At 74.9% G+C, this 56265-nt stretch carries 51 protein-coding genes and 2 pseudogenes (2 of these 53 cut by a window edge); 21 read left to right on the top strand and 32 right to left on the bottom strand.

Going from position 1 to position 56265, the window contains the following annotated elements; translation table 11 throughout:
- A protein-coding gene (locus AY578_RS01545; protein WP_370879108.1) for an alpha/beta fold hydrolase crosses the window boundary here: on the bottom strand, nucleotides 1–1015 show its 5' portion. 23 nt of this gene lie to the left of the window's left edge; the window shows 1015 of its 1038 coding nt (coding positions 1–1015); it begins with the start codon at nucleotides 1013–1015; the stop codon falls past the left edge of the window.
- Nucleotides 1016–1258: 243 nt separating this feature from the next.
- On the opposite strand from AY578_RS01545, the gene AY578_RS01550 reads away from it, so the two are divergent.
- On the top strand, nucleotides 1259–1774 hold the full coding sequence (locus AY578_RS01550; protein WP_136237858.1) for a hypothetical protein: 516 nt from the start codon (nucleotides 1259–1261) through the stop codon (nucleotides 1772–1774).
- Between the two features lie 23 nt (nucleotides 1775–1797).
- Here the strand turns inward: AY578_RS01550 and pgm are convergent, their stop codons facing one another.
- A complete protein-coding gene (pgm, locus tag AY578_RS01555) occupies nucleotides 1798–3438 on the bottom strand; it encodes a phosphoglucomutase (alpha-D-glucose-1,6-bisphosphate-dependent) (protein WP_215049135.1) in 1641 nt (546 codons plus the stop codon).
- Between the two features lie 106 nt (nucleotides 3439–3544).
- Nucleotides 3545–4017, bottom strand: a pseudogene (locus AY578_RS01560) (hypothetical protein).
- Between the two features lie 182 nt (nucleotides 4018–4199).
- Between AY578_RS01560 and AY578_RS01565 the strand changes: the two are divergent.
- The 5 genes from AY578_RS01565 to AY578_RS01585 all read left to right on the top strand — a co-directional run bounded on the left by AY578_RS01565 (nucleotide 4200) and on the right by AY578_RS01585 (nucleotide 8529).
- Entirely contained in the window at nucleotides 4200–4349 is a 150-nt protein-coding gene (locus AY578_RS01565; protein ID WP_019525643.1) for a hypothetical protein, read from the top strand.
- 64 nt (nucleotides 4350–4413) lie between these two features.
- Nucleotides 4414–4833, top strand: coding sequence for an ATP-binding protein (locus AY578_RS01570; RefSeq protein ID WP_019525642.1), 420 nt, complete (start codon nucleotides 4414–4416; stop codon nucleotides 4831–4833).
- A 105-nt stretch (nucleotides 4834–4938) separates the two neighbouring features.
- Nucleotides 4939–5646, top strand: coding sequence for an adenosylcobinamide amidohydrolase (locus tag AY578_RS01575; RefSeq protein WP_019525641.1), 708 nt, complete (start codon nucleotides 4939–4941; stop codon nucleotides 5644–5646).
- A 235-nt stretch (nucleotides 5647–5881) separates the two neighbouring features.
- The gene (locus AY578_RS01580) at nucleotides 5882–7456 is read left to right on the top strand and encodes a PP2C family protein-serine/threonine phosphatase (protein ID WP_137207360.1); all 1575 of its coding nucleotides are present in this window, start codon (nucleotides 5882–5884) and stop codon (nucleotides 7454–7456) included.
- Nucleotides 7453–8529, top strand: a complete 1077-nt coding sequence (locus tag AY578_RS01585) for a cobalamin B12-binding domain-containing protein (RefSeq protein WP_028958797.1) — start codon at nucleotides 7453–7455, stop codon at nucleotides 8527–8529. Before AY578_RS01580 ends, AY578_RS01585 begins: the two co-directional genes overlap by 4 nt.
- A gap of 28 nt (nucleotides 8530–8557) precedes the next feature.
- On the opposite strand, the gene AY578_RS01590 is transcribed toward AY578_RS01585, so the two are convergent.
- Genes AY578_RS01590 through AY578_RS01600 form a run of 3 tightly spaced genes read right to left on the bottom strand, consistent with a single transcriptional unit; the run spans nucleotide 8558 to nucleotide 12083 of the window.
- Entirely contained in the window at nucleotides 8558–10060 is a 1503-nt protein-coding gene (locus AY578_RS01590) for an FAD-dependent oxidoreductase (RefSeq protein ID WP_258901764.1), read from the bottom strand.
- A 58-nt stretch (nucleotides 10061–10118) separates the two neighbouring features.
- Nucleotides 10119–10847 (bottom strand): methyltransferase domain-containing protein, encoded by a 729-nt coding sequence (locus AY578_RS01595; protein WP_028958795.1) that lies wholly within the window; start codon nucleotides 10845–10847, stop codon nucleotides 10119–10121.
- 42 nt (nucleotides 10848–10889) lie between these two features.
- A complete protein-coding gene (locus AY578_RS01600) occupies nucleotides 10890–12083 on the bottom strand; it encodes a lycopene cyclase family protein (RefSeq protein ID WP_028958794.1) in 1194 nt (397 codons plus the stop codon).
- A 319-nt stretch (nucleotides 12084–12402) separates the two neighbouring features.
- On the opposite strand from AY578_RS01600, the gene AY578_RS01605 reads away from it, so the two are divergent.
- From AY578_RS01605 to AY578_RS01615, 3 genes are read left to right on the top strand one after another with little or no spacing between them, the layout of a single operon-like run.
- On the top strand, nucleotides 12403–13947 hold the full coding sequence (locus AY578_RS01605; protein ID WP_161107624.1) for a phytoene desaturase: 1545 nt from the start codon (nucleotides 12403–12405) through the stop codon (nucleotides 13945–13947).
- The gene (locus AY578_RS01610) at nucleotides 13934–14950 is read left to right on the top strand and encodes a phytoene/squalene synthase family protein (protein ID WP_258901766.1); all 1017 of its coding nucleotides are present in this window, start codon (nucleotides 13934–13936) and stop codon (nucleotides 14948–14950) included. Before AY578_RS01605 ends, AY578_RS01610 begins: the two co-directional genes overlap by 14 nt.
- A complete protein-coding gene (locus tag AY578_RS01615; protein ID WP_258901767.1) occupies nucleotides 14950–15951 on the top strand; it encodes a DUF5914 domain-containing protein in 1002 nt (333 codons plus the stop codon). The genes AY578_RS01610 and AY578_RS01615 overlap by 1 nt, the downstream gene beginning before the upstream one ends.
- Nucleotides 15952–16026: 75 nt before the next feature.
- Here the strand turns inward: AY578_RS01615 and AY578_RS01620 are convergent, their stop codons facing one another.
- From AY578_RS01620 to AY578_RS01650, 7 genes and pseudogenes are all read right to left on the bottom strand, one after another.
- Entirely contained in the window at nucleotides 16027–16902 is an 876-nt protein-coding gene (locus AY578_RS01620) for a short-chain dehydrogenase/reductase (RefSeq protein WP_161107626.1), read from the bottom strand.
- Nucleotides 16899–17384: a hypothetical protein gene (locus tag AY578_RS01625; RefSeq protein WP_019525631.1), complete on the bottom strand. Its 486-nt coding sequence runs from the start codon at nucleotides 17382–17384 to the stop codon at nucleotides 16899–16901. Before AY578_RS01625 ends, AY578_RS01620 begins: the two co-directional genes overlap by 4 nt.
- Before the next feature lie 101 nt (nucleotides 17385–17485).
- A pseudogene (locus AY578_RS01630) lies at nucleotides 17486–19101 on the bottom strand (phytoene desaturase family protein); the annotation flags it as partial.
- Nucleotides 19094–19597, bottom strand: a complete 504-nt coding sequence (locus AY578_RS01635; RefSeq protein ID WP_026243944.1) for an SRPBCC family protein — start codon at nucleotides 19595–19597, stop codon at nucleotides 19094–19096. The gene AY578_RS01635 and the pseudogene AY578_RS01630, both read right to left, overlap by 8 nt.
- 85 nt (nucleotides 19598–19682) lie before the next feature.
- A complete protein-coding gene (locus AY578_RS01640; protein WP_136239612.1) occupies nucleotides 19683–20552 on the bottom strand; it encodes an oxygenase MpaB family protein in 870 nt (289 codons plus the stop codon).
- Between the two features lie 85 nt (nucleotides 20553–20637).
- Nucleotides 20638–20904 carry a hypothetical protein gene (locus tag AY578_RS01645; protein ID WP_019525627.1) on the bottom strand — a complete coding sequence of 89 codons (267 nt, stop codon included), beginning with the start codon at nucleotides 20902–20904 and terminating at the stop codon, nucleotides 20638–20640.
- Nucleotides 20905–20984: 80 nt separating this feature from the next.
- Nucleotides 20985–21770, bottom strand: coding sequence for a restriction endonuclease (locus AY578_RS01650; RefSeq protein ID WP_168713497.1), 786 nt, complete (start codon nucleotides 21768–21770; stop codon nucleotides 20985–20987).
- A gap of 200 nt (nucleotides 21771–21970) precedes the next feature.
- Between AY578_RS01650 and AY578_RS01655 the strand changes: the two genes are divergently transcribed.
- Complete coding sequence (locus tag AY578_RS01655) at nucleotides 21971–22663, top strand: GAF and ANTAR domain-containing protein (protein WP_026243943.1); 693 nt, start codon at nucleotides 21971–21973, stop codon at nucleotides 22661–22663.
- A 27-nt stretch (nucleotides 22664–22690) separates the two neighbouring features.
- Here the strand turns inward: AY578_RS01655 and AY578_RS01660 are convergent, their stop codons facing one another.
- The gene (locus AY578_RS01660) at nucleotides 22691–23281 is read right to left on the bottom strand and encodes an AMIN-like domain-containing (lipo)protein (protein ID WP_420341300.1); all 591 of its coding nucleotides are present in this window, start codon (nucleotides 23279–23281) and stop codon (nucleotides 22691–22693) included.
- A gap of 160 nt (nucleotides 23282–23441) precedes the next feature.
- Here AY578_RS01660 and AY578_RS01665 point away from each other — a divergent pair, with 160 nt between their 5' ends.
- The gene (locus tag AY578_RS01665; protein ID WP_240801114.1) at nucleotides 23442–26018 is read left to right on the top strand and encodes a SpoIIE family protein phosphatase; all 2577 of its coding nucleotides are present in this window, start codon (nucleotides 23442–23444) and stop codon (nucleotides 26016–26018) included.
- 9 nt (nucleotides 26019–26027) lie between these two features.
- Here AY578_RS01665 and AY578_RS01670 read toward each other — a convergent pair whose 3' ends face one another.
- Nucleotides 26028–26216, bottom strand: a complete 189-nt coding sequence (locus AY578_RS01670) for a hypothetical protein (protein WP_019525622.1) — start codon at nucleotides 26214–26216, stop codon at nucleotides 26028–26030.
- 254 nt (nucleotides 26217–26470) lie between these two features.
- Here AY578_RS01670 and AY578_RS01675 point away from each other — a divergent pair, with 254 nt between their 5' ends.
- Nucleotides 26471–28720 carry an MMPL family transporter gene (locus AY578_RS01675; protein ID WP_258901771.1) on the top strand — a complete coding sequence of 750 codons (2250 nt, stop codon included), beginning with the start codon at nucleotides 26471–26473 and terminating at the stop codon, nucleotides 28718–28720.
- 70 nt (nucleotides 28721–28790) lie between these two features.
- Here AY578_RS01675 and AY578_RS01680 read toward each other — a convergent pair whose 3' ends face one another.
- From AY578_RS01680 to AY578_RS01690, 3 genes are all read right to left on the bottom strand, one after another.
- The gene (locus AY578_RS01680) at nucleotides 28791–30794 is read right to left on the bottom strand and encodes a DUF1996 domain-containing protein (protein WP_475360440.1); all 2004 of its coding nucleotides are present in this window, start codon (nucleotides 30792–30794) and stop codon (nucleotides 28791–28793) included.
- A 189-nt stretch (nucleotides 30795–30983) separates the two neighbouring features.
- Nucleotides 30984–31190, bottom strand: coding sequence for a helix-turn-helix domain-containing protein (locus AY578_RS01685; protein WP_234007996.1), 207 nt, complete (start codon nucleotides 31188–31190; stop codon nucleotides 30984–30986).
- Between the two features lie 144 nt (nucleotides 31191–31334).
- Nucleotides 31335–31970, bottom strand: a complete 636-nt coding sequence (locus AY578_RS01690; protein ID WP_028958784.1) for a GNAT family N-acetyltransferase — start codon at nucleotides 31968–31970, stop codon at nucleotides 31335–31337.
- A 131-nt stretch (nucleotides 31971–32101) separates the two neighbouring features.
- Between AY578_RS01690 and AY578_RS01695 the strand changes: the two genes are divergently transcribed.
- Nucleotides 32102–33187, top strand: a complete 1086-nt coding sequence (locus tag AY578_RS01695) for a YihY/virulence factor BrkB family protein (RefSeq protein WP_028958783.1) — start codon at nucleotides 32102–32104, stop codon at nucleotides 33185–33187.
- A gap of 40 nt (nucleotides 33188–33227) precedes the next feature.
- Here the strand turns inward: AY578_RS01695 and AY578_RS01700 are convergent, their stop codons facing one another.
- The gene (locus AY578_RS01700) at nucleotides 33228–33680 is read right to left on the bottom strand and encodes a flavodoxin family protein (protein WP_258907184.1); all 453 of its coding nucleotides are present in this window, start codon (nucleotides 33678–33680) and stop codon (nucleotides 33228–33230) included.
- A gap of 119 nt (nucleotides 33681–33799) precedes the next feature.
- On the opposite strand from AY578_RS01700, the gene AY578_RS01705 reads away from it, so the two are divergent.
- Nucleotides 33800–34438 (top strand): class I SAM-dependent methyltransferase, encoded by a 639-nt coding sequence (locus AY578_RS01705; RefSeq protein ID WP_019525616.1) that lies wholly within the window; start codon nucleotides 33800–33802, stop codon nucleotides 34436–34438.
- A 19-nt stretch (nucleotides 34439–34457) separates the two neighbouring features.
- Here AY578_RS01705 and AY578_RS01710 read toward each other — a convergent pair whose 3' ends face one another.
- From AY578_RS01710 to AY578_RS01740, 7 genes are all read right to left on the bottom strand, one after another.
- Nucleotides 34458–34808 carry an ArsR/SmtB family transcription factor gene (locus AY578_RS01710; protein WP_019525615.1) on the bottom strand — a complete coding sequence of 117 codons (351 nt, stop codon included), beginning with the start codon at nucleotides 34806–34808 and terminating at the stop codon, nucleotides 34458–34460.
- A gap of 151 nt (nucleotides 34809–34959) precedes the next feature.
- Nucleotides 34960–35388 carry an ATP-binding protein gene (locus AY578_RS01715; RefSeq protein ID WP_136239608.1) on the bottom strand — a complete coding sequence of 143 codons (429 nt, stop codon included), beginning with the start codon at nucleotides 35386–35388 and terminating at the stop codon, nucleotides 34960–34962.
- Nucleotides 35385–37115 carry a SulP family inorganic anion transporter gene (locus tag AY578_RS01720; protein WP_136239607.1) on the bottom strand — a complete coding sequence of 577 codons (1731 nt, stop codon included), beginning with the start codon at nucleotides 37113–37115 and terminating at the stop codon, nucleotides 35385–35387. The genes AY578_RS01715 and AY578_RS01720 overlap by 4 nt, the downstream gene beginning before the upstream one ends.
- Before the next feature lie 117 nt (nucleotides 37116–37232).
- Nucleotides 37233–37829: an Rv1733c family protein gene (locus AY578_RS01725; protein ID WP_037952887.1), complete on the bottom strand. Its 597-nt coding sequence runs from the start codon at nucleotides 37827–37829 to the stop codon at nucleotides 37233–37235.
- Between the two features lie 106 nt (nucleotides 37830–37935).
- On the bottom strand, nucleotides 37936–39009 hold the full coding sequence (locus tag AY578_RS01730) for a zinc-dependent alcohol dehydrogenase family protein (RefSeq protein WP_019525611.1): 1074 nt from the start codon (nucleotides 39007–39009) through the stop codon (nucleotides 37936–37938).
- A gap of 168 nt (nucleotides 39010–39177) precedes the next feature.
- Nucleotides 39178–41553 (bottom strand): cation-translocating P-type ATPase, encoded by a 2376-nt coding sequence (locus tag AY578_RS01735; RefSeq protein ID WP_258901780.1) that lies wholly within the window; start codon nucleotides 41551–41553, stop codon nucleotides 39178–39180.
- 1963 nt (nucleotides 41554–43516) lie between these two features.
- Complete coding sequence (locus AY578_RS01740; RefSeq protein ID WP_258901781.1) at nucleotides 43517–44068, bottom strand: hypothetical protein; 552 nt, start codon at nucleotides 44066–44068, stop codon at nucleotides 43517–43519.
- A gap of 641 nt (nucleotides 44069–44709) precedes the next feature.
- Between AY578_RS01740 and AY578_RS01745 the strand changes: the two genes are divergently transcribed.
- The 5 genes from AY578_RS01745 to AY578_RS01765 all read left to right on the top strand — a co-directional run bounded on the left by AY578_RS01745 (nucleotide 44710) and on the right by AY578_RS01765 (nucleotide 49805).
- Entirely contained in the window at nucleotides 44710–45393 is a 684-nt protein-coding gene (locus tag AY578_RS01745; protein ID WP_136239604.1) for a nucleotidyltransferase family protein, read from the top strand.
- On the top strand, nucleotides 45390–45647 hold the full coding sequence (locus AY578_RS01750; protein WP_028958777.1) for a BON domain-containing protein: 258 nt from the start codon (nucleotides 45390–45392) through the stop codon (nucleotides 45645–45647). The genes AY578_RS01745 and AY578_RS01750 overlap by 4 nt, the downstream gene beginning before the upstream one ends.
- Nucleotides 45644–46393 carry a metallophosphoesterase family protein gene (locus tag AY578_RS01755; RefSeq protein ID WP_019525606.1) on the top strand — a complete coding sequence of 250 codons (750 nt, stop codon included), beginning with the start codon at nucleotides 45644–45646 and terminating at the stop codon, nucleotides 46391–46393. Before AY578_RS01750 ends, AY578_RS01755 begins: the two co-directional genes overlap by 4 nt.
- A gap of 210 nt (nucleotides 46394–46603) precedes the next feature.
- Nucleotides 46604–48271 (top strand): alkaline phosphatase D family protein, encoded by a 1668-nt coding sequence (locus tag AY578_RS01760; protein ID WP_258901783.1) that lies wholly within the window; start codon nucleotides 46604–46606, stop codon nucleotides 48269–48271.
- Nucleotides 48272–48434: 163 nt separating this feature from the next.
- Nucleotides 48435–49805, top strand: coding sequence for a trypsin-like serine protease (locus AY578_RS01765; RefSeq protein WP_258901784.1), 1371 nt, complete (start codon nucleotides 48435–48437; stop codon nucleotides 49803–49805).
- Nucleotides 49806–49841: 36 nt separating this feature from the next.
- Here AY578_RS01765 and AY578_RS01770 read toward each other — a convergent pair whose 3' ends face one another.
- From AY578_RS01770 to AY578_RS01795, 6 genes are all read right to left on the bottom strand, one after another.
- Nucleotides 49842–50960, bottom strand: a complete 1119-nt coding sequence (locus AY578_RS01770) for a serine hydrolase domain-containing protein (protein WP_258901786.1) — start codon at nucleotides 50958–50960, stop codon at nucleotides 49842–49844.
- Nucleotides 50957–51877, bottom strand: a complete 921-nt coding sequence (locus AY578_RS01775) for a DUF6895 family protein (protein WP_210638373.1) — start codon at nucleotides 51875–51877, stop codon at nucleotides 50957–50959. The genes AY578_RS01770 and AY578_RS01775 overlap by 4 nt, the downstream gene beginning before the upstream one ends.
- Nucleotides 51874–52893, bottom strand: a complete 1020-nt coding sequence (locus tag AY578_RS01780; protein ID WP_370879110.1) for a DUF6895 family protein — start codon at nucleotides 52891–52893, stop codon at nucleotides 51874–51876. The genes AY578_RS01775 and AY578_RS01780 overlap by 4 nt, the downstream gene beginning before the upstream one ends.
- Nucleotides 52890–53582 carry a hypothetical protein gene (locus tag AY578_RS01785; RefSeq protein ID WP_258901788.1) on the bottom strand — a complete coding sequence of 231 codons (693 nt, stop codon included), beginning with the start codon at nucleotides 53580–53582 and terminating at the stop codon, nucleotides 52890–52892. Before AY578_RS01785 ends, AY578_RS01780 begins: the two co-directional genes overlap by 4 nt.
- Before the next feature lie 21 nt (nucleotides 53583–53603).
- Nucleotides 53604–53789 carry a hypothetical protein gene (locus tag AY578_RS01790; RefSeq protein WP_019525599.1) on the bottom strand — a complete coding sequence of 62 codons (186 nt, stop codon included), beginning with the start codon at nucleotides 53787–53789 and terminating at the stop codon, nucleotides 53604–53606.
- Nucleotides 53790–53931: 142 nt separating this feature from the next.
- A complete protein-coding gene (locus AY578_RS01795; protein WP_019525598.1) occupies nucleotides 53932–55179 on the bottom strand; it encodes a cytochrome P450 in 1248 nt (415 codons plus the stop codon).
- Between the two features lie 155 nt (nucleotides 55180–55334).
- On the opposite strand from AY578_RS01795, the gene AY578_RS01800 reads away from it, so the two are divergent.
- Complete coding sequence (locus AY578_RS01800) at nucleotides 55335–55829, top strand: hypothetical protein (RefSeq protein ID WP_037778853.1); 495 nt, start codon at nucleotides 55335–55337, stop codon at nucleotides 55827–55829.
- Between the two features lie 125 nt (nucleotides 55830–55954).
- Nucleotides 55955–56265 carry the start of an NAD-dependent epimerase/dehydratase family protein gene (locus AY578_RS01805; RefSeq protein ID WP_026243937.1) on the top strand. The gene runs 655 nt beyond the window's last position, so 311 of the gene's 966 nt are visible here — the first part of the coding sequence; it begins with the start codon at nucleotides 55955–55957; its stop codon lies beyond the right edge, outside the window.

Here is a 56265-nt window from a genome sequence, read left to right on the forward strand (position 1 = left end):
CGGACAGCCAGTCCGTGAGCAGGCGGCTGGTGTCCTCGGGGCGCTCCCGCTGCACCCAGTGCCCGCAGCCCTTCAGGATGTGCGAGGACACCAGTCCCGGCAGGGTGACCGGGAAGGCGTCGATCGCGTCGGCCATCCAGGTGGTGGACGCGTCGAGTTCCCCGCCGATGAACAGGGACGGCTGCGTGACCGGGGCCCCGTCGTACGCGGCGAGGTCCTCCCAGTCCCGGTCCACGGCACGGTAGCGGGCCAGCGCCCCGCTCATCCCGGTGCGCTCGAACTCGGCGGCGAACACGTCGAGTTCGGTGTCCGTGAGCCACGCGGGGCTCCGGTCCGCGGGGAACCGTTCGCGCAGGGTCCCGCCCGGTCCGGTGAAGTACGGCGAGGGCGCTCCGGGACCGGGCATGGTGTCGGCGGACAGGGCCGCGTAGAACCCGGCGAGCCAGCCGCGTACGTCAGGCTCGATCTCGGCCTCGGCGCGGCCCGGCTCCTGGAAGTACGAGACGTAGAACTCCTCGTCGCCGCCCATCGACGCGAAGACCGTGCTGGGTCGCGGCCCGCCGCGCGGGGCGTAGGGGACGCCGAGCATCGCCACCGCGCGGAAGACGTCCGGACGCATCAGGGCGGCGTTCGAGGCGACGGAGGAGCCCCAGTCGTGGCCGACGACGACGGCGGTCCGCTCCCCGAGCGCCTCGACCACCGCGACGGCGTCGTCCACGAGTTCCCGTACGCGGTACGCGTCAGGGTCGGCGGGCCGGGAGGAGCGGCCGTACCCACGCACGTCGACGGCCACCGCCCGGTAGCCGGCGGCGGCGAGGGCGGGCAGCTGGTGGCGCCAGGCGTACCAGCCCTCGGGGAAACCGTGCACGAGCAGCACCAGCGGGCCGCTGCCCTGCTCCACCAGGTGCACGCGGCCCGCGGGGGCGGGGACGAGACGGTGGACGGGGGGTGAGGTCGGTACCGGCACGGGGGGCTCCTGAGTCGCTCGGAGGGCTTCGGTTCGTTCGCCGAGCATGCGGGGCCCTGCGGGGGCGGGGCGAGTGATGTTGCCGGTTCGGCAAACGGTGTCGGTGGGGACGCCTGCGTTCCGTCGCATTGCGGGTGCGGGCCGGTGGGGGCTTGTCGCGCAGTTCCCCGCGCCCCTGGGTGTGCTGCCCGACCGGCAACTTCAAGGGGCGCGTGCCGGTCCCCCGTTTCCCCGTTCCGGCGCTGTGCAATGATCCTGGCGGGCTGCAGAACACAAGAGGAACGGACGGACGTGACCGCGCAGGGACCGGACGACGGCGGGGCGCCGCAGGATCGGGAGGACGGTGTGCCGTCCCTGCCCGAGGACGTCTGGCAGCGGTTTCTGATGGACAGTGAGCAGGCCATCCGTACGTCCGCGCCCAGGGAGCCCTCCGCCCGGCAGCGGGCGGCGGGGCGCTCCCCTGAACAGCCGGGGCCTCCCCGCCCGTCGCGGATGTCGCGCCCCGACACCCCCGACGCCGTCGGCGACCTCTGGCGGCCGGACGACCCGTGGGAGGGGCCCGCCTGGCGGGACCTCGACGCGCGGGCCCGGCTGCGCCGGATCGGGCGGGTCGTGGGGACCGCCGCGGCGATCGCCCTGGCCCTGGGCGCCTGGTCGCAGCTGTCCACGGGCGCCGGCGCCCCGGCCGAGGGGCCCGGCGACACCGTGCTCCAGCAGTCCGAGGAAGCCCCGGTGACGCTGCCGCCGGGGGCCTCCGTGCCGGCCGGGCTCACCACCCCGTCCGCCACGGAGATCCGGACCGGCTGACGGACCGGCCAAAAGGCCGAGCTTCAGCCGCCCAGCGCCGCCAGCACGACCCCCTTCGCCTCCTCCTGGACCCGGCGCAGATGCTCCGGCCCCTGGAACGACTCGGCGTAGATCTTGTACACGTCCTCCGTGCCCGACGGGCGAGCCGCGAACCAGGCGCTCTGCGTGGTCACCTTGATGCCGCCGATGGACGCGCCGTTGCCGGGCGCCTCCGTGAGCACGGCGGTGACCGGCTCCCCCGCCAGGGTGTCCGCCGTGACCTGGGCCGGGGAGAGCTTCGCCAGGCGTGCCTTCTCCTCGCGGGTCGCGGGGGCGTCGATGCGCTCGTAAGCGGGTTCGCCGAAGCGCGCGGTCAGTTCGGCGTAGTGCCGCGACGGCGACTTCCCGGTGACCGCGGTGATCTCGGAGGCGAGCAGCGCCAGGATGATGCCGTCCTTGTCGGTGGTCCACACCGAGCCGTCGCGGCGCAGGAAGGACGCCCCGGCCGACTCCTCGCCGCCGAAGCCGAGGCTGCCGTCGACCAGTCCGTCCACGAACCACTTGAAGCCGACCGGCACTTCGACCAGTTCGCGCTTCAGGTCGGCGGCGACCCGGTCGATCATCGCCGACGAGACGAGGGTCTTGCCGACGCCCGCCGCCGACGGCCACTGCTCGCGGTGCGCGTACAGGTAGCCGATCGCGACGGCGAGATAGTGGTTGGGGTTCATCAGGCCGGCGTCCGGGGTGACGATGCCGTGCCGGTCGGCGTCGGCGTCGTTGCCGGTCGCGATGTCGAAACGGTCGCGCTGTCCGATGAGGGACGCCATCGCGTACGGCGACGAGCAGTCCATGCGGATCTTGCCGTCCCAGTCGAGCGTCATGAACCGCCAGGTGGGGTCGGTGAGCGGGTTGACCACCGTGAGGTCGAGACGGTGTTCCTCGGCGATGCGGCCCCAGTAGGCGACGGACGCCCCGCCCAGCGGGTCGGCGCCGATGCGGACGCCGGCGGCGCGGATCGCGTCCAGGTCGAGCACGCTGGGCAGGTCGGCGACGTACGTGCCGAGGAAGTCGTAGCGGCCGGTGTTCGACGCGGCCAGGGCGCGCGCGTACGGGATGCGGCGGACGTCCTTCAGGCCGCCGCGGATGATCTCGTTGGCGCGCTCCTGGATCCAGCCGGTGGCGTCCGAGCCGGCGGGGCCGCCGCTGGGCGGGTTGTACTTGAACCCGCCGTCGGCGGGCGGGTTGTGCGACGGGGTGACGACGACGCCGTCGGCGAGTCCCGTGCCTCGGCCCCGGTTGTGGGTGAGCACGGCGTGCGAGACGGCCGGGGTGGGCGTGTAGCCGTCGGCGCTGTCGATCAGCACCGTCACACCGTTGGCGGCGAACACCTCCAGGGCGGTGACCCGCGCCGGTTCGGAGAGGGCGTGGGTGTCCGCGCCGAGGAAGAGCGGTCCGTCGGTGCCCTGCGCGGCGCGGTACTCGACGATGGCCTGGCTGGTCGCGGCGATGTGGTCCTCGTTGAACGCGGCCGCCAGTGACGAGCCGCGGTGCCCCGAGGTGCCGAACGCGACGCGCTGCCCCGGGTCGTCCAGGTCGGGGTGGAGCGCGTAGTACGCCGTGACCAGCCGAGCGACGTCGACGAGATCCTCGGGACCGGCCGGACCGCCCGCTCGCTCGTGCTGCATGTGCCCACTCCTCCGCAAAAGGTCGGTTGTCACGCTTGCGGAGACATCTTTCCCCGCCGGGGCGTCGCCGCGCGAGTGGGCTGGGTCCGCCCCGGCCCCTGAGGCGTCAGATACGTCCGCCGGTCATCCGGGTCAGGGGCCCGTGGGCGTGGCGTTCCGCGCGGCGCCCCACCGCGTAGGAGGCGGCGGTCAGCGCGGTCAGTCCGGCGGCCGCGCCGGCGGCGACCAGCCTGCGGTTGGCGATGACGGTCCAGGCGGTCTTGGCGCCGGCGGCCACCTGCCCGGAGGCGGTGACGACGGCGCGGCGCCGCGGCGGCCGGCCTCCGCGCCCTTGACGGCGGACTGGGCGGCGCCGTTCGCCACGCGCGCGGCACGCTCGGTGCCGGACGCGAGGGCCGACGTGGCGTCAGCCGCCTTCGAGGCCACGCCGTTGGCGGCGTCGCTCGCCTTGGAGGCCGCGCCCTTCGCGGTATCGGCCGCCTTGCCGGTGGCCTTGTCGGCGGTCGAGGCGGCCTTGGACGCCGCCGTCGTCGAGGCGTTCGAGGTCTTCCGGTTCGCATTCTTGTTCTGTTCGGTCATGGACACCGGTTTGCCGCAGCGCCGGTCGGCAAACACATCCGGTGACGGGGCGCGGCCCACCGTCAACCACGCGCGCCCCTGCGGAGGTTCGCAGAATCCCCGCCCGCGCCGGGCTGTACCGGCCTCCCGGGGGTAGAAGGACAGCGGCACGCACACGCCGACGCCTACCGAGAGGAGTCGCCATGCCCGGCATGGTGGAGCGCATCAAGCAGTTCGCCCGGAGCCCGCAGGGGCGCCGCACGGCCGAGCAGGTACGCAGGGCCGCGGCCGACCCCCGGCGGCGGGCGCAGGCCCAGCGGCTGCTGGGACGGCTGCGCGGCGGCCGGCGCTGAGCCGACCCCGGGCCTGACGGCTCCGCGACCGCGCGGGCCGCGGGCCGATCACCGAAAGGACTCCATGAACGAATCGTCGGTCCGCACCGTGGGCTGGGCCCGCTCCCTGCCGATGGGCCAGGGAGTGAAGGCGGCCCGTGACTGGGCGCAGGAACACCTCGCCTCCCTCGGGTGGGACGAGACAGCCCCCGAGACGGTCCACTCCGTGCTGCTCACGGTGTCGGAGCTGGTCACCAACGCGCATGTGCACGCCGGCACCGACGCCCAGCTGGTGATGTCGTGGGACACCCGCTGCCTGCACATCTCCGTGCACGACGGGTCCGCCTCCCTGCCCACGCCGCGCGAGCCGAGCGAGGAGCGGGTCGGCGGGCGCGGCATGCTGCTGGTCGACGTCCTGGCCGACACCTGGGAGGCCCGGCCCTGCCCGCACGGCAAGACGGTCACCGCCTGCTTCCGCGCGCCGGAGGCGGCCGCCGCGGTGTGATCACCCCGGCGGGGGACGCGGACCCGGACCGGCCTACGATCGGTCGGGCCGACCCACGTCAGGGCCGCCCCCGCAGGGGCCGCCGCCCGCTAGGAGCCCCGCACGGTGACCGCCGTCCTGCCCCCGTCCCCCGCCACGCCCGCCCTGCCGGCCCCGCGCCGGCTGACCCGCACCGAGGACGGTGAACGGCTGCACGCCCTGCTGTGGACGGCGGGTCCCGGGCGCCGGGCGATCAGCAGCGCGGTGCTGGGCGGGGGCATCGGCGAGCGGGCGTGGATCCTCAACGCACAGGTGGCGCACGGCTACCGGCGCACCGACCCCGAAAGGCACCTCGCCTCCCTCGCCGCCGAAGCGGGGTTGAGCGGGCCCGGGGTGGGCCTGATGACGGCGGCCGACGTGTCGGCGTACGCGCACGCGCGCGACGCGGGTGCGGAGGCGTTCGTCACGGCGGGCGTGGACGTGCGCGGCTGGGCGGCGCGGCCCGGTGAGGGCGCGGAGGGCGTTCCGGAGCCGGGCACGATCAACGTCGTGGTGGCGGTGCCGGCCGTGCTCACCGACGCGGCCCTGGTGAACGCGGTGGCCACCGCCACGGAGGCGAAGGTCCAGGCGCTGGTGGACAGCGGCCTCGACTGTTCCGGCACCCCGACCGACGCGGTGTGCGTCGTCTCCGACGCCCCGTCCCCGCACCGGGAGGCGCACGCGTTCGCCGGGCCACGGTCGCTGTGGGGGGCGCGGCTGGCGCGCGCCGTGCACCGGGCCGTGCGGGACGCCGTGGCCGGCGGGGGCGGTTCGCCCGTCCGCGGTGAGACATGAAACACCTGCTGGGGGGTACTGCGCCTGGAAGGGAGTTCCTCGCCGACCGGGCAGGTTGCTTCGCGGGCACGGATGGGGGACCGTTGCCGCCGTACCTGCTGATGCCGACGAGAGAGGGGGTGGGTGCGCGGCGCGCACCTCGTTCGTGATTTCTTCCCCCGGTTCCAGCGCCGATCCGTGCGACGCACGCGACGGATCCGTCCCCACGTGGGACGACGCGCCGTGCCCTGTCCTGGTGCTGGACTCCCGCGGCCGGATCGCCGGCCGCAATCGTGCCGCCCGTCGCCTCACCGCGTCCTCCGCCTCCGACGTCCCGCCGTCGTGGCTGGCCGAGGCGCACCGCCGTCATGTCGCCGGCACCGTCGACCCGACGGCGGGCACGCCGGCCGGACCGGTCGGCGACCGCTCCTTCGAGGCCCGGCCCTCCCCCACCCGGGACGGCCGTGTGGCCTGGTGGCTGTTCGACCGCACCGACCTCGTACAGGCCCACGAGACCGTGCGGGAGACCCGGGAGCGGGCCGACGCCACCTCCGACCTCTTCAGCACCCTGCTGGCGTCCCTGAACGTGCCGCGCTGCGCGGAGGTCGCCGCCCGGATGGCCACCGACCACCTCGCCGAGGCCGCCGTGCTGATCACCCCGCCGGCCGGGCACCGGTACGCCGTCACCCATGCCCTGCGCGGCGGGCGCGTGGTGCAGGAGGCGCGGCAGATCGACCCGCTCACCGTCCCGGGGCTCGACGAGGCCCTGCGCGGCTTCCCGCCCGTGCCGGCCCGCTGGATCAACCCGGACGCCATCCCGGACTGGGCGATCCCCGAGGGCTTCTCGGGGCCGGTGGGCTCCGTGCTGGTGACGCCGCTGCCCGGGCACGGGGTGCCCGCGGGCGCGCTGATCCTGCTGCGCTCGGACACCGACAAGGGGTTCTCGCCCGAGGAGGAGGTGTTCGCCCGGCTGTTCGCCTCGCGCGCGGGCACCGCGCTGTCGGCGGCGCGCCTGTACGGCGAGCAGACGGCCATCACCGGCACCCTGATGCGGGAGCTGCTGCCGCCGCCGCTGAGCCGAGTGCACGGCGTCGACTACGCGGGCCGCTACCGCACCGCCCTGGACCACGAGCGGGTCGGCGGCGACTTCTACGACGTCCACCCCGGCCCCGACGATTCCGCCGAGACGTTCGTCGCGCTGGGCGACGTGGCCGGCAAGGGGCTGGACGCGGCGGTCCTCACCGGGAAGATCCGCAACACCCTGCACGCGCTGCTGCCGCTCGCCTCCGACCACCTCCGGGTGCTGCGGATGCTCAACGACGCGCTGCTGACCTCCCACCACGCCCGGTTCGCCACCCTGGTGCTGGCGTCCGTGCGGCGGCTGGACGACGGGGCGGTGCGGCTGCGGCTCACCGGCGCCGGGCATCTGCCGCCGCTGGTGGTGCGCGCGGACGGCCGGGTCGAGGAGGTGCCGACGCAGGGCACGCTCGTGGGCGCGCTGCCCGAGGTGACCGCGCGCACCGTGGAGACGGTCCTCGCCCCGGGGGACACCTGCCTGCTGTACACCGACGGCATCACCGAGGCCCGCGGCGGCCCGCTCGGCGACGAACTGTTCGGCGAGGAGCGGCTGCGGCAGGCCCTGGAGGGGTGCGGCGGCATGCCCGGCGAGGCGCTGGTGGAGCACGTACAGATGCTGGCCGCGCAGTGGCTGGAGCCGGGGAGCCGTCACGACGACATGGCCGTCCTGGCCATCACCGCCCCGCGCGGCGGCAACCCGGCGGGCGGCCGGGCACCGGCCGGTGACCACCGACGAGCACGGAGGACGGCATGAGCGGACCCCGGGCCTCGGCCGGCGAACTTGGCGAGGCGCTGTGGAAGGCGGTGATCGACGGCGACGAGTACGACGCCGTCGACGTCGTCCGCGGCGCCCTCGAGGACGGCTGGCAGGAGGAGGACCTGCTGCTGGACGTGGTCGCGGCGGTGCAGGCGCGGATCGGCGTCGAATGGGCCGCCGACCGCATCAGCGTCGCCCAGGAGCACGCGGCGACCGCGATCAACGAGCGGGTCATCACCGCGCTGGTGCACCACGGCTCCGGCACGCGCCCCGACGCCGTCCGGGGCCGGGTCACGGTGAGCTGCGTCGACGGCGAATGGCACGCGTTCCCCGCGCGGCTCGTCGCCGAGACGCTGCGGCTGCGCGGCTGGCACGTCGACTACCTGGGCGCCCAGACGCCGACCCCGCACCTGGTCGCGCACCAGCACCACACCAACTCCGACGCCGTGCTGCTGTCCGGGTCGATCCCCACGCACCTGCCGCGGGCGCACACCGCGATCAACGCCTGCCGGACCGTGGGTGTGCCGGTGGTGGCGGGCGGCCGGGCGTTCGGCGTGGACGGGCGCTACGCGCGCGCCCTGGGCGCCGACGCATGGGCCCCGGACGCGCGGGGCGCCGCGGCCGTGCTGGAGGCCGGGCTCGCGAGGCCCACGGGCGTCCGGCAGGCCGTCGACGACCTGCCGCACCTGGCGGACCAGGAGTACAGCATGGTCACCCAGTCGCGCGGCCGGCTGGTGAAGGAGACGCTGACGGAGCTGGAGCACCGCTTCCCGCCGATGCGGGAGTACAGCGACGCGCAGCGCGAGCGCACGGCCGAGGACCTGGCGCACGTCGTCGACTTCCTGGCGACCGCCCTGTACGTCGACGCCGTCGAGGTGTTCACCGACTTCCTGGGCTGGACGTCGGACGTGCTGTCCGCGCGCAACGTGCCGCCGCACTCCCTGGTGACCGGCCTGGACATCCTCGGCGACCGGCTGCACGACTTCCCGCGCGCCCTGTCCATGGTCCGCGCCGGCGCCGCCCGTCTCACGGACAGGACCGACCCGGCGGTCACCGACACGGTGGTCTGAGGAGGGAGAAGCACCCCCCCGTCTCACGTCACCTCCGGCGCCCCACCGCCCCCGCAAGAGCGCGCAGCACCGCGCTGCGGCCGCGGTCCGGGACGGTCCACAGCGGCTGGCCCCGCACGCCCCAGCGCTCCAGCAGGGCGTTCGCGGCGAGGAAGCCGGTGGTCGCCGCGCGTTCCATCAGGGCCACCGGCAGGGACGTGCGCACCAGGTCGCCCGCCACCATCAGGCCCGGGTCGGGTGTGCGGACCGAGGGGCGGTCCTCGTAGCCGCCCACCGGGAAGAGCGGGCAGTCGGTGCCCCACTCGTGGCGGGCGTCGACGATCCCCGCCTTGCGGGTCTCCGGGTAGATGCGGTGCAACTGGTCGAGCAGCCGCTTCTGTTCGACCTCCGGGGACGCCTCCGGGGGCAGGGCGTAGGCGTGCAGTTCGACGACGGAGCCGCCGGTGCGGGCGGCCCGGCGGGCGGCCTCGTCCTCGTACCGTTCGAGGACGCTGACGTTGTCGAGGGTGCCGTAGCCGCTGGTGCCGAGGAAGCCGGGCCGGTCGGGGGCGACCCGGCGGTCCAGCCAGAGGCGGGAGACCAGGAACGGCGGGGCGTTGCGCAGCCGGGCGATCCGCTCCCGCCAGGGGGTGTCGCCGAGCCGGAGGGAGCGGTCGACGAGGGCGCGCAGCCCCACGGCGTCGAGGGCGAGCACCACGGTGTCGTGGCGCCGCTCGTCCCGGTCGGTGGCGATCTCGTACCCGCCGTCGTCCAGGGGTTCGACGTGTTCGACGGGGGTGGAGGTGCGCAGGTCGGCGCCGTGCCGTTCGAGGAGGGCGGCGAGCGGCTCCCACAGGGCCGCGGGGAAGGGCGCGGTGGGCACGTCGAACAGCAGGCCCTCGGAGGAGCCGAGGAAGTAGATGTGGAACATCAGCGCCATCTCGGCCGCCGACAGCAGGCGCGGGTCGGCGAAGAAGCTGCGGGAGAACACCTCGAACGCCAGATGGCGGGCGCTCTCCGGGAAGCAGACCGCGTCGAGGAAGTCGTGCGCGCTGACCGCGTCGAGGCGCTCGTACACCTCGGGCACGCGGACGTCGAGGAGCGGCAGGGCGGCCGCCGCGTTCATCCGGGGCAGGTCGCGCAGCGGGAAGGACGGGCTGAGCGCGGCGAAGCCGAGCGCGCTCCACGGCGGGGTGCGGGGCACGTGCCGGAAGCTGTCGTGCAGGCCGTCGCTGTGGCGCAGCGGGTAGTCGGGCAGCGGGGTGAGGCGTTCGAGGGCGGGGTCGGTACGGCGGAGCAGGCCGCGCAGGTTGTAGTACTGCCGGAAGAAGGCGTGGAAGCCGCGGCTCATCGTCGCGGGCGTGCCGTCCTTCAGGTCGACGGGCCAGCCGCCGACGCGTCCGCCGAGGTAGGGGCGGGCCTCGTAGAGGGTGACGTCGACGCCGCGTTCGGCGAGGGCGGTGGCGGCGGCCAGTCCGGCGATGCCGCCGCCGACCACGGCCGTGCTGGGCCGGTGGTCGCCGTCGACACGGGGCGCGCCGGGTGCGGGCATGATGACACGGGCGCGGCGGTCGCGGCCGCGGCGGGCGGCGTCGGGCGGGGCGGTCGGGTCATCGCGCGGTCTCCGTCGTGGTGGGGCGGCGCCCGGTGAAGGTGTGGGTGATGCCGGTCTGCCAGCCGGGCAGCGGCAGGCGGCGCACACGGTCGAAGCCGTTCGCCTCCAGCCGGTGCGCGAACCGGTCGGCGGTGTCGAACTCCACGACGCTGCGCCACAGATGGCGGTACAGGTCGCCGTCGCCGAGCAGGGTCGCCACCGGCTGCACGACGCCCCGGCAGACCAGCGTCCACACGGCGCGGTCGGTGCGGCGGCCGCCGAGGGTGTACTCGTGCACGGCGAGGCGTCCGCCGGGCGCGAGCAGGCCGTGCACGGTGCGCAGCACGGCGTCGGGGTCGGTGACGTTGCGGAACAGGTAGGCGGCGAACACCGCGTCGAACGGTCCGGTCACCCCTGCCTCGGCGAGCCGTTCGGCGGGCGCGTGGACGAACGTGACGTTCGGCGGCCAGGTCTTGGCGGCGGCCCGCTCCAGCATGCCGGCGGAGGCGTCCACGGCGGTGATCTCGGCGCTCGGCAGCACCTCGGCGAGCGCGCCGGTGGAGGCGCCGGTGCCGCAGCCGAGGTCGAGCACGCGCAGGCCCTCCCCGCCGCGGGGCAGGCCGAGACGGCGTGCGGAGCGGCGCAGATGGGCGTGGTAGCCGGGGTTGGCGGCGACAAGGGTGTCGTAGCTGCGGGCGGCGTGGTCGAAGGCGGCGGCGAGGTGCTCGTCGCGCAGGAGGGTCATGGGGTCTCCGGGGTGGCAGGGGCGAAAGACGTCGATGCGGGGCTACGGGCCTTCGTAGGGGCGGCGGGGCAGGCCGGGCAGTTCGAGGGCGGAGCGGAGCATCGGTCCGACGGGGGCGTGCAGGCCCACGGCGAGGTCCTCGTGGAGGCGGGTGTCGCCGTCGAGGAACCGCAGCAGCCGCCGCATGGGGACGCGGTCGAACAGCCGGCAGAACAGGGCGGGTCCGTCGGCGCGCCCGCCGGCCAGGGCGCGCAGCAGCACGGCGTCCATGGCGCGGGAGCGGGCCGAGTGGGCGGGCGGCGGCACCGGGCGGCGGCCCTCGCGGAGGGCGGCGGCGACGGCGCGGGTCTGGCGCTGGAGGCCGGCGAAGGTGTAGCCGGTGGAGGGGCGGGTGGCGCCGCCCGCCGCGCCGATGCGGAACACGGACTGCCCGGTGCGGCGGGGCATCACCGCGTCGGTCATCGGGATGACGCCCGTCTCGGTGGACAGCACCTCCAGGTCCCCCAGTCGGAGCACGTCGCCGGTGTAGTGGCGTACGGCGGTCTCGTAGGCGTCGGGGGTGAGGGGGCGCAGGGAGAACTCGGTGTACTCCACCAGGGCGTCGTGGCGGCCGAGGGGCAGGACGTAGCCGAAGGACAGTCCTTCGGGGGGCTGCGGGGTGCGGAAGTCCATGAGTTCGGCGGTGCCGGGGGCGAAGGCGGGCCGGGCGGTGCGCACGAACCAGCCGTGGAAGTGCTGGAGCAGCGTGGTACGGGCGGCGGGCAGGCTGCCGGGCGGGCGTGAGTCGAACACCCAGCGGGCGCGTACGGCGCGGGGGTTGCCGTCGCGGTCGCGCAGCCGCACCAGCGCTCCCCCGGGCACGTCCTCCACGGTGTCGACGGTGCCCTCGACGCGCCGTACCGCGTCGCGGTCCGCGAGGTCGCGGGAGACGAGGGTCTCGAAGTCGTCGGAGCGGATCATCTTGTAGCGCAGCGGGGCGATGTCCCCCTGGATGGGGCGGCCTCGCCGGTCGCGGACGCGCAGGCTCCGCCAGGACGCGGTGACGGCGGCGTCGAAGCGGCCGGGCCCCGCCTCCCAGAAGCACCAGGTGCGGCGGGGCGGCCGCAGCGGTCCGGGCGGCGCGTCCACCAGGGCGACGGACGGAGGCCGTCGCCCGCTGCCGGGACCGGCCAGCCGGTGGGCGAGGGACAGCCCGGCCGCCCCCGCCCCGACGATCGCGACGTCCGCCTCCAGCACGCCGGCACCACCCTCCTCGGTCACGGTTCGTGCGGATCCGCACGGCCGGTTGTTTCCGTCCGTGTGCCCGCGCGGATCCGGGTCACTCGGACGTGAGACGACGGGCGCGACCGGGAAGGCATGCGCCGGTCGTCCGGCGTACCGGAACGATGCGCGTGCCGACGAGAGGAAGACACCGGATGCTCCCGACTGGGGCCAAGAGACACCGCGCGGCGATGCGGTCGTGCGCGCCGCGCCCGGCCCGTCCGCCCGGACCCACCGTCCGGGTGCGGTCCGTCCGCGTGACGGCGGAACCCCTGTGCGGGGCGGGGGCCGGGCGGTGACCCGGACCGTTCCGGGGCGCACGGACCATGTGGTCGTCGTGGGGGCCGGGCTCGCCGGTCTGTCGGCGGCGCTGCACCTGCTGGGCGCGGGGCGGCGGGTGACCGTCGTCGAGCGTGACGAACTGCCCGGCGGACGCGCCGGGCGCAAGGAGCTGGACGGGTACCGGATCGACACCGGACCCACCGTGCTGACCATGCCCGACCTGGCGGACGAGCCGTTCGCCGCCGTCGGGGACAGCCTGCGCAAGCGGGTGGAGCTGGTGGAGCTGCACCCCGCCTACCGGGCGCGGTTCGCCGACGGCAGCAGCCTCGACGTGCACACCCGGGCCGAGGCGATGGCCGCCGAGGTGGAGCGGTTCGCCGGGGCGCGGGAGGCGGCGGGCTACCTGCGGCTGCGGGACTGGCTGGAGCGGCTGTACCGGGCGCAGATGCGCCGGTTCATCGACGCGAACTTCGACTCGCCGCTCGGACTGCTCCACCCCGACCTGGCGCGGCTGGCGGCGCTGGGCGGTTTCGGTCGCCTGGACGCGCGCGTCGGGAGCTTCCTGAAGGACGAGCGGCTGCGCCGGGTGTTCTCCTTCCAGGCGCTGTACGCGGGCGTCCCGCCGGCGCGGGCGCTGGCCGCGTACGCGGTGATCGCGTACATGGACACGGTCGCCGGCGTGTACTTCCCGCGCGGCGGCATGCACGCGCTGCCGCGGGCAATGGCGGACGCCGCCGCCGACGCGGGCGCGGACCTGCGGTTCGGGCGGGAGGTGACCCGGCTGGAGCGCTCCGGCGGGCGGGTGACGGCGGTGGTCGCGGGCGACGAGCGGATCCCCTGCGACGCGGTCGTCCTCACCCCCGACCTGCCCGTCGCCTACGGGCTGCTGGGCGGGGCGCCGAGGCGTCCGGCACGGCTGAGGCATTCGCCGTCGGCGGTGGTGCTGCATCTGGGCACCGACCGGACCTGGCCCGAACTGGCCCATCACACCCTCTCCTTCGGTGAGGCGTGGCGCGGCACCTTCGACGAGCTGACGCGGGCCGGGCGGCTCATGAGCGACCCGTCGCTGCTGGTCACCCGGCCCACCGCCACCGATCCGTCGCTCGCGCCGCCGGGACGCCATCTGCACTACGTCCTCGCGCCGTGCCCCAACACCGACATCGGGCCGGGCGCCGCCGCGTGGACGGACCTGGCGCCGCGCTACCGGGACTCGGTGCTGCGGACGCTGGAGGAGCGCGGTCTGACCGGGCTGGCCTCCTCGATCGAGGCGGAGTGCGTGGTCACGCCCGCCGACTGGGCCGCGCAGGGGCACGCGGCCGGCACGCCGTTCGCCACCGCCCACACCTTCGCCCAGACGGGTCCGTTCCGGCCCCGCAACCTGGTGCGCTCCGCCGAGAACGCGGTGCTGGCCGGCTGCGGCACCACCCCCGGTGTCGGCGTGCCGACCGTGCTGCTGTCCGGGAAGCTGGCCGCACGGCGTATCACCGGTGCGCGCGGCCCCGCCGGACGCGCGTCCACCTCGTTCTCCGCCCAGGAGGCCCTGCATGACCGAGCGTGAACTGGACGCGGCGGGCATCACCGACCCGGCGCTGCGCGAGGCGTACCGCCACTGCCGCGTGCTCAACGCCCGGCACGGCCGGACGTACTTCCTCGCCACCCGGCTGCTGCCCGTGGAGCGGCGGCCCGCCGTGCACGCCCTGTACGGCTTCGCCCGCTGGGCGGACGACATCGTCGACGCGCTCGGCACCGGCGCGGACACCGCCCGCCGGGACGCCGAACTGGCGGCGCTGGAGCGGGAGCTGGCCAAGGGGCTCCGTGACGGGGAGAGCGCCGAGCCGGTGGTGCGGGCCCTGGCCGACACGGCGCGGCGCTACCGCATCGACCACGCCCACTTCGCCGACTTCATGACCGCCATGCGGTCCGACCTGGTGGTCACCGACTACGCCGACTACGCGGCCCTGCGCCGGTACATGCACGGCTCGGCCGCGGTGATCGGGCTGCAGATGCTGCCCGTCCTCGGCACGGTCACCGACCGGGAGACGGCCGCCCCGCACGCGGCGGCCCTCGGCGTCGCCTTCCAGCTGACCAACTTCCTGCGGGACGTGGGCGAGGACCTGGACCGCGGGCGGGTGTACCTGCCGGCGGACCTGCTCGCCGCGCACGGCGTCGACCGGGAGCGGCTGCGGTGGAGCCGGGACACCGGCCGCCGCGACCCGCGCATCACCTCGGCGCTGCGCGCGTTCGAACGGCTGACGCGGGGCGTGTACCGGCAGGCCGCCCCGGGCCTCGCGCTGCTCGAACCGGTGTCCCGCCCCTGCATCCGCACCGCGTTCGTGCTGTACGGCGGCATCCTGGACGCGGTCGCCGAGGACGGGTACGCGGTGCTGCACCGGCGGTCGGTGGTGCCGCGCAGGCGGCGCGCCGTGGTCGCCGCGGACGGGCTGGCCCGGGTGGCCGCGGCCCGGCTGCGCGCCAGGCCGGCCGCGGCCCGCCGGCCGGACGGCGTCCCGCTGACGGGTGCGGGGCCGGTGGAGCCCCGGATGGTCGAGGAGGTCGCGTGATGGCAGGTCGCGGACGTGGGCGGCTGCCGCTCTCCCTGCGCCGCAACGCGGTGGCGTGGGAACGTCAGCGCCCCACGTGGCGGGACGCCAAGCCCGCCCTGATCGCCGGCGCGCTGAAGCGGGCGCAGGCACGCCCGTCGGGCAACTGGTACGTCGTGGGCGCCTCCCGCGACGTCGGCGGTGACCGCCCGCTGGGCCGGACGGTCGCGGGACAGGAAGTGGTGGTCTGGCGCGACACGGGCGGCCGGGTGGTGGCGGGGCCGGGCGTCTGCCCGCACCTGGGCGCGGCGCTGCGGGACAGCCCGGTGCGCTGCGGGACGCTCGTCTGCCACTGGCACGGGCTGTCCCTGAACGGCGGCCCGTTCGCCGGCTGGGAGCCGTTCCCCGCGTACGACGACGGGGTGCTGGTGTGGGTGCGGCTGGACGCGGTCGGCGGCGAGGAGCCGCTCGACGCGCCGGTGGTGCCGCGCCGCCCGGTCCCGGCGCGCGCCCTGACGGCGGTGTACGCGGGGGTCGGCGTCTGTGAGCCGGAGGACGTCGTGGCGAACCGGCTCGACCCCTGGCACGGGGCCTGGTTCCACCCGTACTCGTTCGTCGACCTCACGGTGGTGGACACGCCGGAGCAGGCGGAGGGGGACGCGTTCGCCGTGGACGTGTCGTTCAAGGTGGCGGGCCGTCTGGTGGTGCCGGTGCGGGCGGTGTTCACGGCTCCCGAGCCGCGCACGGTCGTCATGCACATCACCGAGGGCGAGGGGGCCGGCTCCGTGGTCGAGACCCACGCGACTCCCCTGGGCCCGGACGCGTCGGGCCGTCCGCGCACGGCGGTGATCGAGGCGGTGGTCGCCGCCTCGGACCGCCGGGGCTTCGCCCTGGCCCGAGCGGCGGCCCCCGTCCTCCGACCCCTGGTCCGCGCCGCCTCCGGCCGCCTCTGGAGGGATGACCTGGCCTACGCGGAACGCCGCTGGGAGCTCCGCTCGACGGGGCGGTTCCCGGGGGCGTAGCAGTCCCGGACCGCACTCGGCCCGCCCGGTGGGGACACCGGGCGGGCCGAGGCGCGTGGCCGTCCGGACCGCCTCTCAGCTCAGCCCCGCCGCCCTCGCGTCCGCCCTGCCCCCTCCGCCCAGGAGGTCCGTATGGCGCAAGGGCGAACGTTCCTCGATGCGGGGCAGGTAATGGCGGGTCGCCCTGGTGACCACGGCCGGCATGGCGGCCCGTACCGGCTGGGCCAGGCGGAGCCAGTGGGGGTAGTACGCCGCCGTGCTGCGGCGTTCGACCGCCCGGGCGAGGCGGGCCGCCGCGCGGTCCGGCGGGTACACGTCCCGTACCGGCCAGGGCATGTGCCCGCGCAGTTCCCGCATCACGCTGTGGCGGTCCGCGTCCTCGATCAGGTCGGTGCCGATCCAGGTGAGGTAGCCGATGCCGACGGTCACGCCGAGGTGGGCGACCTCCGCGCGCAGGGAGTGGGCGAAGGCCTCCGCTCCCGCCTTGGAGGCGCAGTACGCGCTCATCAGCGGAGCCGCGCCGATGGCGGCGAGGGAAGCGACCTGGAGGTGGTAGCCCTTGGTCGCCATGAGGTCGGGCAGGAACGTGCGGGCGGTGTTCGCGCTGCCGGTGAGGTTGACGTCGACGATGCGCCGCCACCGCGCGGGGTCGGAGTCGGCGAACAGCCCGGCGTCCGCCACGGCCGCGTTGGCGACGACGACGGACGGTGTGCCGAGCCCGGTGCGGACCGCGTCCGCCGCCTGCTCCAGCGCCGCGGCGTCCGTGACGTCGGCCTCGTACGCGAGGGCGGGGACGGGCAGTTCACCGGCGAGCCGGCGCAGGCGGTCGCCCTCGTGGCCGAGCAGCGCCAGCCGCATGCCGCGTCCGGCGAGTTCGCGGGCGAGGGCGGCGCCGATGCCGCGCGCGGCCCCGGTGACCACCGCGGTGCGTCCGCCCAGCGGGCCGCTCATCCGCCGTCCCCTCCGGTGATCTGCGGGTCAACGTCAGGGCGGGCGGTGTGGTGCGGATGGCCGGCGGTCCTGCGGGCCTCCTTCATCTCCGCCTCGTAGAGGTGGTCGCGGCCCTCGGCCAGCTCCTCCACCGCGGCCTGCTCCAGCTCCCGGAACGGCCGGTAGTACGTGTCGTCGTACGCCTCGACGATCTGGAACGTCCAGTGGCCGGGGATGACGTTGCGGCCCAGCACCTGGGTGCGCACGGCCTCCGCCCAGTCGGGGTGTCCGGCCTTGTGCAGCAGTTCCACGGCCCGGTCGAGCTCCAGGTCGGCGGTGCCGGTGAGCTGGTGGAAGCTGTAGAGGTGGCCGCGGGCCCGTTCGGTGGTCTCCAGTGCCTTCGACAGGGACCCCAGCGCCTCGACCGTCTCGTCGCTGACGCCTTCGGGCCTCAGGTGCCGGCGGTCGGGGCCGTCGTCGGGCTGTCCGTTCCGTCCGCTCATCGTCTCGCCTCCTTCTGTGGTCGGTCGTCCGCCGGGCCGGCGCCCGGCCCCGCGGTTTCAGGCGGGCCGCCCGCCCCGGTCCGGCCGCCCGCCCCGGTCGGGCTGGCGCGTCCGTGGCGGTCGCGGTGGGCCAGCAGCCGCTGGGCGGCGCCAGTCCGGCGGCGAACGACGGACGCAGCGCGGCCCGGGCGGCGTTGGCGCCGGGCGCGCCGTGCACGCCGCCGCCGGGGTGGGCGCCGGCGGAGGCCAGGTAGAGGCCCTTGACGGGGGTCTCGGGCCGTCCGGTGCCGGGGGCGGGCCGGAAGAACAGCTGCTGGTGCATGGCGGTGGTGCCGCCGTTGATGGCGCCGCCGTGCAGGTTCCGGTCGAGGGACTGCAGCGTGGGCGGGGCGAGGATCCGCCGGGCCCGGATCCGGTCGCGGAAGCCGGGCGCGAAGCGCTCCACATGGGCCTCCACGCGGTCGGCCATGCGTTCCTGCTCGTCCTTGTCCCAGGAGCCGGTGAGCCCGTCGTCGCCCGCGTCGCCGACGACCCGGTGCGGGACGTGGGTGTAGGCCCAGGCGGACTCGGTGCCCTCCGGGGAGCGGGTCGGGTCGGAGGTGGTCATCTGCCCGAACAGGGAGAACGGGCGGTCGGGCACGCGTCCCATGGCGAGCTGGGCGGCGAAGCGGGTGAGCTCGTCGAGCCCGTCGGCGAGATGCACCGTTCCGGCGCCGGCGGCCTGCTCGCACTTCCACGGCACGGGCCCGTCCAGCGCCCAGTCGACCTTGAAGGTGGCGAAGTCCCACTGGAAGCGCTCCAGGTCGGACTGCAGCTGCCGGGGCAGGTCCTCTGGGGCGACGAGCTCGCCGTAGAGGGCGGGCACGGACACGTCGGCGAGGACGGCGCGCCCGGCGGGGACGGTCTCCCCGTCGGCGAGGCGTACGGCGACCGCGCGCCCGCCGCGGACGACGACACGCTCCACGCGCCGCCCGCACCGCACCGCTCCCCCGCGTGACTCCAGACGGCGCACGAGGGCGTCGGTGAGCGCGCCCGCGCCGCCGACCGGCACGGGGAAGCCGTACGTCTGTCCGAGCATGGACATCAGCCAGCCGAAGCCGCCGCTGCCTGCGGCCTCGGGGGCGAGGTCGGCGTGCAGGGCGTTGCCCGCGAGCAGCAGCCCGCCGCCCTCGCCGCGGAACTCCTCCTCCGCCATGCGCCGCACCGGCAGCACGAGGGTGCGCGCCATGCGCAGCCCGCCCGTGCCGCGCAGCCGTACGGCGAGCCGCAGCCCGGAGCGGACCGGCGGGAACGGTGTGAACAGGGCGTCGAGCAGGTCGGGGCGGAGCCGGTCCCACATGGCGTGGAGACGGCGCCACGCGTCGCCGTCCCCGGGCGCGAAGGCGTCGAGGGAGGCGGCGGTGACGTCGACGTCGCGGTCCAGGATCGCGCAGCGGCCGTCGCTCAGCGGGTGGGCGACGACGTGCGGGGCGTGGCTCCAGCGCAGCCCGTGCTCCTCCAGGCCGAGTCCGGAGACGACCGGGGAGGCGGCGGCGAGCGGGTAGAAGGAGCTGAACAGGTCGCTGGCGTAGTCGGGGTGGACACCGTGGTCGTGGCGCACGGCGCCGCCGGGCTCGGGCTGTTCCTCCAGGACCGTGACGCTCCAGCCGGCGTCGGCGAGCAGGTTCGCCGCGACCAGGCCGTTGGGCCCGGCGCCGATGACGACGGCGTCAGCCACGGGCGCCTCCCGCGTCGGGCTCCGGCACGACCTGGCCGAGCGCCCGGCGTTCCTCCGCCTCGGCGGCCTCCGACTCCACGAGGTGGGCGAGCCGGGCGAGCATGGCGCGGTGCCGGATCTGGATGACCGCCTCGACGGCCACGTTGTGCACCAGGCCGCCCGCGCCGCGCAGGGGGTGCTCGTCGACCTTGACGAGGCACTGGTCGCCCCAGGGCCGCAGCTCGATGGCGATGCGGGCGGTGCCCAGCGGCCCGGCCTTCGCCTCCAGTTCGAGCAGCTCGCCGGGGACGACGTGCCGGACGACGGACTCGTTGTGCAGCTTCAGCGGCCCGAGGCGCACCTCGTAGCCGATCGCGGAGCCGAGCTGCGGCCAGTGGCCGCGCACCGGCTTGGACTCGGACGTGCCCACCACCCAGTCCGCGTAGCGGGTGCCGTCCTCCAGCACGGCCCACACGGACCGCGGGTCGGTGCTGATCAAGCGATGACGAACCGCCACTGTTGCCTCCTGTGTCCCTCAGCGCCACCGGTCAGCTCTGAGTGCCCCGTCTGACCGCCGTCAACCAGAGGCGCGGCCGGACGGGTCAGGCCGCGGGGCGGGTGGGGGCCAGCGCCCAGCGGATGCCCGCGGTGACGGCGCTGCCGAGCGGGCGGACGCACAGGCCCTCGGCGGGCAGACGGGGCACCCGCAGCGCGCGGGAGGCCCAGGGCGGCAGCAGGGACACGGCGTTCGCGGCGAGCACGCCGTACGGCAGCCGGGCGAGCAGCGGGACGGGCGGGTCGAGCAGCAGGAACCGCGCGGTGGCCAGGGCGTCCGGGGTGGCGTGCAGCTCGTCGCGGTAGGCGGCCAGCCGCTCGGCGAGCTGCGCCCGGTCCGCGGGCGGGTCGGGGACGCCGAGGGCGGTGGCGATGCGCGCCATGTCCGCGACGTATCCGTCACAGCCGGCGTCGTCCAGCGGCCGGGCGCCGTAGCGCTGGTGGGCGCGCAGGAACATGTCGACCTCGGCGACATGCACCCAGCACAGCAGGTGCGGGTCGGAGGCGCGGTACTCCCGGCCGTCGGGTGCGGTGCCGCGGACAGTGTCGTGGACGGCGCGCACCCGATCCACGGCCCGCTGGGCGCTGTCGGCGGTGCCGTACGTGGTGACGGCGAGGAAGGTGCTGGTCCGCTGGAGCCGGCCCCAGGGGTCGCCGCGGAAGCCGGAGTGGGCGGCGACGGCCGCCATGGCGAGCGGGTGGAGCGACTGGAGCAGCAGGGCGGACAGGCCGCCGATGAACATCGACGCGTCACCGTGCACCCGGCGGACCGGGCTGTCGGGGGCGAACCAGCGGGGGCCCGGGGTGCCGTGGATGCGGGCGCGGTTGTCCGGGCCGTCGGGTCCGGCCACCCGCGAGAAGATGGCCCGGCCTATGTGGCCGCGCAGCGCGGAGGCGGGTTCGGCGAACGGTTTCACGGCGCGCCCCACCTCCCTCCGCGGTGACGTCCTACGCCTACGTCTGCCCCGGCCGCCGCGCCCCTACCCGCGCGCGGCCGCTTCGTCAGGGGACGTCGCCCCGCCATTCGTACACCCGGTCGCCGGCCGCGCGGGGCGCGTAGACCGCGCGGCCGCCTGGGCCGTAGCGGCCTATCTCCGTGGGCAGGCCCACCCCGTGCCGCTGCTCCGCCGGGCCGTGGCCGGTGACGTCCAGCAGCAGTCCGTCCAGCGGTCCGCCGGACAGCTCCGCGTACACCCGTCCTTCACGCGGCCCCGGGTCGTCGTGGTCCGCCCCGTACACCCGCCCGCGCATGAACTCCGTCTCGTCCATACGGGGAGCTTGACACCCGCCACTGACAACGGCGCCCCGCAGGGGCGCGGGAAACCGCGCGAGCAACCACGACGAGACCTCTACGCGGTCTCCTCCCGCACCCCCGCCCAGGGCGCCGTCGCCCGCCCCTGGCTCCACGCCAGCAGCCCGTGCCCGTCGACACAGACGATCCCGCACTGCTCGGCGTACTCCAGCGCCGGCACGGTGAACTCCCCGGTGGTGACCACCACGGCGACGTCGGCCTCGTGCACCGTGAAGCACGTCCCCCCGAACCGCTGCAGCTCCTGCGACCCCACCTTGTTGTCCTCCCCGTACCGCTTGCACTGCACGACGAGCCGCCGCCCGTCAGGCGTCACAGCGATCACATCCGCACCGAGATCCCCCGCACCGCCCACCACCCGCACCTCCGTGCACCCGTCCCGCGCACACAGCTCGGCCGTGGCGGCCTCGAACTCGTCCGGTGTGAGCGCCTCGTGGTCGATCCCCTGCGCCACGGGCAGCGGCGAGGTCACCTCGTCGACCGCCCCCGCCTGGGCGGGGATGACAACCGGCGCCGGCGCGGGCGCGTCCAGGGCATCGAGCGCCGTGGACGTCCCCCGGGCGAAAGCCCGCCCGGCCTCCCGGGCGATCCCCGCCGCCGACAGCCGCCGCCGGCGGCGCCCCCGGGCCACGGCGACGGCGACGACCAGGCACACCAGCACGACCGCCCACACCGGGCGCCGCTCCAGCACCCCGGCCAGCGCGCGTATCGCGAGCCCTCCGATCACCAGCGCCGCGGCGAGCAGGCCGAAGAACACGGCGGTGGAACGCAGGTCGAAGCGCCTGCCGGGGCGCAGCGCACGGGTACGACGCTCGGGCATGGTCACCGTGGTGACTCCTCTCTCGGGACGGCCGAAGATCACGAACGCCGTCTGCCCCGGATCCGCGCGCTCACCGAACACGCGCTCACAGAACCCTCACCAAATACGGGGCGGGCGGCCTGTTTCCGCGTCCGGCGGGAAAGAAGCGATCCGTGAAGAGATGCCACGATGGTCGGGAGCACGGCCGGACGGAGACGGAGACGGACATGGACTGGCAGCTTTTTGCCCAGCGCATGGCGTCGATGGCCCGGGATCTGCTCGCGGAGCACACGCTCGACGCGACGCTGGAGCAGATCTCACGCTCGGCGGTGGAGCTCGTGGACGGCTGTGACGCCTCCGGGATCCTCGTCCTGAGCGAGGGCCGGGTGCGTTCGCTCGCGCCGACGGACCCGTTCGTCACCGACAGCGACATGCTCCAGGGTGAGCTCCGCGAGGGGCCGTGCTTCGACGCGGCGCGGCCCGACAGGCCGGAGCGGCTCTTCCGCATCCCCGACCTGACGGCGCCCCCGGAGCGCTGGACGCGCTTCGTGCCCCGGGCCCGGGAGCTCGGGGTGGGCAGCATGATGGGCTTCCTGCTCTACACCCGGGAGGAGGAGCTGGGCGCCCTCAACATGTACTCGCGCAAGCCTGGAATGTTCACCGAGGACAGCGAGACGGCGGGCTGGCTGCTCGCGTCGCACGCGGCGGTCGCCTTCGCCACCGCCCGTACCGACGAGCAGATGCAGGAGGCCATCACCACACGCCATCTGATCGGCGAGGCGATGGGCATCCTGATGGGCCGGCACCACGTCACCGAGGACCAGGCGTTCGACCTGCTGCGCACCCGGTCGCAGCGCACCAACACCAAGCTGCGGGACGTGGCGCGGGAGATCTGCGAGTCGGGCGGCCCGGAGCGCTGACCGCCCGGCTCGTCGTACGGCGCGCGCTCAGCGGGCGGCGGCGCCGGTCCAGTTGTGGGCGACGTCGATCACGAGACGCCCGTCGAGCTGCTGCACCCGGAACGGCAGCCGTCCGCGCACCCCGAGGCCGAGCTGGGTGTCGCCCTCGAAGCTGCCCGCGAACCGCGCGTCGCGGAACGTGCGGTAGCCGGTGAGGTCGACGCCCGGCAGGGCGCGCCCGGCGCGCGCGGGGTAGGTGGCCTCGCCCGTCTCGGGTGCGTAGGCGGGGGCGTTGACCCGGACCTCGAGGATCGCGCCGCCGGAGACGGGGATGTGCCGTCCCGAGCCGTCCTGCTGGAGCCGGTCGACGTAGCGGACCGAGTAGCCGAGGTCGGCGCGGGCGGCGCCGGGCACGTCGACGACCATGCGGTCGTAGCAGTCGTGCCGGCCGGTGCGGACGTCCCGCACGGACGTGGACGTGGCGGCGGTGACCGCCTTGTCGGTGGAGCCCCAGCCGGTGGGGCAGACCGTGGCCGCGGCGGGCGCCGCCACGGGGGCGGCCACGGCCGGGACCGCCGCCGTCACCAGCGTGGCGCCGAGGAGCACCGCCGTCGCGCACATTGTTCTTGATTGAAGCATTTTCGGACCCCTGGGACGACAACGTTCTGGTATCGGGTGAGACGACCGGGATGACCCGATGGTTGCGGTCCGTTCGGCCGGTCGCCGTACCGGCGCGCATGGCACATGCTGGTGGGGAGCGGACGAACGTCCCGTTCCGTGTGCACCGGGAGGGCGTCACATGGGTGGTGCAGCCGCCGCACCGCGCGGGAAGCGGCCGGCTGGCGGGCCCGTGCTCGACGCGGAGGAGAACCGGACCGGGCGCGGCGAGGCCCGTATCGAGGACGCGCTCGCGGACGTCGTGGTGGCTGCCGTGCGGGACACCGGAGGGTACGGCGGGGCGGTGTATCTGCGGTCGCGGGACCGCAGGTCGCTGGTGCTGTGCGTGATGTCCGGGGTGCCCCGCTCGCTGCTGAAGCCGTGGTGGCGGATCCCGGTGAGCGGCGCGCTGCCGATGTGCGAGGCGTTCCGCAGCGGCGAGACGCAGTACCTGCCCGACGACCGGGCGACGATGCTGCGCTTCCCCCAGTTCACGGCGGCCCTGCCGTACTCGTTCGCGCACGCCTATCAGCCGGTGCGGGTCGGCGGCGAGACGGTGGGCGTCCTCGCGGTGCTGCACTCCTCGTCGCGGGATCCGGCCCGTGAGGAGGAGGTGCGGGAGGCGCTGCGCCGGGCCGGGCGGCAGATGGAGGAGCGCCTCGCCGAGTACGCGCGCCGGCTGCCGGGCCGTACGGACGGGGACGCGGTGGCGTACGGCATCGAGTACGACGACCAGCCGGTCAGCGTGCGACTGCCGGCGCCGCGCGCGCAGGCGGTCGCGGTCGGGATGGTCGAGTGGAACCTGGACGACGACCGGTGGTCGGGGGACGACGACGCGCTGGAGCTGCTGGGCGTGTCCCGCGAGGAGTTCGACGGCACCATGGCCGCGGTCGAGGACCGGGTGTCACCGGACGACCTGTACGAACTGCGGGCGGCCCGCCGGGACGCGGAGGAGACCGGGCAGATCCGGGGACGCCACTTCCGGGTGCTGGAGGGGACGCAGGACGACAGCGAGGAGGTCCACTACCGGCCGGTGGAACTGTGGGGCCATGTGGTCCGCTCGGGCGGCACCGGCCGGCTGCTGGTGGGCGCCCTGGTCGACGTGGCGGGCGGCGTCACCGCGGCGGAGGCGGCCGAACGGCTGCCGGACGGGCTGTTCTCCCTGGACCAGGACGGCCGGGTCATCTACGCCAACCGCCGCTGCCAGGACCTGCTCGGCTGCGACCTGGAGCGGCTGCTCGGACACCACCCCTGGCGGGTGCTGACCTGGCTGCGCGACCCGGCGTACGAGGACCGCTACCGGGCGGCGATGCTGACCCAGCAGCCGGTGTCGTACCTGGTGCACGACCCGGACGGCGTATGGCTGGGCTTCGTGCTCTACCCGGGCGTGCACGGGCTGACCGGGCGGGTCTTCCGCACCGCCGCGCCGGCGGGCGCGGAGCCGGGGCGGCCGCTCACCCCGTCCGCGGAGCCCGCGGCCCCGCCGACCGGGCTGGTCGCCACCGCCCGCGCGGGGGCGCTGTACCACGTGGTGCAGATGGCCAGCGTGCTCACCGAGTCCGTCACCGTGCGGGACGTGTGCCGGGCCGTGTCGGAGCAGCTGCTGCCGGCGTTCGGGGCACATGAGGTCGCCCTGTACACAGTGCGGGACGGGCGGATGTACCTGCTGTGGGAGGACGGGTACCCGCAGCACTTCCTCGACCCGTTCGAGGGGGTGCCGCTGGACGCCGACCTGCCCGGCGTGCACGCGCTGACCGCGCGTCTGCCGCTGTTCTTCGAATCGCCGGAGGAACTGGTCGGCGCGTACCCGAGGCTGGCGCTCGACCCCATGACGTCCTGGGCGTTCCTGCCGCTGATCGCCTCGGGGCACTCCATCGGCTCCTGCATCCTCGGCTGGAACACGCGGCACCGGTTCACCACCGAGGAGCGCAGCGCGCTGACCGCTCTGGCGGGGCTCGCGGCGCAGGCGATGGAGCGGGCGCGGCTGTACGACGCCGAGTCGGCCGTGGCGCGCGGGCTGCAGGAGGGGCTGCTGCCGCACCGGCTGCCCGTCATCGACCGGCTGCGCGTCACCGCCCGCTATCTGCCCGGCACCAAGGGCATGGACATCGGCGGCGACTGGTACGACGTGATCCGGACGGGGCACGGGGTGGCGCTGGTCATCGGGGACGTGGAGGGGCACAGCGTGGGCGCGGCGGCCGTCATGGGGCAGCTGCGCAGCGCGGTGCACGCGTTCGCCGCGAGCGGGCGGCCGCCGCAGGAGGTCATCACGCACACCAACCAGCTGCTCGTGGAGCTGGAGACGGACGTCTTCGCCACCTGCTGCTACATCGAGCTGGACCCGGCGACGGGGCGTGCCCGGGCCGTGCGGGCGGGCCACCCGCCGCCGCTGCTGCGCCACCCGGACGGGCGCGCGGAGCCCCTGGAGCTGCCCGGCGGGGTGCTGCTGGGGGTGCAGCCGGGGGCCGACTACCCGGTCACCGAACTCACCCTGGAACCGGGCTGCGTGCTGGCCCTCTACACGGACGGGCTGGTGGAGGTGCCCGGCAGCGACATCGCGGCGGGCATCGAGACGGTCCGCACGTGTCTGGCCGTCAGCAGGACCGACTCCATGGAGGAGCTGGCCGACCGGATGCTCGGCGCGGCCCGCCGCGCGGAGGACCGGCCGGACGACGTGGCGCTGCTGCTCACGGCGTACGACCCGGCCGACGCGGGCTGACGCCCTCGCTCAGGCGCAGTAGCGGACGAGCCATTCGTCGGGGTTGTAGGCGAAGCGGGCGGGGTCCGGTGCGACGGCCGGCTTCTCCTCGACCAGGTCCTCGACCCGGACGGGCTCCGGCAGGCTTCCGAAACGGGCGCGGCGGGCCTCGGCGGCCATGTCGTCGTCCTGGTGTGCGCGTACGGTGTCCCGGCTCACGGCACTTCCCCTCTCCGGCGGCCGGCGCTCCCCCTCGGACGAGCGCCGCGGCTCGTGCGGTCAAGTGTCACACACGGACGGCGTGACACACCGGGCGGTATACGGGCCGGAGCCCGGCGGGCGGGCGGCCGCGCCCTCCGAGCAGGTGAGCCTTCTCCCCCGCGCACCCGCGCGGGGATGCCGGGGTGATCGCCGCGCCCTCTAATGGGCACCAGGCGCCGGGATCCGTCCGGCCTGGCGGAGGAGAGCCGTCGATGCCGTCGACACGCGGTAGGGCGGGCGCCGGACCCCGGGCGGGTGTGCTGCGCCGGCTGGGCGAGTGGTGCGCGCACCACTTCGTGGTGGTGATCGTCGCCTGGCTGGTCGCCCTGGTGGTGCTGCAGATCGTCAGCCGGGCCGTCGGCGGCACCTACTCGGACAACTTCACGCTCTCCGACTCGCAGTCGCAGAAGGGCATCGAGGTCCTCCAGCGGCACGACCCGCAGGCCGGCGGCTACAGCAGCCAGATCGTCCTCCGCGACGACCAGCAGGAGCTGACAGCCCTCGGCTCGCAGATGTCCTCCACGGTCTCGAGCCTGGAGAAACTGCCGCACGTCCTGTCCGCGCAGAACCCGCTGACCGCTCAGGGGTCGTCCTCCACCGGCTCTTCACAGCCGGACGTCGGCCCGCTCTCGACCGACAAGAGGACCGCGTACATCACCGTGCGGTTCGACGTGCAGCCGTCCACCCTCGGCGACGGCTATCTGAGCGGCGTCGACGACGCGGTGCGGCCGCTGCGGGAGGCGGGCGCGCAGGTCGAGTACGGGGGGCCGCTGGGCGAGCTGGCCCGGCCCGCGCCCGACGACCGGGTCAGCGAGCTGATCGGTTTCGGGGTCGCCGTCGTGGTGCTGCTCATCGGGTTCGGCAGTGTGATCGCCGCCGTGATGCCGCTGCTGACCGCGCTGATCGCGGTGGTCGCCGGGCTGGCCGTGCTCGGGCTGCTGGCCGCGGCCACCACCTTCGCCACCGTCTCCCCCACGCTCGCCACGATGATCGGTCTGGGCGTCGGCATCGACTACGCGCTGTTCCTGATCACGCGTCACCGGCAGGACCTGATGAACGGCATGGATCCGGCGCGGGCGGCCGGCCACGCCACCTCCACCAGCGGGCGGGCGGTGCTGGTCTCCGGCTGCACGGTGATCGTCGCCCTGGCCGGACTGTCCGCGTCCGGCGTCTCGTTCATCGCCAAACTGGGAGTGGCCGCCGCCGTCACGGTGGTCTCCGCCGTCCTCGGCGCGCTCACCCTGGTGCCGGCGCTGCTGGGGCTGGCCGGCGGCCGGATCGACCGCTGGCGGGTGCGCCGGACCGTGGCGGAGACCGAACCCGGGGCCGAACCGCACGGCACCTGGCACCGGTACGCGCAGCGGGTGGCGCGCCGGCCATGGACGTTCCTGGTCTCGGGCGTCGCCGTGATCGCGGTACTGGCGATCCCGGTGTTCTCCATCCGGCTCGGCCACATCGGCGACGGCGCCGACCCCACGTCGTTCACCGACCGGCGCGCCTACGACCTGATGACCGACGCGTTCGGGCCGGGCTCCAACGGCCCGCTCACCGTGGTCGTCGACCAGTCCTCCGTACCGCAGTCGCAGCGCTCCTCGCTCGCCTCGCAGGCGCAGAAGACACTGGACGGCGTCGAGGGGGCGGCCGTGGTGACGCCGCTGACGCCCACGCAGGACGGCGACGTGCTGGTGGGCACGGTGTACTCGACGGCGAGCCCGCAGAGCGCCACCACCACCGACCTGGCCAACCGCCTGGTGGACGACACGCTGCCGGACGCGGTGCGCGGCACGGACGCGTCGACGTACGTCACCGGGACGACGGCCGCGCAGGTCGACTTCCGCGACCTGGTCGCCGAACGGCTGCCGTGGATCATCGCCGTGGTGGTCGCCCTGGCGTTCCTGATCATCCTCGCCGTCTTCCGCGGCCTGCTCGTCGCCGTGAAGGCGGCCGTGCTCAACGTCCTGTCCATCACGGCCTCGTACGGCGTGGTCGTCGCGGTGTTCCAGTGGGGCTGGGGCGGTCCGGCGCTGGGGGTGTCGGGCACGGTGCCGATCGAGAGCTACGTGCCGATGATGATGTTCGCCATCGTCTTCGGTCTCAGCATGGACTACGAGATCTTCCTGCTGTCCCGCGTCCACGAGGCGTGGCGGCGCACGCAGGACGCGCGCGCCTCGGTGGCGCACGCCCTGGAGATCACCGCGCGGGTCATCACCTGCGCCGCGCTGATCATGGTGAGCGTGTTCGCGGCGTTCGTGGTGAGCGACAACGTGGTGGTGAAGATGCTGGGCCTGGGCCTGGCGGTCAGCGTGCTCATCGACGCCACGGTGGTACGGCTGCTGCTGGTGCCGGCGGTGATGACGCTGCTCGGCCGGCACGCCTGGTGGACGCCGCACTGGCTGGACCGTCTGCTGCCGCACATCGACGCGGAGGGCGAGGGGGCGAGCACGGCGGCGGCGAGTCGCTGAGCGGCTCCTGACACGCGTGGGCGGCAGGGCCCCGAGGGTCCTGCCGCCCGTTGTGCGTGGTGGGTGACCGTCAGGCGTTGCGTCGCACGCTCCGCAGCACGAAGAAGCCGAAGATCACCAGCACTCCGCCGATGGCGGCCGGCCACAGCTGGGCGCCGGTCTCGGCGAGGCTGCCGCCGGCGCCCTGGGCCTGGGTGTTGTCCTCGAGCTCGGGCAGGCTGCCGGGCACCTGGGCGGCCTGTGCCGCCTGGCCGCCGTCGTCGTTGCCGCCGTTGCCGGTGTCGGCGCCGCCCTGGGCGTCGTCCTGACCGCCGGCGTCGGCAGGCTGGGAGACCTTCACGTCCGGCTGGGCCGTGGCCTGGTCGTCAGCGGGCTCCTCGGTCGCCGCGGGCGGCTTCTGACCGCCGTCCTGGTTGCCCTGGTCGCCGCCCTGGTCGCCGTCGTTCTGACCGCCGCCCTGGTTGCCGTCGTCCTGGCCGCCGTCGTTGCCCTGGCCCGGGTCGTCGGGCGTGGCGGTGGGCTGCTCGGCGCCGTTGTCGCCGCCACCGTTGCCGTCGTCACCGCCGTTGTCACCGCCGCCGTTGTCACCGCCGCCGGCGCCGGCGCCGCAGGTGCGGCCCTCGTTGATGCAGTCGACCATCTCGTTCATCAGGTCTTCCTCGAAGACGTTGATGAAGTCGCCGTGGTCGGTGATCGGCTTGTGCAGCTGCTCGGGGAAGGAGTCCACCGCGAACAGCGGGACCGTCTTGCCGCCGTCCTCCAGGCTCGGCGCGTCGACGTCGTACACGATGCGCTGGACGAGCTGCGGGATCGGCTGGAAGCCGGCCGGGCAGTTGCCCTCGGCGTCCGTGAACGCCATGTGCGTACGGTGGTTGGCGCTGTCGATGTTGCGGCCGTCCCAGCAGCTCTGGAACGCGAACGAGCGGACCACGTCGCTGCCCTCGGGGCACAGCGGGTACTTGTCCTTCAGCTGCCGGTCCTCGAACCCGGTGCAGCTCCAGGAGGCGTTGGCGTTGGCCGGGCCGTTGACGAAGGACTTCGCGTCGCCGGTGATGATGCGCAGCAGCCGCGGCATGGCCGTGACCTTGGCCTTCGGGTTGCCGACGAAGGTCAGCGTGACGTCCTTCGGGGTGACGATCTCACCGGCGTTGCCCTCGATGCCGCCGCCCGGGGACTGGGCGTCCTGCTCCTCGGTGCCGTTCTGCAGGCGCAGCACGGGCCAGTAGTAGGAGGACTTGTCGCGCTGGTCCTGGCAGCTGGTCTCGGCGCGCGTCAGCTCGTCGTCGCTGACGAAGGCGTTGGTGGCCTGGTTGCCGATGTAGTCGTGGAAGTGGTGGGCGCCGTTGCTCACGCCGGGCGCGGCGATGACGTTGTCCGAGTTGAACACGCCGTTCTCGTTGACGCCGCACTCGCTGGTGAAGGTGCCGGTGGAGGCGTCGCCCGACGCCTGCGGCTTGTTGACGTTCGGCTGGACGCTCTTGATGGAGACGTAGTCGCCCGCGACCGGTCCGTTGCCGGCCTGGCCGCCGTTGCCGCCCTGGTCCTGGCCGCCGTCCTGGCCGCCCTGGCCCTGGTCCTGGCCGCCCTGCTGGTCGCCGCCGTCCTGCTGACCGTCGTCCTGCTGACCGTCGCCGTTCTGCTGGTCCTGGCCGTCGCCGGCCTGCTCGCCGCCGTCGCCGCCCTCCTCGGGGGCGGGAGCGTTGCCGGAGTCGCGCACCGCGCAGGCGGCGAGGTCGTCGAGTCCCTGCGGCCGTTCGGCGCCGGCCGTCTCGATGGCGGCCCCGATGCGGGCCAGCACTGCGGCGCGCTTGTCCTTCAGCGGGCCGGCGATGGCGTTCTCGGCGAAGCCGGGGTCCTGACGGATCGCGTCGGCCGACTCGCCGAGCCGCTTGTAGGCCTCGGCGATCTGGGCGTCCAGGTTGGCGAGTTCCTTGTCCACCTCCGCCCGTGCCTGGTCGGGCACCTCGGTCAACTGGGTGGCCACGTCGGGGCAGTCGATGGTGGCGGCGCCCGACAGCACCTGCGCGTCCGACGTCCCGCCGTCCGTCGCGGAAGCGTAGACGTTGGCCGCCATCATGCCGCCGCCGCCCAGGATCAAGGCGAAAGCGGCGAGCGTCGCGCGCTGTTTGGGGCGTCTGCGTGTGTTGCGTGCCAAGGGAGTACTCCTACGCTTCTGTCGCGGGGGACGGGCATTCGATTCCCACGCCCCATACGCAGGGGGACCGCATCGTGTTCAACCGGCTCACGATTTCTTCGGCGAATCTCACCAGTCGCGCTCACGCGCGGGTGGCTCCTTCGGTGACCCCGAGAGTGACGGCCGGCGCGAGACCTGCCGCCCCCGCAGAGTCCGCCGCGTCCGGTACAGCCTCGGCGCGAACTGGATCGCGAGAGCCCGTTCGGGATGCCGCCGATCCGCTCCCGACAGCTCGGTGATGCCCTCCAGGCGCCTGGAGACCGTGTTGGGATGCACATGCAGGGTCGAGGCCGCGCGCGTGGGCTGGACGAGGAGACGAAGAACGCGTCGCCACTTCCTTCACCCGGTGGCGTGTTCGACACTTTCGACGGCCGCCCCGCGACCGCTCGCATCCCGTGTGCCGTCGACCCACGGCTGCCGTCAGAGCCGGTCGACATCCCCCGTCGCACGCCCGAGGCAGACGACCGAGTCGTCCATCGGCACGCCCTCGATCTCCTCGAAGCCCATCCGGCCGTAGAAGGCGCGGGCGGGCTTGTTGGCGACCGTCATCACCAGGTGCACGGCCGGGACCCCGCGTTCCGCCAGGGCCGCGAGCAGGGTGCGCATCAGCTTCCGCCCGTACCCCCGGCCCTGCCACTCGGGCAGCAGGTCGATGTGCAGATGGGCCGGCCAGGCGGCGAGCTCCGGCACGACCATCCGCTCGGGGTGGTGCAGCAGCCAGGCGATCGTCTCGTCGGGGGTGGCCGGCGCGCCGGACGGCACGGGGTGGCGCTCGGCGACCAGCGGGAGCCATTCGGTCCGGAACCGCTCGGCGAACCGGGCGGTGTCGGCGGCGCCGACGACGTAGCCGACGGCGTTCCCCCGCCCGTCGTCCAGTACGAAGGCCAGCTCCGGCTCCAGATGCGCGTACGGGGCGGCGAACGCGGCGGTGAAGACGGAGGGGTCGGCGTAATGGGGGCGGCTGTCCTGGCCGTTGTGCGCGGTGCGGACGCAGATGTCGTCGAGGGCGTCGTGGTCCTCGGGGCGGTACGGGCGGACGGCGGGAGACTCGGTCATGGCAGCATCCTGCCGGGTATGGGAGCGCTCCCACAAGTGGGTTCGCGACCGGCTCCCCGACCGGCTCCGCGCTCCCCCGCGTCACCCGGCCGCCCTGGCGTGACATGGCGGACCGGGGGCACCCGGTGGCCATGAAGCTGCATATCCCGGGCCGGAACGACCGGCCGGCACACCAGGACGCGCCGGACGAGTCCGCATCCACGCGGAAGGCCGGGCAGCCGGCGGCCGAGGAGCCGGGCCCGAGCGACGCGGTGGAGGAGGCGGCGCCGGACACTCCGGCCAAGCTGCCCAAAGGAGCGTGGAAGGCGGCGCTCAAGGGCAGTGTGCGTGAGTTCAAGGACGACGAACTCACCGACCGCGCCGCCGCCCTGACGTACTACGGCGTACTGGCGCTGTTCCCGGCGCTGCTGGCGCTGGTGTCGATCCTCGGCCTCACCGGCAAGTCCACGACGGACAAGGTGCTGGAGAACGTCCAGGACCTCACCGCCCCCGGCGCCGCGCGGGACATCATCACGCAGGCGGTCGAGCAGCTGCAGGGCAACGCGGGCGTCGGATCGCTGGTGGCGGTCTTCAGCCTGCTGCTGGCCATCTGGTCGGCGTCCGGCTACGTGGCGGCGTTCATGCGCTCGGCGAACGCGGTGTACGACATGCCCGAGGGCCGCCCGGTGTGGAAGGTGCTGCCGGTCCGGGTGGGCGTGACGGTCGCGCTGCTGGTGATGGCGGCGATCAGCGCGCTGATCGTGGTCTTCACCGGCGGGATCGCCCGTCAGGCGGGCGATCTGCTGGGGCTGGGCGACACGGCCATCACGGTGTGGTCCATCGCCAAGTGGCCGGTGCTGGTCCTGCTGGTGACGATCATGATCGCGCTGCTGTACTGGGCCGCCCCGAACGCCAAGGTGAAGGGGTTCCGCTGGGTCACGCCCGGCAGTTTCCTGGCGCTGCTGATCTGGCTGGCCGCCTCCGCCGGGTTCGCGCTCTACGTCGCCAACTTCGGCTCGTACAACAAGACGTACGGCACGATGGCCGGCGTCATCGTCTTCCTGATCTGGCTGTGGATCACCAATCTGGCGATCCTGCTGGGTCTGGAGTTCGACGCGGAGATCGCCCGGCAGCGGGCCATCGCCGGCGGTCATCCGCCGCAGGAGGAGCCGTACACGCAGCCGCGTGACACCCGCGCCTGGGACGAGCACGACCGGGACAAGATGGACGGCGCCTGACCCCGCCGGGGCGCGGTGGTCCGGCTGGGCCCGGCGGGCGTCAGTCCGCCAGCCCCGCCGCGAGCGTGGCGCCCAGCTCCCAGCAGCGCTCCAGGGCCGCCTTGTCGGGCTCGCCCGTGACGGTCACCGCCTCGGCGGCGCGGCGCCAGCCGAGGCCGGTGGTGACGGACTCGATGCCGCGCACGGCGCCGGTGACGTCGTTGCCGCCGTGCACGTAGTAGCCGAAGGGGAGGCCCTTCGTGGAGTCCAGGCACGGGTAGTAGACCTGGTCGAAGAAGTGCTTGAGGGCGCCCGACATGTAGCCGAGGTTGGCGGGGGTGCCGAGCAGACAGCCGTCGGCGTCCAGGACGTCGGCGGCGGTCGCGGACAGCGCGGCACGGCGCACCACCCGGACGCCCTCGATCTCGGGGGCGGTGGCGCCGGAGACGACGGCCTCGAACATCGCCTGGCAGTTCGGCGAGGGCGTTTGGTGGACGATCAGCAGGGTCGGCACAACCACGACCCTGCCGTGCCGGGCGCCGCGTCCGCAAGCCGGGCCCGGCGAGGTGCCGTTGTGAGGGCGGCGGACGGGTGGCACCATTCCGGCATCGGCGAGGGAAGCGAGGTGGTGTCGTGGGCGGCGAGGAGCACGGAACCCCGGCGGCGGTGTTCGACGCGCTGGGCGGCGAGTACGAGAAGGCGTTCGCGTCCTCCGCGGCACACCGGGCGTCGCTGGCCTGGCTGCTGGAGCGGCTCTCCCCCGGCAGCACCGTGCTGGACGTCGGCAGCGGCACCGGACGGCCCACGGCCGCCACGCTGGCCGGCGCGGGACACAAGGTGCTGGGTGTCGACGTGTCCTCCGTGATGGTGGAGATCGCCTCCCGGCAGGTGCCCGGGGCGGAGTTCCGCTGCGAGGACATCCGGCGGATGCCGCTCCCGGAGGGCTCGTACGACGCGGTCTGCGTGTACTTCTCACTGCTGCAGATGAACCGGGCCGAGCAGCGGGAGCTGGTGCGCCGGCTGGCGGCCGCGCTCAGGCCGGGCGGTCTGCTGGTGCTGGCCACCGTGCCGCTGGACGTGGAGGAGTTCGACGGGGTGTTCATGGGCCAGCCGGTGCGGGTCACCGGCTTCGCGGCGCAGGACGTCCTCGCGCTGGTGCGGGAGGCGGGACTGACGGTGGAGCGGGAGGAGAGCACGATGTTCTCCCCGAACCATCCGGAGGCCGTTCCGGAGCCGCATCTGTTCCTGCACTGCCGGCGCGGCGGCGCCTGACGCCCGGCCGCCCCCGCGGTCAGGACACGGGCCGGGTCTCCCCCTGGGTCGCCTGGAGGTCGGCGAGGAGTTCGGCCTGTCCCGCGAGGACGCCGGAGAGGATGGTGCGGGCGACCCGCAGCAGCTCCGCCACATGGGGGTCGGTCAGCGAGTAGTAGACGGTCGAGCCCTCCTTGCGGCCGACGACCAGGTTCGCCCGGCGCAGCACGGCCAGCTGCTGGGAGAGGTGCGCGGGCTCGATGCCCACGTGCGGGAGCATCTCCCCCACCGAGTGCTCACGTTCGCTGAGCAGCTCCAGCACCCGGATGCGGGCGGGATGGCCCAGCGTCTTGAAGAACTCGGCCTTCAGCTGGTACAGCGGCGTGGTCATCGTGCCGTCCCCTTTCCGGCGCGGCAGCAGTACGGCCCGTTCACCCGGTCCCCGGTCCCTCGCCTCGTCCGTTCGTCGCCCTCGGCCTCGACAGTTTCCGACATTAGCAACTCGTCAGGTGTCCGCCCCTCCCCGGCCGTCCCGGGCCCGTTCACAGCGGGAGCGTGATCCAGACGCTCTTCCCCGGGCCGTCGGCGTCGCCGCGGACGACCGCGGTTCCGCCCAGGGCGTGGGTGAGCTCCAGGACGGTGGCCAGCCCGCCGGGGCCGGTCGCGTACGGTCCGGTGAGGTCGGGGCGGTGGGGGTGGCGGTCGTGCACGGCGAGGACCAGGCAGTCGGGGCCGGCCGCGTAGAAGACCGTGGTCTGCGGGGAGAGGCCGGCGGCGTGCCGGACGGTGTTGGCGACGAGTTCGCCGAGGATCAGCAGGGCCGGTCCGACCGCCGGGTGCCGCGCGTCGATCCCCCACTCCGCCAGGGCCTGCTCGGCGGTCTCGCGGGCGACGCGCACGGCGCCGGGTCCGGCGGGCACGGTGAGCACGTGCCGGTGCGGCAGCGCGGCGGGCGCGGCGGCGGACCTCATGGCGCGTCACCGGTGGGCACCGGGGCCGCGGCCGGGGCGCCGTCCGTGCACAGCACCCCGTCGCGCTCCAGGTGGGCGCGGGCCGCCTCGATCGCCTCGGGGGTGGTGGCGTACTCCCGGCCCTCGTGGCGCAGCAGGTCGAGGACGCCGACGGAGTCGAGGGCGCGGCGGTGGCCGGGGCGTACGCCGGAGACCATGACGACGATGCCGCGCCGCCGCAGCTTGGTCACCGCGTCCTTGAGGACCAGCGCTCCGGTGGCGTCGACGACGCTGACGTGCGACATGCGCAGGATGACCACGCGGACCTCGGCCAGATCGGTCAGCTCCAGCAGGAAGCGGTGGGCGGCGGCGAAGAACAGCGGGCCGTCGATGCGGTAGGCGACGATGTGCTGCGCGAGCAGCTCGTGCTCCTCGTCGGTGTGGTCGCCGCGGTCCAGCGGCAGCGGGGCGAGCCGGGCCTGCCGGGCGACCGCGCGCAGGGCGAGCACGCCGGCGACGACCAGGCCGATGATCACCGCCTGGACGAGGTCGAGGACGAGCGTGGCGACCGCGGTGAGGACGAGGATCACCGCGTCGGAGCGGGTGGCCCGGGTCATCGCCCGCAGCGAGCCGACCTCCACCATGCGCACGGCGGTCGCGAGCAGCACCCCGGCGAGGGCGGCCAGCGGGATCCGCGACACGAGCGGGGCGGCGGCGAAGACGATCACGGCGAGCACGGCGGCGTGGGTGAGGGCGGCGATCCGCGAGGTGGCGCCGGTGCGGACGTTGACGGCGGTGCGGGCGATCGCGCCGGTGGCGGGGACGCCGCCGAACAGCGGGGCGGCGATGTTGGCGAGGCCCTGCCCGAACAGCTCCCGGTCGGGGTCGTGCCGCTGTCCCACGGTCATGCCGTCGGCGACGGAGGCGGAGAGCAGCGACTCCAGCGCGGCGAGCGCCGCGACCGCGAGAGCGGGGGCGAGGAGACCGCCGAGGGCGCCGGGGTCGAGGAACGACAGGGAGGGTGCGGGCAGCCCGGCCGGCAGGTCGCCGATGGGCCGTACGCCGTCGAGTCCCGTGGTCTCGACGACGACCGTGGCAGCGGTCACCGCGAGGACGGAGAAGGGGACGGTCGGCTTCCAGCGGGCGCCGATCAGCATCACGGCCGCGACGGCGGCGGCCAGTGCGGGGGCGGTCCAGTGCGGGTCGCGGGCGAAGTCCCCGGCCGCGTGCCAGGCGACCTCCAGGACGCGCTCGCCGTCCGGCTGTGCCACGCCGAGGGCGTTGGGTATCTGCTGGAGCCCGATCACGCAGGCGATGCCGAGGGTGAAGCCCTCCACGACGGGCGCGGGCACGTAGCGCATGGAGCCGCCGGCCCGCAGCAGGGCCAGGCCGACGAGGACGACGCCGGCCATCAGCCCGACGGTGAGGACGCCGGCGGGTCCGTGGTCGGCGACGATCGGCACCAGGACCACGGTCATGGCGCCGGTGGGTCCGGAGACCTGGAGGTTGGAGCCGCCGAACACGGCCGCGAGGGCGCCGGCGACCACGGCGGTCGCGAGTCCGGCCTCCGCGCCGAGGCCGGAGGAGACGCCGAAGCCGAGCGCGAGGGGCAGGGCGACGACCGCGACGGTCAGTCCGGCCAGCAGGTCGCGGCGGGGGTGGCGGCGGGCCTGGGCGACGTCGGCGCGGGTGGGGAGCAGGGAGGTGATCCGGGACCGGAACCCGGCCGGTGACAGCGGTACGGACACGGCCCCTCTGCTTCGCTCGCGACGGTATGACGAACCAAGCATGTAGTGACTTGCGAAAATTTGCAATTCATCAGATCACGAAGTCACACAGTGCCGCTGTGTGGTGCGCGGGGAGGCTCAGCCGGTCATGCGCCTGCGCCACGTCGGCTCGACCTGGCGCCATTCGGCCTCCCAGAGGTCCAGGCGGCGCAGCCTCAGCCGGGCGCGGGCGATCCATCCGACGAGCAGCACCATGCCCGACGTGACGAAGGCCACGGTGATGCCGGCCATGGCGATCTGGAAGCCCGCCTCGGCGCCCTCGGGCGGCGCGGACACGAGGCGGCCGTTCGCGTCGGTGTGGACGGTGACCTTGTCGCCCTTCTCGCCGTCCGCGGGCACCTCGGCGCGTCCGGTGTGGCGGGTGCCGTCGGGGGCGGTCCAGCGCACCGCGGCCCATACGCCGCCGTCTCCGCTCTCGGACACGGGCGCGGGGGCGGCGTCGCGCGCGTTCTCGACCAGCACGGCCGGGATCGGGCGGGTGCGTTCGCGGCGGTCGTCGAGGGAGGTGCCGACCGCGCCGGCCGCCGCGATGCCGGCGAACCCGGACAGGACGAGGGCGAGGACGACCGTGGCGATCATCAGCCAGGCCTCGGCGACGTCGCTGCGGCGGCACAGCGGGTTGTCCCGCCATCGCCACCAGGGCACTGTGGGCCTCGCGCCATGCGTCGTCGCCATGGGAGGTCACCTCCTCGCGCGGGTGCCGCGCGTCACCACCTCCAGGGTGACCCGTTCTCCCCCGGCCCGCACGGGCGGAACGGGCCCTTTTCGCCCCTTCCTCCGGTCAGACCGTCGGTTGCACCGGGACGACCTCGTGCTGCGGGACGCCGAGGACGACCTTGAGCGCGCCCGTCTCGGCGGCGTTGCCGAACACGTCGTACGCCTCCTGCATCTGGTCCAGGGCGAAGGTGTGGGAGACCAGACGGCGGGTGGGCAGCCGGCCGGCCGCGGCCATCCGCAGCAGGGTGGGCGTGGAGTGCGTGTCGACGAGGCCGGTGGTGATGGTGACGTTCTTGATCCAGAGGTCCTCGAGGTGCAGCGTGGACGGCGCGCCGTGCACGCCGACGTTGGCGACGTGCCCGCCGGGGCGCACCACCCGCGTGCACAGTTCGAAGGTCTCCGGGACGCCGACCGCCTCGATCACCACGTCCGCGCCGAGCTCCCCGGTGAGGTCCTCGACCAGCTGCTCGGGACCCTCGCTCGCGTCGGCCACCGCGTCCGCGCCGAACTCCTTCGCGGCCTGGAGCCGGGACGCCGCCAGGTCCACCGCGACCACGCGCTCGGGGCCGAACAGCCGGGCCGTGGCGATCGCGGCCAGCCCGACCGGTCCGGCGCCGACCACGACGACCGTGTCGCCCGGCCGCACGCGCCCGTTGAGCACGCCGACCTCGTAGGCGGTGGGGAAGATGTCCGCCAGCAGCACCGCGTCCTCGTTGGCGAGGGCGCCGGGCAGCGGGTACACCGACAGGTCGGCGAACGGCACGCGGACGTACTCGGCCTGGGTGCCGTCGACGAGATGCCCGAGGATCCAGCCCCCGCCGCCCCGGCACTGCCCGTACATGCCCTCGCGGCAGAAGCGGCAGCGGCCGCACGCGGTGATGCAGGAGACGAGGACCCGGTCGCCGGGCCGTACGGTGCGGACGTCGGCGCCGGTCTCGACCACCTCGCCGACCGCCTCGTGTCCGAGCACGGTACCGGGACGCACCTCGGGCACGTCCCCCTTGAGAATGTGCAGGTCCGTCCCGCAGATGGTGACGGCGTCGACGCGGACGATGACGTCGCCTGGCTCGCGGATCTCCGGATCGGGAACCTCCTCCCAGGCGGACTGCCCGGGGCCGTGGAAGACGTAACCCTTCATGCCGATCCTCACCCTTCTCGCTGAGCGGCGGGTCGGCGCCGGGCGCACGCACCCGCCTGCGTCGGCGGAGCCGGGGTGTCCGGAACCGCCCTGCACTTCCAGTGTGTGCGTGATGCGCCCGTTCTGCCGACACGGGGCGTCAGCCAGGGCGGGACGCCCGAGGCCGGTTCAGGCGACGGGGCGCGCGATCCCGGTGTGCAGGATGTGGCGGGTGTGGCGGGCCGAGTCCAGCAGGCGCCGGGTGAGGCGGGTCGCCAGGGCGTAGAGGCGCCGTACCGCGGCCAGGCGTTCCAGGCGGGGGGCCAGGGCGGAGAGGGCGATGGCGAGGGCGACGCCCGTCCAGGCGACCGGGCCCAGGGGGACGCAGCCGAAGAAGTGGCTGACGCCGGGCGTCTGCACCAGCGCGGCGAGGACCGCGGCGGAGCCCAGCGCGGTCACCCACACCAGGGTGCTGTGGCGGCGGCCGGAGAGGGTCTGCACCAGCTGCGCGCCGACCACCCCGCACAGCGCCATCGTGGTGGAGCGGCGCTCGGTGCCGGGGGTGAACCGGCCGGTCAGGTACGCCGTGACCGCGCCCAGGCAGGTGGTGACGCCGCGCCGCCGGATGGAGCGGAGCAGCGGCGTGCCGAGCACGTCCAGGCTCAGCGGGCCGGTCTCGGCGTGCGCCGCCGTCGACGGGTCGTTGCTCGGGGTCACCGCCACGGCCATGGCCGGGAACATGTCGGTGAGCAGGTTGACCAGCAGCAGCTGCCGGGTGGAGAGCGGCGAGGAGCCGGCGAGCAGGGTGCCGAGGACGCTGAAGCCGACCTCGCCGGCGTTGCCGCCGATGAGGATGCTCACCGCGTCGGCCACGCTGCGCCACAGCGCCCGGCCCTCGGCGAAGGCGTCGACCAGGACGGAGAGGTCGCCGCCGGTGAGGACGATGTCGGCGGCGTTACGGGCGGCGGCGGAGCCGCGGGCCTCGATGCCGACGCCCACGTCGGCGGCGCGGATGGCGGCGGCGTCGTTGGCGCCGTCGCCGGCCATCGCGACCACCCGCCCGGCCTGCTGGAGGGCCTCCACGACGTGCAGCTTCTGCTCGGGCGCGACCCGGGCCACGACCCCGGCGCCGTGCAGGGCGCGGACCCGTTCGGCGCGGCCCATGGCGACCAGGTCGTCGCCGGTGACCACCTGGGTCTCCTCGGGCCAGCCGAGTTGCAGGGCGATGGCGCGGGCGGTCTCCGGATGGTCGCCGGTGAGCATGACGGGCAGGATGCCGGACTTCCGCAGCGACGTGAGGAGTTCCCGCGAGGTGTCGCGGGGCACGTCCGCGAGGGCGACGAACCCGACGAGCTCGAGCCCGGAGAGGCCGGCCTGCACCTCCGCCTCCGGGTCGGAGCCCTCGTACCGGCGCCGGGCGACGGCGAGGACGCGCAGTCCCTGACCGGCGAGGGTGTGGGCGGCGCCGGCCGCCTCCTCGGGCAGGTCCAAGCAGGCGGGCAGCACCGTCTCGGGGGCGCCCTTGACCACGAGGTACGCGCCGTCGTCGCCGTCCCGCCCGACGGCGGCCGCGTAGCCGCGGCTCGCCTCGAAGGCCAGTTCGCCGGCCGGGGTCCAGTCCTCGTCGGGCGGCGCGGCGTCCAGCACGGCCTCGTCGGTGGCGTGCGCGACCTTGCGGCCCTCGGCGGTCTCCTCCTGCGGGCAGGCGCGCGCGGCCATCCGTACGACGGGGACGGCCCGTTCGTCGTCCGGGGCGAGGACGGCGCCGTCGGCGGTGGCGGCCCGTACCAGGCGAAGGCGGTTCTCGGTGAGGGTGCCGGTCTTGTCGAAGCACACGGTGTCTACCCGGCCGAGCGCCTCCAGGGTCCGCGGGGTGCGCACCAGCACGCCCCGGCGGGACAGGCGGCGGGCGGCGGCCATCTGCGCGACGGTCGCGACCAGCGGCAGCCCCTCGGGCACGGCGGCGACGGCCACGGCGACCCCGCCGCTGACGGCACGCCGCAGCGGGCTGCCGCGCAGCAGGGACAGGCCGGTCACCAGCGCGCCGCCGCTGAGGGTGACGGGCAGCGCCTTGCGGGTCAGCTCCTGGAGACGGGCCTGGACACCCGCGGGCGGCGGGGTGCGGGAGGCGAGGGCGACGGCGCGGCCCGCCTCGGTGTGGTCGCCGGTGTCCACCACCAGCGCCTCGGCCCGTCCGGTCACCACGGTGGTGCCCTCGAAGACCATGCAGGTCCGCCGCGCCACCGGCGCGCCCGGCGTCGCCTTGGCGTCCTTGGCCACGGGCAGCGACTCACCGGTGAGCGACGACTCGTCGACCTCGAGCCCTTCGGCGCTCACCAGCCGCGCGTCCGCCGGTACGACGTCGCCGGCGACGAGGTCGATCCGGTCGCCCGGCCGCAGCCGCGTGGCGTCGACGGTGACCGAGCGGCGGTCGGTGAGATGACGGCGCGCGCGGGGCTGCTGGCGGGCGGCGAGCCGGGCGAGGGCCCGCTCGGCGCGCAGCCGCTGCAGGCCGCCCGCGACCGCGTTGAGGTCCATCGCGCCGACCACGAGCAGCGCGTCCACCAGGGAGCCGAGCAGCGCCGAGGCGACCGCGCGGTGGCGAGGACCGGGGTGAGGGGTCGTCCAGCTCGCGGCGGACCGCGGCCGCCTCCCAGGTCCAGCGGGCGGGCGCGGCGGGACCGGTCCGCCAGGCGCGCGCCCGCTGCCGCACGCGGGCGCCGAGCAGGGCGAGTCCGCCGGTTCGGCCTCGGTGCGGCGTGCCGCAGGAGGGTGTGCGCCTCGTGCGGTTCGAGGGCGTGCCAGGGCACGTGCAGCCGGGGTTCGGGCGGGGCGGCGCGGGCCACGCGGACGGCCTCGGTCCAGCCGTGACGAGGGCGCCCGCCGCGGCGACGTTCACCGGGGCGTGCCGGGTGAGCCGCTGCCACACGCGGCCGCCGGGGGTGCCGCCGCGGCACCAGCAGCCCGGAGAGCGCGGCGCCCGCACGGGCCAGGGTCTGCGAGCGGCGGCCGACGCGGCGGGCCGCCGGGATCGCGGTGAGCAGCCGCCAGACGTCCGCGAGTCCGGCGGGGGCGAGGGCGTCGGCGCCCCACGGGACCGCCGAGCGGCCGTCGGTGAGGGCGATCGCCACGTCCCCCGCGGGCAGCCCGTCCGCGACGTCCGGGTCCCCGCCTGCGGGCACCCGGGCCACGCTGACGACGATGTGCCCGTCCTGCTGGAGGGCGCGGACGGCGTCGCCGAACGGCAGGTCGGCGGGGGCGATCTCGTCGGCGAGGCGGGTGATGTCCTTCAGCTCGGAGCCGCCGGTGACGACGACGTGCAGCCCGGCCCGCCGGGCCGCGTCGAGCACCGCCTCCGCCCACGGGTGCACGGGGTCGTGGTACGGCTCGGGCTCCTCGTCCTCGGCCGGGGGCAGGTTGCGCAGCGCCTCGGCGTGCAGCACGAGCGAGTCGGCGATCTCCAGCTGGCGCAGTCGGTCCCCGCCGCGCACCAGCACGCCGGTGCGGGCGAGTTCGGCGCCCAGGACGGAGTTGAAGGCGGCGGGGCCGTAGCGCGCGGCCTTCGGTGATCCCGCGAGGACGGCCTCGGCGGCCTCGCCGGCGTCGTGGGTGACGAGGAGGGTGGCGGCGGCCCCGGCGACGCTGCCGGTTCCGGCGTTCGCCGCGTACGCCTGCGCCGGGGTCACCCGCAGGGGCGGGCGGATGCCCGGCGCGGGCGGGACGCTGGTGCGCCGTTCGCGGCACACGTCGTCGTGGAGCGCCTCGAAGGCGGCCGCGCGGGCCGTCGCCTCGGTGAGCTGCCCGGCGCGCAGCAGCCCGTCGAGCAGCAGCGACACCGGGGACTGGGCGGCGCCGTGCGCTGCGGCGTTGGCGGCGGCGAGCAGCAGTTCCATGCCGCTGGCGCCGAACCGTTCGCGCACCCGGGCGCGGAAGCGGGGGTTCTCGCGGAGCAGGGTGACGAGTGCCGTGACCGCCTTGGGGCTGCGCGGCAGACGCAGCGAGCGGGCCGCCAGGGCGCCGGTCGCTCCGGCGGCGTCGAGCAGCAGCGCGGCGGCGGCGACCCGCACCTCTCGGGGGTCGCCTGGGTGCGTGGTCCCGGTCTCCGGCTCGGGGCCGGCGTCCTCGGTGAGGCCGAGGCGCTCGGCGACGGTGACGGCCCGTTCGGCGACGCGGTCGGCGGCCGCGTCGGTCACGGCCGTCACCACGAGACGGGCCAGCCCCTCGTCCCAGTACGCGGCCACCACGTCGGGGTGTTCCAGCAGCTCGGCGGCGGCCTTGCGGGCGAGGGGCGCGAGCGCGCCGACGGTCGCGTCGGGGTGGCGCAGCGCGAGGTGCACGCGGTGACCGGCCCGCCAGTGGCGGTCGGCGCCGAGGGCGTTGCGGGCGACGTGCGTCAGCCGCCGGGTGGTGTCGTGGAGGGACGTCACGCCGTGGACGGTTCCGCGGGCCATCCCGGCGGCGGCGCCCGCCACGGCGCCGGCGAGGGGGGCTACATCGAGCAGGGCCAGCATGGGGTTCCGTGTCCGGCTCAGTGGGAGCGGCGGGCGTCGCCCGGCCGGCCGTCGTCGTCGTGCGCGGTCGCCGCGGCGACCTTCTTCAGCGCGGACGCCGTGTCCTCGTCGCCGACCTTGGCGGGCTGGACGCGGGGGGCCGGGTGATGGCGGGTGGGGGTGAGGCGGTCGCCGGGGCCGGTGTCACGGGTCCGGTGCGTGTCGTCGCGGGCGGGGGCGCCGGCCTCGGGGACCACGCCCTCGCGGGTTGCCGCGGCCCAGGCCTCCTCCTTGGGGGTGGCCGGCCGTGGTCCGTCGCCGGTTTCTTCTCCGGTTCGCGGCTTGGTCAGCCAGGCGACCGCCGCGCCGGTGAGGGCGACGGGCCATTCGACGAGGCCGGCGACGCCGAGGATGCCGGCGCCGGTGTAGACGGCGATGCGGCGGCCGCGGGGAGAGATCGCACCGAGGGCGTCGAGGGCGGTGCCGGCGGCTCGGCCGACGTGGCCGGCGCCTGGAAGGCGGCTCAGGTGGGAGGCGACGGTCCGCAGGGGTTGCGGGAGTTCCGGCGCCTGCGTCGTTTTCTGCTCCATGTCGGCCTCCAGCACCGGGCGTGCGGGTCCGTTCGGACGGACGGGTTCGGGTTCATCGTCAGGGGTGAGCGGGGGAAGCGCTGCTTGGGTGCGTCCGAACGCGGGGGCGGGGGTGGGGGTGGGGTTTGTCGCGCGGTTCCCCGCGTGCCTCGAGCGGCGGCGTGTGCCGGGTCGGGGTTCGTCGGCGGGTGCCGGACTGTGGGGGTTGGGCTGTGGGGGTTGGGCGCGCAGTTCCCCGCGCCCCTGCGCGGAGGCGGGTCACCGGATCGGATTCGTCGGCCTCTGCCCGGCCGTGGGGGGTGAGCGCACAGTTCCCCGCACCCCTGCGCGAAGGCGGGTCACCGGATCGGATTCGTCGACGGGTGACCGGCCGCCGGGGGGGTGAGCGCACAGTTCCCCGCACCCCTGCGCGAAGGCGGGTCACCGGATTGGATTCGTCGACGGGTGACCGACCGTGGGGGGAGCGCACAGTTCCCGCGAAGGCGCGGGTCACCGGAACGGATTCGTCGGCGGGTGACCGGCCGTGGGGGCTTGTCGCGCAGTTCCCCGCGCCCCTTTTGGGGCGTTCTCCTCGGCCGTGTTGGAAAGGGGGCGGCGGGTACCAGGTAGGGGCACGGCGCCGTGTGGTGGAAGGAGTCGGCATGGCGGAGAACGGCGAGGGTGCCGCTCGGGCGCGGCCAGGGCTCCGTCTGGCTTCCGAGGTGCCCGGGGAGGTTCCGCCGGCCGGGGCCGTCGACGAGGCGGATCTGCCGCGTGACCGTAACCAGGCCATCCTGGAGGCGGCCAAGCAGGTGGGCGCGGTGCTGAAGCGGGGCGGGCATCTCTTCGCGCTGGCCGGCAGCGTCGCCGTGCACGCCCACGGCGGCAGCGGCAACCTCCAGCACGACGTGGACTTCTGCGTACGGCCCGAGGACGCGGCCCCGGTCGCCGCCACGCTGCGGGACGCCGGGCTGACCGTCTACAGCCCGCCCGAGGACTGGCTGATCAAGGCGACCTGCTTCGGGCAGGACGTCGATGTCATCTTCGAGCTGGCGCACCGCCCCGTCTCGGAGGAGATGCTGCGCCGCGCGGAGGAGCTCCCCGTGGAGTCGGTAAGGATGCCGGTCCTCGCGCCGACCGACCTGCTCACCGGTCTGATCGCCGCGTTCTCCGAGCACCACTGCGACTTCGGAGCCGTGCTGCCCATCGCCCGCGCCCTGCGCGAGAAGGTCGACTGGGAGCAGGTGCGGCGCGACTGCGGCGACGCGCCCATGCCGGCCGCGTTCTTCTTCCTGCTGGAACGGCTGAACGTCATCCGACCCGCCCGTGGAAGGGAAACCCCATGAACACCCACGACGCCGGTCCCGAGTACCGCGTCGCCCACTTCCAGGACCGTCTCGCCTCCGGCGAGCTGGGCGAGCTCGGTGTGCACGCCGAGGTGCGCGGCGGGGCCGTGCTGGTCACCGGGACCGTGCCGTCGGCCCGCTGCCGGGACGAGGTGCTGGAGGTGGTGCGCGAGGAGCTCGGCGGGCTCGACGTGCACTGCGACCTCGTGGTGAGCGAGTCCTCGTCCCCCGACCACGCGGAGGAGCTGTCATGATCCGGGTCGCCGCCGTCGGGGACATCCACATGGGGCCCGACACCCGGGGCGTGCTGCGCCCCGCCTTCGACACGTTGCCCGAGTGCGCCGACCTGCTGCTGCTGGCCGGGGACCTCACCCGGCACGGCACCACGGACGAGGCGCAGGTGGTCGCCGACGAGATCCGCGGCCTCGGGGTGCCGGTGGTGGCGGTGCTGGGCAACCACGACCACCACGACGACCGTCAGGACGAGGTGTCCGAGCTGCTGCGGGACGCGGGCGCGCACGTCCTGGAGGGCGAGGCGACGGTCCTGGCCGTCGGGGACGCGCGCGTCGGCGTGGCCGGCACCAAGGGCTTCGGCGGCGGGTTCGTGGGGGCGAGCGCCGGGGAGTTCGGCGAGCCGGTGATGAAGGAGTTCGTGCGGGTCTCCCGCCGCTGCGCCGACGGTCTGCGCACCGCGCTGGAGCGGCTGGCCCAGGAGGACTGCGACGTGCGGATCGCCCTCACCCACTACTCCCCCGTGCCGGAGACGCTGGCGGGAGAGCCGCCGGAGATCTATCCGTTCCTGGGGAGCTATCTGCTGGCCGAGGCGATCGACACGGCCGGCGCCGACCTCGCCGTGCACGGGCACGCGCACGCCGGCAGCGAGCACGGCATGACCACCGGCGGCGTCAAGGTCCGCAACGTCGCCCAGCCGGTGATCGGACGGGCCTTCCACGTCTACCATCTGCCGCTGCGCGAGCGGGTGGGCGCCGACGCCGTCTGATCCGTCCCCTGCCATCCGAAGCGCCGTCGGTCGTACCGGCGGCGCTTTCGTGTGCGCCCCCTTCTCCGTACCGCCTGTTGTGTGAACGCCCCGCACGGCACGCCTCCGGCACACACCTGACGAGCATTTTGTCTGCTTAGCATGCAGATTGTCCTGTCCGCGGCCTCGTTTGCCTGCGGCTGCCGTCCACCCCGTACGAGAGGACACCGCATGGCGCTGCCGGGCCGCACCGGACGACCTGCCTCCGCGCTCGCCCCCACCCCGTACGACGCCGAACTGCGCGCCGCCGCCCGCCATGTGTCACGCCGTCGCTTCCTGACGGTCACCGGCGCAGCCGCCGCCCTCGCCTTCTCGACCGGTCTCCCCGCGCGCGGCGCGTTCGCCGCGCCCCGGCTCGAGGCGGCCCGGATCACCGAGGACCCGTTCACCCTCGGCGTGGCCTCCGGGGACCCGCTGCCGGACTCGGTGCTGATCTGGACCCGGCTCGCCCCGGCGCCGTTCACGCCGGACGGCGGTCTGGGGCAGCAGCAGGTGGAGGTGGCCTGGGAGGTCGCGCTCGACGCGTCCTTCGCCCAGGTGGTGCGCAGCGGCACCGCGCTCGCCCACCCCGAGTACGCGCACAGCGTCCGCGCCGACGTACGGGGGCTCGACCCGGCGACGACGTACCACTACCGCTTCCGCACCGGCGCCTGGATCAGCCCCGCCGGGCGTACCCGCACCGCGCCCGCCGTCGGTGACGACGTCACGCGGCTGCGGCTGGCCGCGGTCGCCTGCCAGGCGTACCACGACGGCTACTACACCGTGTACCGGCATCTGGCGCGGGAGGACGTCGACGTGGTGCTCCACCTCGGCGACTACCTCTACGAGTACGCCGTCAACTCCGCCGGGGGCGCGCGGAACTACACGGACCGGGTGCTGCCGTCCGTGTTCAACCGGGAGACCATGACCCTCGCGGACTACCGGATGCGGTACGCGCTCTACAAGAGCGACCCGGACCTGCGGGCCGCGCACGCCGCGCACCCGTTCGTCGTCACCTGGGACGACCACGAGACGGAGAACAACTACGCGGCCGAGCACGACGAGAACGGCAGCGACCCGGCACTCTTCCTGGCCCGGCGCGCCGCCGCCTACCGCGCCTACTGGGAGAACCAGCCCCTGCGCGCGGGACAGCTCCCCGACGGGCCCGACGCCCGCCTGTACCGCCGGCTGCACTGGGGCACGCTCGCCCAGTTCGACGTCCTCGACACCCGCCAGTACCGCTCCGACCAGGCGTACGACGACGTCCCGCACGCGCCGGGGCCGGAGTCGGACGACCCGGCGCGCACCCTCACCGGCGACGCCCAGGAGCGCTGGCTGCTCGACGGGTGGGCGTCCTCCGGCGCGCTGTGGAACGTGATGCCGCAGCAGGTGTGCTTCTCCCAGCGCCGGCTGGACCTCGACGCGGAGGCCAAGCTGTCCATGGACGCCTGGGACGGCTACCGCGCGAGCCGCGGCCGGCTCGTCGCCGGGGCGAAGCAGACCGGCGTCGACAACTGGCTGGTGCTCACCGGCGACGTGCACGTGGCGTACGCCTTCGACATCAAGGACGACTTCGACGACCCCGCCTCCGCCACCATCGGCACGGAACTCACCTGCACCTCCGTCACCAGCGGCCGCGACGGGACGCAGCGTCCGGCCAACTGGGACACCTACATGAGGGCCAACCCGCATCTGCGGTTCTACGACGGGCGGCGCGGCTATCTGCGGATGGAGCTGAACCGGGAGAACGCCCGCGCCGACTTCCGCACCGTGCCCGCCGTGACCACCCCGGGCGCGGCCGTGTCGACGGCGGCCTCCTTCGTCACGGAGGCCGGCGCGCCCGGCCTGACGCCCGTGTGACGTCGCCCGTCACCCGTCCGATCCCTCCGGCGTACTGCACACGGGGTCCGTCGTCGTATCGAACGTGCGAATTCCGGCGTGTCCTGACATTCCGTCGGGTGTACCGGGCAAGGAAACGGTCTCCGCGACAGCTACGCCGCCCCAACGAATGGAGACGTACCGCATGGTCCTCAGACACGCCCGGGCCGCGCGCCGCTCGGCGCTCGTGGCGCTCGGCGCCCTCGTCCTCGCCGGACTCCCCTACGCCGCGGCGGCCGACGGCTCCCCCGCCCAGGGGCCCGCGCCCGGGGCGGCCCAGACCCTCGGCGCCGACCGGCCCTCCCCGCACCTGCTCGGCGCCCTCCAGCGCGACCTGAAACTGAACGAGGAGCAGGCGTCGAAGCGCCTGGTCAACGAGGCCGAGGCGGGCACCCGCGCCGGCCGGCTGCGCAACTCCCTGGGCGAGCGGTACGCGGGCGCCTGGCTGCGGGGCACGACCGCCGACGAGCTGACGGTGGCCACCACCGACGCCAAGGACGTGGCGGCCATCCAGGCCGAGGGCGCCACCGCGCAGGTCGTCGAGCGGCCCCTGGCGGCGCTCCAGGCGGCGAAGGAGAAGCTGGACGCGGCGGCCGGCCGCGTCAACACCGCCGACACGCCCGTCTGGTACGTCGACGTGGTGAAGAACCAGGTCGTGGTGCAGGCCGTCGACCAGGCCGCGGGCACCGCATTCGTGGAGGCCGCGGGCGTGGCGGGCGAGGACGTCGGCATCCGTCTGGCGCCCGACCGGCCGCGGCTGCTGCAGGACATCACCGGCGGCGACGCGTACTACATCAACGACTCGGCGCGCTGCTCCGTCGGCTTCTCCGTCACCCAGGGCAGTCAGGGCGGCTTCGTGACGGCCGGCCACTGCGGCCGGGCGGGCGCGACCACCACCGGCTACGACCGCACCGCGCAGGGCACCTTCCAGGCGTCGGAGTTCCCCGGGCGGGACATGGCGTGGGTGGCGACCCAGAGCAACTGGACGCCCACGCCCGACGTGAAGGCGGCGGACGGCCAGGAGGTCCAGGTGACCGGCTCGGCGCAGGCGCTCGTCGGGGCGTCGGTGTGCCGCTCGGGCTCCACCACGGGCTGGCACTGCGGGGTGATCGAGCAGCACAACGCGAGCGTCCGCTACCCGGAGGGCACGGTCAACGGGCTGACCCGGACGACGGTGTGCGCGGAACCGGGCGACTCCGGCGGCCCGTACGTCGCGGGCGCGCAGGCGCAGGGCGTCACCTCCGGCGGCTCCGGCAACTGCACCAGCGGCGGCACCACGTACTTCCAGCCGGTCAACCCGATCCTCTCCCAGTACGGGCTGACCCTGGCCACGGCGGCCGCGCAGACCGCGCCCGCGGATCAGGAGGGCGGCGCCCAGGCGTGGACCGCCGGCCGGGTCTACGAGGCGGGCGCCACCGTCACCCGTGACGGGGTGATGTACCAGTGCCTGCAGACCCACCAGGCGCAGGGCGCGTGGGCGCCCGCGGGGACGCCGGCGCTCTGGCAGAAGATCTGACGCACCCTTCGCACACGGCGCCGGCGCCGGCGGCGGTCAGCGGACCGCCGCCGGCGCCGTTCCGTTCCTCTGGGGCTGTTCGGCGAGCAGCGCGTAAGCAGTGGACACGAAGGGGTCGTTCGAGCGGAAGCGGCGGGTGCAGACGGCGGCGAGCGCGGTGCCCGTGTCGGGACGGAAGCCGAGGAACGCCTGCTGGCCGAGGGTGGCCCCGCTGTGGAAGTACAGCGGGCCGCCGTCCGTGGGATGCCGGAACCAGGCGACGGTGTGCACGTGCCGGTGCCCGAACCCCCGGCGCAGCACCGGAGTCCGGACGGCGCGGAGGGCGCCGGTCAGCGGCGGGCAGCGGTCGGGGCCGAGGTGGGCCTCGAGGAAGGTGAGCAGGTCGTGCGGGGTGGCGCGGACCGCGCCGGCCGCCCGGAAGCCGCCCGCGTCGAAGGCGGGCAGTGTCCCCGTGCCGTCCTTGCCGTGGCCGACGGCGTCGAGCCCGTAGGCGGGGTGCGGGGCCGTGTCGTGCAGGGCGAGGGGGTCGAGCAGATGGCGGGTGAGCAGGTCCTGCCAGTCGGTTCCGGTGGCCGCGCCGAGGGCGTGGCCGAGGACGGCGACGCCGAAGTTGGAGTAGTGCCAGCGGGTGCCGGGGCGGTGGCGGGACCGGTGGCGCAGGAAGGCGTCGACGACGCGGGCGTCGGGGTAGCGGCCGTAGGGGTTGGTGCGCCAGGCGGGCAGGGCGCGGGGGTAGAAGCCGGCGGGGAGCGCGGGCAGTCCGGCCGTGTGGGTCATCAGGTGGGCGAGGGTGACGGGGGTGCGTCCTGGCGGGCGGCGGGCGCCGAGGAGGGCGGCGGCGGGTTCGCCTCCGGTGAGCAGGCCGCTGTCCACCAGGTGTGCGAGGAGCAGTCCGGTGTACGCCTTGGTGGCCGAGCCGATCTCGTAGCGCAGCCGGTCGCGGGGGCGTCCCGGCGACGGGCCGGTTCCGCCGGTGACGACCGTGCGGCGGCCGTGCCGGGAGACCGCGAAGACGGCGTCGGGGGCGTCGGCGGCGGTGACCGCCTCGGCCAGCCGCTGCGGCCAGTCGCCGTCGCCGTCAGCGGTGTCCGGGGCGGGCTCGTCCTCCCGGCCGGCCGGCGGGCCCGGCCAGGAGGTGCGGTACGCCGTCGTCATGTGGCGGCGCCCGCCAGCTCGGTCAGGGCGCGGGAGGTGGCCAGGACCGAGGCGAACGCCGCGACCAGCGTGGAGTGGTAGACGACGTCGAATACGGCCTCCTCGTCGCCCTCGGGCATGTCGCGGATGGCGGGCATGGCGCCGTCGGGCTGCTGGGCGGCGGCGAAGGCGCGCCAGGCCGTCTCGTCAAGGGTGGGGCGGGGCAGGCAGGCGTCCACCACGAGGAGTTCGCCGAGCAGGTCCCAGCGGCGCAGGTCCAGCCAGTCGTCGATCCACGCGGGCAGCCAGGTAGCCAGGTACTCGGCGATGTCCGGGGGGAGTCCGCCGGGGTTCTCGCCCCAGTCGGTCAGATGGAACACGCAGTGCGTGATGTCGTAGGCGATGTGGCCCTCGACGGTCCACGGTTCGGGGGTGCGGGCCAGCCAGGTGGAGCGCAGGGCCTCGGCCTCCGGCGGGCGGGGGGTGAGGCCGAAGCGGCGCTGGAACGCGGACAGCCCGAGCCGCCGGGTGGGGGTGGTCTCGAGGGCGAACCAGCTGTCGAGGCGGGCGTTCAGCTCGGCGTGGCGCTCGATCTCCGGCTGGCTGTAGCCGAGTTCACGGAACGGCAGGTACACCTCGAAGGGGATCGGGGAGGCCGGTTCGGTGTGCTGACCGCGGACCAGCATGGCGCCGCCGTCCAGGGTGTCCCGCCAGACGTGGTCGAGGAGGCGGCGGGCCAGCTCGGCCTGCCGGGAACCGGCGACGCCCTCGCGGAACAGCACCTTGCAGACCAGGGCGAGTTCGCCGACCGGCTTGAAGCGTTCCAGGAAACCCACTTCGGGGTCCACGTCGGTCTCGAGGCGGAAGCCGTCGCGGTGCGCCCACAGCCATTCCATGGCGTCGACGCCGACGGTGTGGACGAGACGGGTGTCGGTCATGACGGCGCTCCTTGTCCGCCGGGCCGCCCCGCAGCGGCCGGTGCGGCCCGTCCGGCCGGGCGGGTCACGGCCAGTACCGCCGCGAAGACGGCCATGAGGGTGGAGTGGTAGTGGTGCAGAAAGTAGCGGTCGCCGTCCGAGCGGGGGCCGGCGGCGAGCTCGTCCAGATCCCGGTCGTTGAGAGGGACTTCTCCGGACGGGCCGCGTGCGGCGAGCAGCCGTCGCCAGTCGTCCGCGGGGACCTCCTCGCCGGTCGTGCGGGCCGCGATGGCGGCCACCGCGAGGAGTTCGCCGGCGAGATCCCACAATCCGGCCTCCAGGCAGGTGTCGAGCCAGGGCGGCAGCCAGTCGCGGAGGTAGACGGCGAGGTCCGGCGGCAGGGCGGACGCGTCGCGTCCCCAGTCGGCGAGGTGGAACACGACGTGCGTGAGGGCGTATCCGGCGTCGCGGCCGAAGCTCCACGGCTCGGGCAGTCCGCCGAGCCAGGTCTGCGGCAGTTCCGGCGGGGTCTGCCCGAAGCGGTGGATGCCGCAGCGTTCCTCGGCGCGCAGCACGCCGAGCCGCCGGGTGGGGTCCTGTTCGGTGAGCCGCCAGCCGCGGGTGCGGGCCACGACGGCCCCCGCCTGTTCGAAGGCGGGGTGGCGCAGCCCGGCTGAGGCGAAGACGGAGTACACCTCCAACGGATAGGTGGCGAACGGCTCCAGGCGCTGGAGACGCAGGAACAGCTCGCCCTCGTGGGTCTCCTGCCAGGCGAAGTCGAGCAGTCCGCGGGCGCGGGCGTGCAGCGGGTCGGCGGGTTCGGTGAGCCGGGCGACGGTCGCGCAGACCTGGGCGAGCTCGCCGAGGGGTTTCCAGCTGCGGTCGACCTCGCCGTCGGAGGCCAGCGCGTCCTCGCCCAGGGCGAAGTCGGCGCGCCGCGAGTCCGTCCAGGCGAGGGCGTCCGCGGCGGCGGCTCGCAGGGCGCCGGCGATGCGGTGGGTGCCGTCGGTGCGGTGGGGGTCGGCGGGCGCGCTCACCCGCGTGCTCCGGTCCGCATCCGGCGGGCGGCCTGCACCTGGAGGGCGACGAGCGGGTCCTGTCCGCCCATCAGCTCCACGAAGTCCAGGCCGGTGTCCAGGCCGACGGTGTCCGGCACGCCGGGCAGCAGCGTCAGCCAGCGTCCGGCGCCGGCGGCCTGCCGCCAGTCCCGGCGGCGCACCGCACGGACGAAACCGCGGGCGACGTCGACGGGCCGGCCGGCCGCGAGGCGGCTCACGGCGCAGTCCTCGCCGGGCAGTGCGAGGGGCGCCAGGACGGCGAGTTGATGGGTGAGGACCTGCCAGGTCGCGCCGTCCAGCCACGCGGTGTCCGGCTCGTGAGGCGGTTCCGCGGACGAGGGGTCGGCGCGGCGCAGGGTGCGGGCCATCACCCAGTGGCTCCAGCGCACGGTGGGCGCGGCGTCCCCGCGGGGCGGGTACGCCTCGACCGCCTTGCGGAAGACGGCCAGCTCCGCCGGGTCGGGCGGAGTGCGCGACAGGAGGCCCGGCAGCAGCGCGTCCGCTCCCAGGACGCGTACGGCGGCCAGTGCCAGGTCCCCGGCTTCCCCGTCGGTCCCCACCGGGGGGACCACGTGAGCGTGGCCCCCGCCCCGAAGGGCGGAGACCACACCGGAAGCGAGGTCCTGCACCGCGGCCTGCAAGCGGGTCGAAGTGCCTGACTGCTCCATTCGACTGCTCCCGTCGATCCGTCAGCCCTTCTTCGGGCGCGGGGTCGGAGGCGACAGCAGCAGCTTGGTCGCGCCGGACAGGAGCGCCAGGGCGGCGGCCTGCCGGCTGTCGCGGTAGACCCCCTCGGCCTCGGCGGGGTCGAGTGCCGCTTCGATGTCGGCGGCCTGGATTCCGGTGACTTCCTGGACCTTCTCGTCGGTACGCATAACACCATCTCCCTGAGGCGTAGCGAAGTACCTTCCAGTTTCAGAATCACCCGAATCGGACAAATAACGCCACTTTTCTCTTACTTACTTTCGTCACTTCTTCAACATGCGCCGCGGACACGGGTGCAGGGCGCGGTAGCCGTCATACGGCGGGCCGCCCTACGCCCGCAAGGACGACGCCGCTGTGCGGGAGGGCGGGGACGCGGTGCAGGGAGATGGCCAGATTCTGGTCCGGAACGGTGTACTCCATACGAGCTAGTTGCGCGGTGAGGGTCTCCAACAGGCCGACGGTGAGGCCCTCTCCGGGGCACCGGTGGCCCGTCGCCGGGTCGCCGCCGCCCTGCGGGATCAGCTCGTCGCGTCCGACGGACCGTTCGAGGAAGCGGCGCGGCCGGAACGCGTAGGGGTCGCCCCACAGCGTCTCGTCGTGGTTCTGGCCGTACACGTCGAGCACCACCAGGCCGCCTTCGGGCACCCGTGCACCCCGCCAGAACAGGTCGCGGGCGGCGAGGCCGCCGAGGAACGGCACGAACGGGTAGAAGCGGCGCACCTCGTGCGCGAACGCCGTCCGGAACGCCACGTCCCCCTGCGCGAGCGGGGCCCGGCTCTCCGGCCAACGGTGCAGGGCGTGCGCGGCGAAGGCGACGAACCAGGCGAGGGCGGTGGTCGGGCGCAGCACGTTGAGCAGCTCGACGGCGGCGGTCTTCTCGTCCAGCGGCTCGCCGTTCAGGTCGCGGTGCCCGCACACCCGCTCCAGCACCGAGCCGGCGGGCGCGGTGACCGTACCGGTGCGGACGTCGCGGACCAGGCGCGCCAGCCGCTCCTCCTGGCGTCCGCGGGCGCGGCGGGCCCGCAGATGGCGCGGTCCCGCGGTGGCGAAGCCGTCCACCATCGCGGTCATGTCCCGCGCGGCCGCCCCGGCGCCGGCGCCGTCCAGCGGCACGCCGGCCCAGCGGTGGACGCCTCGCGTGAGGACGGTCGCCGCCTCGTCGAACAGCACGACCGAGGCGCGGCGGCCCCATTCCGGCACCGCCTCGTCCCAGGCGCCGGAGACGTGCTCGGCGAGTCCCGCCACGGCGGCCGGTTCCAGCAGCGGCAGGAACAGCTCCTTGCGGGCGCGGTGGGCGGCGCCGTCCAGGGTGTGCACGGCGCCGTGGCCGAAGAGGGTGCCGAGAACCGGCTCGGGGACGGCGCGGTGCCGGTGCACGTTCCGTTCGTCGTAGAAGAAGCGGACCGCCTCCGGTCCGCGCAGGGCGAGGGCGGGGCGGCCCATGATCCGGGTGCGGACCACGGAGCCGGAGGCGTCGCGCATCCGGTTGGGGAGCCAGGCGTAGCCCTCGGCGAGGAGCGGCAGGGTGCGGTCGATCAGAGGGCGGCTGAGTACGTCCATGGCGGGCGGGTGCCCTCGGTGTCTCCCCGGACACTCGGCGGAACGGGCGTGGCGGAGACCACGGGCGGATCGAGACCCGGGTCACGCCGGGGACGGCGCGGCGGCGTCTACGGTGCTGACGTCCTCCCGGTCCCCCCGATGCGGACGGAGATCCCGTGCCAGGCCACCTCCCCTCCGTGACAGCGGCCACCGCGCAGTGGCTGACCCGCTCCTTCCCCGCGTCCGGCGGCCCCCTGTCCGCCGCCCTCTGCGAGATCCAGGCCCGCCAGGCGGCCGCCGTCGCGGCCCGGCTCCGTTACCCGACGGCGATGGACGCGGAACTGGTCGGACTCGCCGGCCCCGGAGGCGCGGCCCGGCTCGACGGGATCACCGGCGCGGAAGGGCTCGGCGCGGAGCCGTGGCGCACCTGGGTCGACGAAGTCGTGGCGAGCTGGGCGGCCTGCCTGCTGTCCGACACGGACCTGGCCGCCAGGGCGGTGGCCGCGCTCGGCCCCGGCCACGGCGAGTACCGCCGCCTCGTCTCCCCCGACCCCACGGACACCAGGGCCGCGGCGCTCCTCCGCCACCCGGACCTGCTGACCCCGGTGGCCGCGCTCCACCGCGAGTCGCTGCTGGCGCGCCTGGAAGAGGGGCCGGCACTGGCGGCGTGAGCGCCTGATCTCCTCGCCGGCCGGTCCGCGAAGGCGATCCGCGGACCGGACGGTCACTCACCGTGGTTCACCCGACCGCACCAGCGACCGTGCCGTCCGCCGCCGTGCGGGTGAAGGTGTGGGGCATGAGTAGTCCCATATCCCGGAAGTGGGAGCACGCCGTCGTGACCGGCGGCGCCGGGTTCGTCGGCTCCCATCTGTGCAAGGCCCTGCTCGACGCGGGCGCGGCCGTGACCTGCGTGGACGATCTCAGTACCGGACGGCCCGAGAACGTCGCCCCGCTGCTCGACCGGCCGGGGTTCACCCTGGTGCAGGCGAACGTGGCGCAGGAGCTGCCGGTACGCCGGCGGCCCGACCTGGTGCTGCACTTCGCCTCCCCCGCCTCTCCCGCGGACTATCTGCGGCTGCCGCTGCACACCATGGACACCGGCAGCGC

It is taken from the genome of Streptomyces thermocarboxydus (genome assembly GCF_024760485.1).
GTDB lineage: Bacteria > Actinomycetota > Actinomycetes > Streptomycetales > Streptomycetaceae > Streptomyces > Streptomyces cellulosae.

Excerpts from the sequence above, each read along its gene's own strand:
- pgm (WP_215049135.1), bottom strand. The coding sequence starts at position 3,438 with ATGCAGCACGAGCGAGCGGGCGGTCCGGCCGGTCCCGAGGATCTCGTC.
- AY578_RS01565 (WP_019525643.1), top strand. The coding sequence starts at position 4,200 with ATGCCCGGCATGGTGGAGCGCATCAAGCAGTTCGCCCGGAGCCCGCAG.
- AY578_RS01570 (WP_019525642.1), top strand. The coding sequence starts at position 4,414 with ATGAACGAATCGTCGGTCCGCACCGTGGGCTGGGCCCGCTCCCTGCCG.
- AY578_RS01585 (WP_028958797.1), top strand. The coding sequence starts at position 7,453 with ATGAGCGGACCCCGGGCCTCGGCCGGCGAACTTGGCGAGGCGCTGTGG.
- AY578_RS01590 (WP_258901764.1), bottom strand. The coding sequence starts at position 10,060 with ATGCCCGCACCCGGCGCGCCCCGTGTCGACGGCGACCACCGGCCCAGC.
- AY578_RS01595 (WP_028958795.1), bottom strand. The coding sequence starts at position 10,847 with ATGACCCTCCTGCGCGACGAGCACCTCGCCGCCGCCTTCGACCACGCC.
- AY578_RS01610 (WP_258901766.1), top strand. The coding sequence starts at position 13,934 with ATGACCGAGCGTGAACTGGACGCGGCGGGCATCACCGACCCGGCGCTG.
- AY578_RS01615 (WP_258901767.1), top strand. The coding sequence starts at position 14,950 with ATGGCAGGTCGCGGACGTGGGCGGCTGCCGCTCTCCCTGCGCCGCAAC.
- AY578_RS01620 (WP_161107626.1), bottom strand. The coding sequence starts at position 16,902 with ATGAGCGGCCCGCTGGGCGGACGCACCGCGGTGGTCACCGGGGCCGCG.
- AY578_RS01625 (WP_019525631.1), bottom strand. The coding sequence starts at position 17,384 with ATGAGCGGACGGAACGGACAGCCCGACGACGGCCCCGACCGCCGGCAC.
- AY578_RS01645 (WP_019525627.1), bottom strand. The coding sequence starts at position 20,904 with ATGGACGAGACGGAGTTCATGCGCGGGCGGGTGTACGGGGCGGACCAC.
- AY578_RS01655 (WP_026243943.1), top strand. The coding sequence starts at position 21,971 with ATGGACTGGCAGCTTTTTGCCCAGCGCATGGCGTCGATGGCCCGGGAT.
- AY578_RS01660 (WP_420341300.1), bottom strand. The coding sequence starts at position 23,281 with ATGCTTCAATCAAGAACAATGTGCGCGACGGCGGTGCTCCTCGGCGCC.
- AY578_RS01665 (WP_240801114.1), top strand. The coding sequence starts at position 23,442 with ATGGGTGGTGCAGCCGCCGCACCGCGCGGGAAGCGGCCGGCTGGCGGG.
- AY578_RS01675 (WP_258901771.1), top strand. The coding sequence starts at position 26,471 with ATGCCGTCGACACGCGGTAGGGCGGGCGCCGGACCCCGGGCGGGTGTG.
- AY578_RS01680 (WP_475360440.1), bottom strand. The coding sequence starts at position 30,794 with ATGGCGGCCAACGTCTACGCTTCCGCGACGGACGGCGGGACGTCGGAC.
- AY578_RS01690 (WP_028958784.1), bottom strand. The coding sequence starts at position 31,970 with ATGACCGAGTCTCCCGCCGTCCGCCCGTACCGCCCCGAGGACCACGAC.
- AY578_RS01695 (WP_028958783.1), top strand. The coding sequence starts at position 32,102 with ATGAAGCTGCATATCCCGGGCCGGAACGACCGGCCGGCACACCAGGAC.
- AY578_RS01710 (WP_019525615.1), bottom strand. The coding sequence starts at position 34,808 with ATGACCACGCCGCTGTACCAGCTGAAGGCCGAGTTCTTCAAGACGCTG.
- AY578_RS01715 (WP_136239608.1), bottom strand. The coding sequence starts at position 35,388 with ATGAGGTCCGCCGCCGCGCCCGCCGCGCTGCCGCACCGGCACGTGCTC.
- AY578_RS01725 (WP_037952887.1), bottom strand. The coding sequence starts at position 37,829 with ATGGCGACGACGCATGGCGCGAGGCCCACAGTGCCCTGGTGGCGATGG.
- AY578_RS01730 (WP_019525611.1), bottom strand. The coding sequence starts at position 39,009 with ATGAAGGGTTACGTCTTCCACGGCCCCGGGCAGTCCGCCTGGGAGGAG.
- AY578_RS01740 (WP_258901781.1), bottom strand. The coding sequence starts at position 44,068 with ATGGAGCAGAAAACGACGCAGGCGCCGGAACTCCCGCAACCCCTGCGG.
- AY578_RS01745 (WP_136239604.1), top strand. The coding sequence starts at position 44,710 with ATGGCGGAGAACGGCGAGGGTGCCGCTCGGGCGCGGCCAGGGCTCCGT.
- AY578_RS01750 (WP_028958777.1), top strand. The coding sequence starts at position 45,390 with ATGAACACCCACGACGCCGGTCCCGAGTACCGCGTCGCCCACTTCCAG.
- AY578_RS01755 (WP_019525606.1), top strand. The coding sequence starts at position 45,644 with ATGATCCGGGTCGCCGCCGTCGGGGACATCCACATGGGGCCCGACACC.
- AY578_RS01760 (WP_258901783.1), top strand. The coding sequence starts at position 46,604 with ATGGCGCTGCCGGGCCGCACCGGACGACCTGCCTCCGCGCTCGCCCCC.
- AY578_RS01765 (WP_258901784.1), top strand. The coding sequence starts at position 48,435 with ATGGTCCTCAGACACGCCCGGGCCGCGCGCCGCTCGGCGCTCGTGGCG.
- AY578_RS01770 (WP_258901786.1), bottom strand. The coding sequence starts at position 50,960 with ATGACGACGGCGTACCGCACCTCCTGGCCGGGCCCGCCGGCCGGCCGG.
- AY578_RS01775 (WP_210638373.1), bottom strand. The coding sequence starts at position 51,877 with ATGACCGACACCCGTCTCGTCCACACCGTCGGCGTCGACGCCATGGAA.
- AY578_RS01785 (WP_258901788.1), bottom strand. The coding sequence starts at position 53,582 with ATGGAGCAGTCAGGCACTTCGACCCGCTTGCAGGCCGCGGTGCAGGAC.
- AY578_RS01790 (WP_019525599.1), bottom strand. The coding sequence starts at position 53,789 with ATGCGTACCGACGAGAAGGTCCAGGAAGTCACCGGAATCCAGGCCGCC.
- AY578_RS01795 (WP_019525598.1), bottom strand. The coding sequence starts at position 55,179 with ATGGACGTACTCAGCCGCCCTCTGATCGACCGCACCCTGCCGCTCCTC.